The following is a 57671-nucleotide window of genomic DNA, read 5'->3' as shown; positions in this document are numbered from 1 at the left end:
TTTCGCCAAGTGGGGCGAGATCCTCAACAAGCACCCCTGGCCGTTCGCGGTCGGTGCTGTCGCGCTGCTCGTGGCGCTCGCCATTCCCGTGTTCTCGCTCAAGGTCGCCATGCCGTCCATCGACGTCGTCGACGAGGCATCACCGGTCCGCGAGGGCTACAGCGTCGTGCAGGAGCAGTTCGGCGAGGGCGCGCCCGGCATGCTGCAGATCATCGTCCCCGAGGCTGATGCCGCCGCGACCATCGCCGCGACCGAGAGCACAGACGGCATCGCCATGGTCACCCCCGCGATGCCGGCCACCGATGGCTCCGGCTACGCCATGATCCAGGCCATGCCGTCGGTCGACCCCTCCGATGAGCAGCTCGGCACCATCCTTGCCGACCTGCGGGCCGCCATCCCGGCAGACGCCGTCGTCGGCGGGGCCGCCATCGAGAACCTCGACCTGCAGCAAGCGCTGAACGACGCGTTCCCGCTGATCGTCACGATCATCCTCGTGCTGGGGTTCCTGCTGCTGCTCGTCGCGCTGCGCGCGCCCCTGATCGCGTTCATCGGTACTGCCGTGAGCCTGCTCTCCACCGCCGCTGCCTTCGGCGTCGCCAAGCTGATATTCCAGGACGGCGTGGGCGCGAGCCTGCTCGGCTTCGAGCCCCAGGGCTTCCTCAACGGCTGGGGCCCGGTGTTCTTCTTCGCGATGATCTTCGCCATCGCGATGGACTACACCGTGTTCCTCCTCGCCACCGCAAAGGAGCACTACGAGAAGACCGGCAGCGCCGTGCAGGCCAAGGTGGAGGGACTTGCCCACTCCGGGCGCGTCATCATGGCCGCCGCCGCGGTGATGGTCGCGGTGTTCTTCACCTTCGCGCTCGCTGATCCGCTGCCGCCGAAGGAGATGGGCATCATCCTCGGCCTCGCCGTGCTGCTCGATGCGGTGATGATCCGCCTCATCCTGCTGCCGGTGGTGCTGCGCCTGTCCGGGCATGCAGCGTGGTACTGCCCCCGCTGGCTGTCGAAGGTGCTGCCCAACGTCAGCTTCGCGCACGGCTGAGGAAGCATCCGTCGGCGGGAGGCAGCACGCTGCGTGAAACTCCCGTCGCCGGGCCGCCCCGAGCGGCACAGTAGAGAGAACGAACCTGCACAGATCAACGCCGACACATCCAGGAGGAACCCATGGAGCTAGGCATCACCACCGAAGTCACCCTGCCGTTCGACGAGGTCGTCGAGAAGACCCGAGCCGCGCTGGGTGAGCAGGGCTTCGGCATCCTCACCGAGATCGACATGAAGGCCACCCTGAAGAAGAAGATCGACAAGGACATCGAGAACTACCTCATCCTTGGCGCCTGCAACCCGCCGCTCGCGCACCGGGCGGTCACCGCGGACGAGCAGATCGGCCTGCTGCTGCCCTGCAACGTCATCGTGCGCGACCACCGCGAGAAGCCCGGCACGGTCGTCGTCGAGGCCATGAACCCCGACATCATGGTCGAGGTCACCGGCAAGGAGGCCCTCGAAGAAGTCGCTACCGATGCGGGCACGCGCCTGCGCGCCGCCATCGCCGCGATCGGCTAGCTCCACGATGTGCCAGAGCCTCGGCAATGACAGCGCCACCCCCGCTCTCCGGCGGGGGTGGCGCTGGGTGATCATCGGCCCCGTGAGCTGCGTGAAGTGCCACCGGTGCCGAGGCCGAGGCGGAGCCGCAGGGTCCGGATCGCTTCGCCGAGGATGATCGTGACGGGGTCGAACGTGACGACCACGATGAAAGCATCGCGCGGTCCGAGCGTGGTGGCGAACCAGCGCTCGGTCTCCGTCTGGTCCGAGCTGGGCCGCTGCGTCCACAGTCCTGCTTCGGTGAAGTCGTAGGCATCGCGGACGATGAGCGTGTTGCTGTCGAACCGGTCGAGCTGGCCGAGCTTGTGCGCGGCTGCTGCCGCGATGCGGCGGACTTGCTGGGTGGGGCGGCGGCCGGGCGACGGGTACGCATGGCTGGGCCCTCCCGCTGCGCTCGACCAGGCTCCGTGGACGAGCGGGTTGCCCGTTCGCGTCACGGCGTACAGCCGGCGCGGTGCCGCGCGACGGATCTCGGGGGCGAGCAATGCGCGCCAGATGGTGCTGGACAGCCCGGCGCCCTGGTGGCGCGGGTGCACGCCCGCGGAGTTGGCGTAGAAGCAGGTCCTTCCGTCGAGCTCCCAGCGGTTCGATGCGACCCAGGCTGCGGGAGCGCCCTCGGGGTCGAGGACGACGACGAGTCCCTGCATGGAGTCGACGCTGTCGTCGGACAGCCACTGCTGCCAGACCTTCTCGCTCGTCCCGTCGAAGATCTCGAGGGCCGCAGGAACGAGCAGCTCGCGCAGCACCTCTCGACCGTCGTGGCCCAGCGCTGCTCCCACTGGGCTCCACATCAGGCCGGTGAATCCGGGCTTGGTGCGGACAGGCTGTGCTCCGGCCAGGAGTGCTGGGTGAATGGTGCTGTTCATCGCGACCTACTCATGAAGTGATTCTGCGACGGGCCGGGCCTTGGAGCCGCGCAGCACGGAGTCGGTCGCGACGGCCAGCGGGTCCCAGCCGGGTTCCTTGCCAGGAAGGCCTGCGGCGTGGCCGAAGACCTTGCCGTCGCGGATCTCGGAGAAGAGGTCGCGCGAGAGCGCAGCGCCGGCTGCTCCGACGCCGGAGAGCATCACGCCTTCGACGCCAGGCCCCCAGCCCATGCTGGCGCCCGCGAGATACAGGCCCTTGATTCCCGCCTTCGGGGCCGGGCGCAGGGGTCCGATCTGGCGCATGTTCATCTCGATCCCGTACGAGCCGCCTCCTGTGGAGTGCGTGTAGCGCTCCTGGGTGATCGGGGTGCCGGCTTCCTGCCAGACGATGTGCTCGCGGAAGCCCGGGATCACTTCCTCGGCGAGGTCGATGAGGATCTCGGTGACGGCGTCCTTGGTCGCGAGGTATGTCTCGTTGCTGCGATACTTCTCGCCGCCGACGGGCCCGGCGTCGCTGATGCCCCATAGGTCATGGTCTGCGGGCAGGTATGTCATGACCTCGACCACGGAATGTCCCTCGGGGGCCAGTGGAGTCGCGGAATCCTTGTTGGTGGCGATGTGGATCATCGCGCCGATGTTGTCGCGCACAGCCTGCAGCCACACCTCGCGGTCGCGGCCGGCCCCGCGCCAGCTGATGGCGTCCTGCATGGGGCCGAAGTCGGCGTCGGTCCGGAATCGCCAGATCTGGGAGCTTGTCATCGTCTTCGACAGGTCGATGTCGAGACCGAAGTAGGTATTGAACAGCGGCCATGCCATCGAGTACCTCGATACCCTTGCCTTCGTGGCCGGTGGCACGACCGCTGGGTCGAGCAGTTCGAGGTAGGTGCGCTTGAGGTCTGCGTTGGAGACGACGATCGGAGCGGTGAAGATGTCACCGCCGTCGAGCAGGACTCCGGTGACCTGGCCGTCCTGGACGAGGATCTGCCGCACTCGGGCATCGAGCCGGAAGTCGCCGCCGTTGGCGCGCAGCACCTCGGCCATTGCTGCGGACAGCGACTGGCCACCGCCGACCGGGAAGTATGCCCCGCCTTCGACGTAGTTCTTGAGGAACCCGGCTTGCACGATGGCCGGGACGCGTGTCGCCGGGGAAGCGAATGCCGGTGTCTGGCCGCCGAGCACCGGGCGTGGCGCCTGGCTGATGCCGCATACGTCGAACAGCCGGGTCAGCGGCATGATCGCGAATGGCGCGGCCCACCCTGCCCGCACCACCATGGCAGCCAGGCCCTTCGCGGACGCGGGGGTGGTCGCGCGGTCCGTGGCGTCGGCGAGCTTGCGAATGATGCGCATGTAGCGGATCAGCGCGGCCTTGTCCTGCGGGAACGCCTCGATGAGGCGGTCCTGGTAGAGGTCCCAGCCGCGGGGCACCTTGAACCGGATCGACGGGAAGTCGAGGATGTCGAACCCGTCCGGGTCGATCTCCTGGAACTCGACGCGCTGCTCGGCGCCGAGGCCGCGCAGGATCGTGGGGATGTTGCCCTCGGGACGGCCGCAGTCGCCGAGATAGTGGACGCCGACCTCGAACTCGTAGCCCTTGCGGCGGAACACGTGGGTGCAGCCGCCTAGTACGTCGCCCTGTTCCAGCACGAGGGTTCGCTTGCCGTTCGCGGCCAGGTAGGCGGCCGCGGTCATCCCGCCCATGCCGCTGCCGATGACGATGGCGTCCCAGTCTGTTCTCATGCGCTTGTTCCTTTCGCGGAAACCAGTAGACCGTTCGATCTACTCCTGGCACTGTACCTTGTAGTAGATTGATTGGTCTACAGGGAGGTGATGGAGATGGTTGTCGGAGGGCCGCGGAACCGGCTGATAACGAGTGCCATCGAGCTGATGTGCGAGCGCGGCGTGCATGCCACGGGGCTGGCGGAACTGCTCGAGCGCAGCGGAACCGCGCGCAGGTCGATCTACCAGCACTTCCCCGGCGGGAAGTCGGAGCTCATGGAGCAGGCCACCCGTGCGGCGGGGCAGCACATCGTCCGCCAGCTCGAGGGCTTTTTCGCGAGGGGCACCCCGGAATCTGGAGTGGAAGCGCTGATCGATGACTGGATCGCATCGCTGCGGTCAACGGGTTACGCGCGGGGCTGCCCGATCCTTGCCGCAGCCCAAGCGGGCCCGGACGAGCCAGCGATCCAGGCCGCGGCCGCGGAAGCATTCACCGTATGGAATAACCAGTTCTTCGAAGCCTTTGTCGCCTCTGGCACCCCGCGGGAAGCTGCCGCAGTGATCGCGGACATCACCGTCTCCACCGTCGAGGGCGCCATAGTGCATAGCCGGGCCCTCCGGTCCACTACGCCACTGGCCAACGCGAGGACCATGCTGGTTCGCCTCATCGCGGCGAGCAGGATCGATCAACCGGAGGCGGTCGCCGAAGTCGACCGGGCCATGTAGCGGCCGACAGCGCGGACCGCCCCGCCCGTCCGAACGATGCCCCTACCCGTCGAGGCGGGCGTTGCCGAAGTCGTCGTCGATGAGCACGATCTCGCGCCCGGGCTCGTCGAGCAGCGATGCGGCGACGGAGGATCGGTAGCCGGACTGGCAGTGCACCCACACCTCGCCGCTGGGCACTTCCTCGCGGCGGGCGAGCAACTCGTGGAGGGGGACGTTGATCGCGCCCCGGATGGCGCCGCTGGCGTGCTCGTCGGCGCGACGAGTGTCGAGGATGGTGATCGGCCGCTGGGCACGGGCATCAGCCATGTCGGCGAAGGTGGCGACGCGATAGTCGCGCAAGGGCTGGCCGCTGGTGGCGAGCTGCTCGATGGGCCCGGTGGCGGAGCCGGTGACGTTATCGACGCCGATGCGGGCGAGGTCGCGGCGGGCATCCATGATGTCGCGGGTGCTGGTGCCGAGCAGGGTGATCGGCGCGCCCCACCGGTAGAGCCAGCCGAGGTAGGTGACGAAGCTCGTGGAGAGCTCGAAGCCCATGCTCCCGGCGAGGTGACCGGCGGCGAAGGCGCGGCGCTGCCGCAGATCCACGACCCATTCGCCGGCATCGATGCGTCGGCGCAGCGTGGCGGGATCCACCCGCTCGGGCATGCGCAGGTCGATGGGGGACGGGCCTTCGGTATTGATGACGCCCATGTGCGCGTAGTAGGCGGGGTAGTCGGCGAGCCCGGAGATCAGTTCGTCGACGTAGGCCTGCTCGTCCTGGGTGAGGGCCGGGTTGACGGCGCGCTGCTCGCCGATGGTGGACGAATCGCCGCTGGTGGGGGTGGCGGAGCAGAAGCTGCCGAAGCCGTGGGTGGGATAGACCTCGGTGTCGGCGGGAAGCTCGTCGGCGAGCTTGCGGACGGAGTGGTACTGGGCGTGGGTGAGCTCGGTGGTGTGCTGGGCGCCGAGCAGGTCGGTGCGCCCGGTCGAGCCATACAGCATGGACCCGCCGGTGAAGACGGCGGTGGGGCTTCCAGTCGCGTCGAGGAGGACGTAGGAGAGGTGGTGGTGGGTGTGGCCGGGGGTGTGCATGGCGCGGAAGCGCAGGTGTCCGGTCTCGATGATGTCGCCGTCGTGCACGGGCCGGTGAGGGTAGCCGACGGTGTCGAGGGCGGAGACGACGTACTCGGCGCCGGTGACGCGGGATAGCTCGAGCCCGCCGGTGACGTAGTCGTTGTGAATATGGGTCTCGAGCACGTGGGTGATGGTCACGCCGCGCTCCCCGGCGGCGGCGAGGGCGCGGTCGATGTCGCGCTGGGGATCGATGACGGCGGCGACGGCGCCGTCATCGATCAGGTAGGAGCGATCCCCGAGGCTGGAGGTCTCGATCGTGGTGATGGTCATGGTGCTGCTCCTGCTGGCTCCGCTGGTGCTGCTTGCCGGGGCAGTGGCCGGGCGAGGACATGGGCTTCGTCCTGCCGGGTCTCCCCACGCTCCCAGCATACGCCTAGGGGTATGGCATCGGCGGGGGCATGCATGCCCGTGGTACCTGCGGTGGCATTTGCCCGAAAATCCTGCCGGAACCCTTCAGGGGTGCCAGGAATCCGGCCACCGGCCAGGCCAGCAGCGGTACGCTCGGATCCAGCGCGCGCACTCGTCGAGGGAAGAGAGCTGGCGATGAGCACTTCGGGGAGCACTCCGGGCGGGCCGGAGACCTTCAACCGGATGAACATCCGGATTATCGGCATCTGCGTCGCCGCGGCCCTCGGCGGGTTCCTCTTCGGCTTCGACACCGCCGTCATCAATGGTGCTGTGGACGCGATGACCGAGACGTTCGCGCTCGGTCCGGCGCTCAAGGGCTTCGCGGTCTCCTCCGCCCTGCTCGGCTGCGCCGCCGGTGCCTGGTTCGCCGGGCCCATCGCCAACCGCCTCGGCCGCGTGCCCGTCATGCTCATCGCGGCCGGGTTGTTCCTCGCCTCGTCCTTCGGCTCCGGACTGGCCTTCGGAGTCGGCGATCTCATCGCCTGGCGCGTCATCGGCGGGCTCGGCGTGGGTGCCGCCTCGGTCATCGCGCCCGCCTACATCGCGGAGGTCTCGCCCGCCCGCATCCGTGGCCGCCTGGCCTCCCTGCAGCAGCTCGCCATCGTGACCGGCATCTTCGCCGCCCTGCTCTCTGATGCGTTCCTCGCCAACTCCGCGGGCGGCTCCCTGGAGGAACTGTGGCTCGGGCTCGAGGCCTGGCGCTGGATGTTCCTGGCCGAGGCGATCCCCGCCATCGTCTACGGCCTCGCGGCGCTGCGGCTCCCCGAATCGCCCCGCTACCTCGTGGCGCGCGGCAAGATCGACGAAGCGACCAAGGTGCTGCGGGTCTACACCGGCATCATCGATGTGGGAGACCGCATCCAGGCGATCAAGGATTCGCTGCGCGCCGATCACCGCGTCTCGCTGCGCGACCTGCGCGGCTCGCGGCTCGGGCTGAAGCCAGTGGTGTGGGTGGGCATCCTGCTGTCGGTGTTCCAGCAGTTCGTCGGCATCAATGTCATCTTCTACTACTCGACGACGTTGTGGCGCTCGGTGGGCTTCGAGGAGTCCGATGCGCTCACCATCACCGTCATCACCTCCATCACCAATATCGTGGTGACGCTCATCGCGATCGCGCTGGTCGACCGGATCGGGCGCCGCCCGCTGCTGCTCGTCGGATCAGCGGGCATGTTCCTCTCGCTAGGCCTGATGTCGATCGCGTTCTCCCAGGCCACCTTGGTCACCGCTGCCGATGGCACCGTCAGCGCAGACCTGCAGGGCGGCTGGGCGACCACCGCGCTCATCGCGGCGAACGCGTTCGTGGTGTTCTTCGGAGTGAGCTGGGGACCGGTGGTGTGGGTGCTGCTCGGCGAGATCTTCCCCAACTTCATCCGGGCGGGCGCGCTAGCCGTCGCGGCGGCGGCGCAATGGCTCGCCAACTTCGCCATCTCCACCTCGTTCCCCGCGTTCAGCGAGATCGGCTTGACCTTCGCATACGGGTTCTACGCATTCTTCGCACTGCTCAGCTTCGTTTTCGTCTACACCCAGGTGCCCGAGACCAAGGGCCGCGAGCTCGAGGACATGACCGACGACATACGAGTACGCTAGCCCAGCCAGCGGAGGCCTGGTGTCGCTCGCCGCCTGATCGCACTACTATCGTGGGTCGGCAGCATCAACGCGGCCGAAGCGGTGCAAGGACCCGTGCCACGGATCCAAGATCCGGCGGGGGCGGGAGAAGGGTGGGAACGTGACGCAGGGGGGCAGCTCGCTATCGGGCCGCGAGGCAGCAACGATCGGCAACTGGCTCAGCGACCGCGAGTACGAGACCACCCGCGTCCTCGAGCGCGCCACCCTTGTCATCGAGGCGCACCCCGGCATCGAGGCCGTTGAAGCAATCAATGCCGCCTACGCCCAGTACTCCGCGCGCACGGCGGGACCAAGCCTCGCCGCTGGTGCCGCGCTGGTCCGCAAGTACCCCGCGCTGACCCTGCTGCTGCTCGTCATGCACGCGAGCGGCGAGAGCCGCACCAGCGACTTCTGGGACCGCTACTGGACCCACCTCGGCCTGCCCCGCGAGGCCAAGGCCGAGACCGAGTTGCGGCAAGCCGTGCCGAAGCTGATCCGCCGCTTCGGGCTCGCCGAGTTCCCCCGCCTGCGCAGCCGGTACGTGCAGCTCATTGGCATGCAGGCCGGGATTCCCCTGCCGTGCCTTCGAGGCCTCGTCGATGTCATGATCGACCACCTCGCCCGCGGTGGCGAGCCCAATGGCGCCGCCTTCGCCCACTGGCTGACCGACCCCCGCAAGCCCCACCGGCTCGCCCGCGTCGACATCCCCGTGCGCACCTTCGTCACCGAGGGCGGCCAGTACGCCATCGACCTCGTTGACCGCATCATCGACGTCGTCGCCATCGCGCTCGGCAACCCCACCACCTGGCAGCCGCACCAGGACAGCATCGAGGCGAGCAGCAAGCTGCCCAAGGCACTGTTCGGCGAGCTCGTTGCCGTCCTCGCCGAATGCGACCTCGCCACCGCTGCGGCGGACGGGCTGTTCGACAGCGACGGCCACATCGAGCCACCTCGCCTGCGCCTCGATACCAGCGATGGCAGCGTGCAGCTGCTCGTTCCCTCGCCGCCAGCCAGCCCCGAGGAGCGCTGGCAGGTCTCCGCCGACGGCGACATCACAGATGTGCTCACCCCCGAGCCGCTCGCCAGCAGCGACGGCCAGCACACAAGCGCTCCGCACGCCAACTACGCGGTCCACGAGCCTGCTCGCCACATCACCGTCGAGCATCCCTCCATCCCGCGCAGGTTCGTCTTCCCGCTCGTTGACCCGAAAGACCCACTGGTCCTCTTCAGCGACGGCGGCAAGCTGCTGCCACCGCGCCAGCCCATCCCGCTGGGCACCGTCCATGCCCTCGTGCCCCGCGGGCACTACCTCGTGGACGCCGCCACTCGCGATCACATCGAGGCGGACGAGGACCGCGGCAACCCGGTCGGCTGGCACGACTGGACGCTCCTCGCCGTCGACACCACCAGCATCGCCGCGCTGCACCTGCTGAAGGACGACGCCCTGGTCGGCACCCCCCGCGCGGTGCGGCGCGGCTACCTGCCGGAAGTGCTGCTCGCCGAACCGGTCCGCGGCGCCACCGCAGCCAATGGCTCGCCCCTCTACAACGAGCGCCCCGCCGCCTGGCTGCCCGCCGACGCCGTGGGCAGCACCACCGCGTGGCTCGTCGGTGCCCGCAGACTCGGTGCTGTCACCTGGGTCGCCAACTACGCCTGGACCGTCGAGGACGAGGAACTCACCTGCGATCCGTTCGAGGATGCCCCCGAAGGGCTGCTCGGCACGTACGAGATCGTCATCCGCGGACCCCTGGGCACCGACGTCCGCAAGATCGTCCACCTCGCTGAGGGATTCGCGGCTACCGCCGAGCCCGACTACCGCGTCCCCACCAAGGACGGGCTCAGCAACGCCACCATCACCCTGCAGGCCGACCCGCCGCTGGAGGTCGATCCCAGCACGATCACCGTCGCCGGCGACGACGCGGACAGCATCGCCGTTCTCAGAAGCCCTGAAGGACCCGGCATCGCCGTGGTCATCAGCCCGCCGCGCGCCGAGATGCGCCTCGGCAGCCCGGGCGAGCCGGGCCTGTGGTCATCCGTGCCGCACGTCATCACTCCCGCCGACCTCGACAGCGACGACACCCTCGCCTACCGCGTGCCCGCGAGCACCGACATCAACACCTGGGTCGAGCTGCGCGACCGCACCGGCAAGACCCGCATGCAAGAGCCGCCGAGCTACAACGAGCATGCCGACGCCTTCGAAGTGGGGCTGCGCACCCTCCGCGAAGGCATGGGCAGGCTCCGCTCCGCCCGCATCGTCGCCGTCGTCCAGGCCGAGGACGAGGCACCCCACGACGTGCTCCTCGCCACCGTGCGGCCCGCGGAGCTCTACACCGGCATCCGGCTCGACGGCAACACCCTCGTCCTCGATGACCTCGCCGACGTCACGGGAATCACGGTGCAAGCCTGGCTCGAGACTGCGCCCTGGCACGCGCCCGCCACCTTGCCCGTGCGCGACGACACTGTCGTGCTGCCCGACGAGTTCCAGGCAGCGGGCCCGCTGCGCGTCCGCGTCCTCGTGCAGGACCACCACAATCCCGTCCTGCCGCCAGCTACGCCACCGGCGGGCGCCACACGCATCGAGCAGGCAGGCTGGCATCGTTCCACCGACCCCGCCCTCGAGGCGCTCTCGCGCTTCATCGCCGGTGATGCGGGTCTGCCCACCGGGATGGAGCCGGGACCGCAGGCATGGGCGGCGCTGCAGGCGCTCACCTCGGCGAAGGACGACACCCACGCCGAGGCTAGCGGTGGCTTGCGCACGCTTCTCGCCGAGCAACCACGCCAGGCGCTCGTCGCGCTCACCCACAGCACCGTCCCCGTCGCCGAGCAGCCAGCCCTGATCATCGAGACCGGAGTCGTGCGCGGGCGCTTCACCGCCCCGCCGCTCCAGCCTGGGAGCAACGACGAGACAGCCGCCAGCGAGCCAGGCAGCATCGAAGCCCCGGCAGCAACCATCGGTGCCAATCCCTGGGCGACCTGCCTCGCCACCCTCGATGACCTGCTCAACGCCCGCCGTGGCAGCGAAGCGTGGGTGCAGGCCCGCGAGGAGCTCGCCGAGCATGGCGGCGATGCGCTTATCCGTGTCCTCGACTCAGGCACCGACACGGAGCTCGCCAAGGCCCTGTTCGACCACACCACCGTCATGCTCCACCACATGCCGCCCGAGCAGGTCGACAAGATCTTCGACGTTGCCCGCATCATTCCCGGCGCCGTGCTCGACGTCGACACCCGCGTCTCCGCCATCGCCGAGACCTTCGCGATGCGCGAGCAATGGGTCTCCACCGGCACCCACACCGAGCTGATCGTGCGATCGAAGAAGTTCATCCGCGCCATCCGCAAGGTCGGCAAGCAGTTCTACGACCAGATCTCCATCCGCTCCGATGCGCTCGGCGCCGCTGACACGCAATCCCATCCGTGGCTGATGCTGCCGATGGTGTCGCTGATCATGGCGCTGCTCGCCCGCCTCGAAGCGCATGGCGCGCTCAAGCCGGGCATGTTCGACGAGCAGATCACCAGGGCATGGGCCGACCTCGCGCGCATCTGCCCGCAGCTCGTCCGCATCGACCTCGTCTTCGCCGAGGCGCTCATCGCGCACGCGCGGCTCGAGGCCGGGGCCGACTGGGAAGCCGCTTCCGCCTGATCGTGTGGCGCTAGGAATCTCGGGCGTGCCCGGTGAATGCGTGCAGCGCCGGTAGTGCGCCATTAGCTGTCTCGTAGATCTTGGTTGTTGCCACCCTTGTGCGGGCCTGCTGCCACCCCTGGGTGCCTGCTGCCACCCTTGTGCGGGCCTGCCACGGATACAACCGTGGCAACTAGGCGCTAGACGTGGCAGCTATGCGCTAGGGGTGGCAACTAGGTGCTAGATGGTGGCAGCAGGGCACTAGACGAGTGGGCGTCCACGGGGTCCTCGCCCATCGCGCTTCGGGCAGCCCCTCTCGGGGCCGCGCCCTAGCTTCGATCGTGAAGATCCAGCCACACCTGATGTGGCTGGATCTTCACGATCCGGGTGGACCGGCCCATGCGCAAGGCCCCGGTCCGGATCAGTGATCCAGGCCGGGGCCCTCGCTCGTGCTCATTCGCTACCGCCGGGAAGCTACCCGTGCAGCGCCTACCGCAGCGTCAGGCCTGCGGGTACTTCGGGTACAGCACGCCCGTGATGTGCTGGACGACCCGGATCACCTGGCAGGAGTAGCCGAACTCGTTGTCGTACCACAGGTACACCACCGCGTGGTTGCCCTGCACGATGGTGGCCTCCGCATCGACGACGCACGCCGCGCGGGAACCCACGAAGTCGGTGGACACCGTCTCGGTGGAGGCGATGAAGTCGATCTGCCGCTGCATGGTCGAGCTCAGCGACACATTGCGCAAGTGGTTCACCAGCTCGTCGCGGGTGGTGCCTTCCTTGAGCGTGACGTTGAGCATCGCCATCGACACGTCCGGGGTGGGAACGCGGATCGACGAGCCGGTGACCAGGCCGGTCAGCTCGGGCAGTGCCTTCGCGACGGCGGAGGCGGCACCGGTCTCGGTGAGCACCATGTTCAGCGGCGCGGAGCGACCACGCCGGTTGCCCTTGTGGTAGTTGTCGAGCAAGTTCTGATCGTTGGTGAACGAGTGCACCGTCTCGACGTGGCAGTACTCGACGCCGAACTTGTCGTTGAGCGCCTTGAGCGGCGGCACGATCGCGTTGGTGGTGCAGCTCGCGCAGGAGAGGATCGTGTCGTTCTCGCCGAGGGTGTCGTGGTTGACGCCGTGCACGATGTTCTTCACATCGCCCTTGCCGGGCGCGGTGAGCACGACCTTCGAGATGCCGGGCCGCAGGTGCTGCGACAGGCCCTCCGAGTCGCGCCACTTGCCGGTGTTGTCGATGAGCACCGCGTCATTGATGCCGTACTCGGTGTAGTCGATCGAGGTGGGATCGCCACTGTAGATGATCTTGATCTCATTGCCGTTGGCAATGATCGTCTCGTTCTCCTCATCGACATGGATCGTGCCGTTGAACAATCCATGCACCGAATCGCGGCGGAGCAGCGACGCGCGCTTGGCGAGATCATTCTCCCCGCCCTTGCGCACCACCACGGCGCGCAGGCGCAAGCCGTTGCCCGAGCCGGTCTTCTCGATCAGCAGGCGGGCAAGCAGGCGACCGATCCGCCCGAAGCCATAAAGCACCACGTCACGAGCCGGGGGATGCCCGGCGCCATCGGCGGCGATCGCGTCCTTCACGGCGTCCCGGGTGAACTCCTCGACCGACAGGCCGCGATCATCCTTCTTGAACGCCATCGCGAGATGCCCGATGTCGATCCGCGACGGCGCGAGGTTCATCTCCGAGACAGTCCTGAGGATCGGGTACGAATCCTCGATGGCAAGCTCGGTCTCCTCGATCTGCCGCACGAACCGGTGCGCCTTGAGAATCCCAACGGCAGACTTGTTCACCAGCGAACGGCTATGCACGAGGATCGACACATCATGCTGGCGATACAACTGCCCGATGATCGGGATCATCGCTTCAGCGAGTTCCTCACGGCGCTTCCACTCTGCGAACGCGTCCCCAGCCAACACCGGCTCCTTCAATGCTCGACATGACACGCGCACTGGCCCCGCAGGACAACACTCGCCCGAGCGAGACCTGCCCCGAGCGTGACCTGCAACGTCAATGCGCGGCTCCAAGGTGATATTTCCCCCCGGACTCTACGCCACATCGCCCATCGCGAAGGCTACTGGGCGGAAAACGGGACAGAACTCACCGGACGATCCCGGTGGTCATGCCGTGCCGGCCCTGTCCGGCCCACCGTGCGGTAGCGTCACCTCGAAACCTCAGATTCCCACGACAGGTCCAGGGGCGGTCATGGCAGCGCATGGTGGCAAGAAAGCAATCCTCGCGGCACTGTTCGCCAACGCGGGCATCGCGGTCGCCAAGTTCGTCGGCTTCATCATCACCGGCTCATCCTCGATGCTCGCCGAGGCCGTGCACTCCGTGGCCGACACCTCCAACCAGGGCTTGCTCCTCCTCGGCCACCGGCGAGCGCAGCGCGAGGCGACGCGCCTGCACCCATTCGGCTACGGCCGCAGCCGCTACTTCTACTCTTTCGTCGTCGCGCTCGTGCTGTTCACCCTCGGCTCGATGTTCGCCATCTACGAGGGCATCCACAAGATCCAGCACCCCGAGGGCCTGACCTCGCCCATGGTGGCCGTGGTGATCCTGCTGGTCGCCATCGGTCTCGAGACCTACAGCTTCGCCACCGCCATCAAGGAATCCCGGCCGCTCAAGGGCTCCTCGTCCTGGTGGGGATTCATCCGCAACTCCCGCCAGCCCGAGCTGCCCGTCGTGCTCCTCGAGGACCTCGGCGCGCTCGTCGGCCTCATCCTCGCGCTGCTCGGCGTCGGGCTGACCGTCATCACCGATGACCCCATCTGGGATGGCATCGGCACCCTCAGCATCGGTGTGCTGCTCGGCATCATCGCCGTCATCCTCATCATCGAGATGAAGAGCCTGCTCATCGGCGAGGGCGCCACCGACGCCCAGCTCGACCGCGTGTTCGCCGAGCTGCCCGATCACGTCACCATCCGTGGTGTCATCCACTGCCGGACCCAGTACATCGGTCCCGACGAACTGCTCATCGCCGCCAAGCTCAACATCGCCCCGGGCACCAGCATCCAGCAGCTCGCCGCGGCCATCGACGCGGCTGAGGCGCGCGTGCGGGACGCCATCCCCGCCGCCCGCATGATCTATCTCGAGCCCGACCTCAAGCGCGCCGGGATACCTGCGGGGGAGTAGCGCGGGCGCCGGGTGCGGGGCAGGGTGCCGCGGGGCCGGGTACAACGGGCCGCCAAAAGCACCGGAAATCGTCAAACGCGATAGAAGCGGAGCCGAGTTCTCGGCCGTTTCTATCGCGTTTGCTGCTGCTGCGGCGTTTGCTGCCGCACCGTCCGGTGCTGGTGCTCAGAAGCCGGTGCGGCGCTGCACGAGCACGGCGCTGGCGACGGAGATGCCGAAGACGAAGGCGAGGGCCACCACGAACTGCCAGGAGATGGCGGACGTGCCGAATGCTCCGATGGCGACGAACCCGATCATGCCGGGCAGGATGCCGATGGCGGTGCCGAGCACGTAGCTGCCGACGGGCACATTGCTGACCCCAGCGGCATAGTTGACCAGCCAGAACGGGGTGACGGGCACGACCTGCACGGCGAGCACGGTGGAGAAGCCTCGTTGCTGGAGGAAGCGGACGGCCCGGGACGCGGGGGACCCGCCGTAGTGGACGAGGGCGTCCGCCCCGAGGGAGCGGCCGACGAAGTAGGCGATGATCCCGGCGGCGGTGGCGGAGACAAGAGTGACGGCGATGCCGATGGTGAGGCCGTAGAGCAGGCCTGCGGCGATGGCCATGGCGCTCGACGGCACCGGGGTGAGGGCGAGACCGATGAAGAGGGCCATGAAGATGGCGATGCCCCAGAGGCCTGTGGACTCTACTGCGGCCCGGAGCTCGGTGGGGCCGGGGACGTCGAGGATGGTGACCGCTGCGATGGCCGCGACGAGCAGCCCGACGAGGGCAAGTGGCCGTGCGATCGGGCGCGAGGTGCGGGATGCATCGGTCGTGGTCACCTGTCTATCGTGCCATGCCCGTGGGGTTCGGCCCAGAACGAATGCATCACGGATCACACTGTGTCCTTTGCTACCGCGGATCAGTTTCTTGCTGAAGATCATGTTTGCGCCAATCCGCGCGCAGGTGTGGTGCGTATCACTACTGCAGCCGGTGCGTGGCAATCCGGTTGTCCTCGTCCAGTTCTCGACCGAACAAAAGGATCTCGATGTTTGATCAGGAGTTCATCAAGCAGGCTGTCGGCCGGAGCACCGCAGACCGGTTCGAGCGGCGCAGCTTCCTGCGTGCGCTCGGCGTCGCGGGCGCCAGCGCGGGAGTGGTAGCGGCGGGCGCGGGCGCAGCGCTTGCGCAGAGCATCAATAGCCCGGATATCCCGCCAGGAGTGGGGAACCTCATCCCGGGGCCCGCTGGGCCTCTGACAGATGGGGCGATCCTCAACTTCGCCCTCAACCTCGAGTACCTGGAGGCCGAGTTCTATGCGCTCGCGGTCTCCGGGAACAATCTCCCGGACGCGTTGACCGACGGCATCGGTGGGCGCGGGCCGGTGCAGGGCGGTCGACAGGTCAACTTCGCGACTCCCGCGATCCGCCAGTACGCGCAGGAGATCGCCCACGATGAACTGAAGCACGTCGAGTTCCTGCGGAAGGCACTGGGCAACACTGCTGTGGGCCGCCCCGCGATCGACCTGCAAGGCAGCTTCAACGCGGCAGCACAAGCGGCGGGACTGATCGGCGAGGGCGAGACGTTCGATGTCTTCGCCAACGAGGACAACTTCCTGCTCGGTGCATACGTCTTCGAGGATGTGGGTGTCACCGCCTACAAGGGCGCGGCCCCGCTGGTGCAGAGCAAGGAGTTCCTCGACGCTGCGGCCGGCATCCTCGCCGTCGAGGCCTACCATGCCGGAATCGTGCGGACGAGCTTGTTCGCCAAGGGCCTGCAGGCCCCCGCCAATGCGATCTCCGACGCCCGCGACAGCCTCGATGGACCGGACGATAAGGATCAGGGCATCACGATGAACGGCGCGGCGAACCTGGTCCCGACGGATGGCAATGCCATCGCGTTCAGCCGGACTCCCTTCCAGGTTCTCAACATCGTCTACCTCAACCCAGGTGCCACTGACCGGGGCGGATTCTTCCCGAACGGGGCGAATGGCGCTCTGCGCTTCAGCCTGTAGCAACGCTCACGGGGGCTGGCGCGGGCACGGTGCTCGCGCCAGCCCCTCCGAGGACCATGCCGCTACCGCTGGCAGTGCGGGCAGCGGAACACCAGCCGCTCATCGACGGTGGGGCGCCGGGCGGGCAGGTAGCCCTCGGGCCCGAGGATGCGTTGCTCGATGGGCGTGCGGCAGCGCCGGCAGGGCTTGCGCTCGCGCCCATACACCCAGAGCTGCTGGCCGGGGCGCAGGTTGCCGGTGGTGCAGCGATTGGCGCGATCCTTGTTGGCATGCAGGAGCCTGCGGGCAAGGTCCACGAGCGCGAGGAGGTCGGTGACTTCGCTGACTGGGGTGGCGGGGTCGATTCCGCGGAGGAAGCACAGTTCGTTGCGGTAGATGTTGCCGATTCCGGCGAGGTTCTCCTGGTCAAGCAGGGCAACACCGATCGGGCGGTCGGGCTGCGCGCTGATCCGGCGCACCGCTTCGACGGGGTCCCAGTCTGGCCGGAGGAGGTCGGGGCCGAGGTGCGCGGTCGCGGCATCGGCCTCGGCGAGACTGGTGACGCGGACGTAGCCGAGCTGGAAGCCGACTGCCTCGTGGGTGGCGGTGGCGAGCACGAGGCGGGCCTGCCAGCCGGGCTTGGTCCAGCGTTGTCCGCGCGGGTAGACACGCCATTCGCCTTCCATCTTGAGGTGGGTATGGATGGCATGCGGCCCGATGGCCATGAACAGGTGCTTGCCGTGCGGCCAGATGCGGTCCACGGTGAGGCCGGAGACGTCGAGGTTGGCGTACTGGGGCACCCGGAACTGGCTGCGCTCGAGCGGGTGGCCTTCGAGGGCGCCTCGCAGCAGGGTCGCGGCGCGGTAGACCGTGTCGCCCTCGGGCATCGTCAGCGCCTCAGCCGGTAGCCGCGCGGCACGGCGGCGAAACCGTTCTCGGAGAGTGCTTGCCCGGCCCGGGCAATGGCGGGATCGTTGCTGAGTGCCGCTGTGGTGGCGGGCTCGCCGTTGATGGACTCGATATGCAGGGTGGCGGGCGCGGAGGAGGCGAGGGCCCGCGCGGCCGCATCGAGATCGGCGGTGTCGTCGGTGAAGGCGAGCATGGTCTTGCCGCCGCGCTCGAGGTAGAGGGCGAGGTCGCCATTGACGAGGACGACGAGTGCTCCGGCCTTGCGGCCCGCGCGATGCCCGGGCACGGGGGGATCGGGCCAGGGCAGGGCGGCGCCGTAGGCGTTGGCGGGGTCGATGGCGGCGAGAGCTATGGCGGTGCGTTCCGTGGGCGGGGAATCCGGTCCGGCGGCATCGGGCTCGTCGCGGTGCTCGTGGGAGCGCAGCTCGTCGACGACGGCGGTGGTCGCGAACTGGGTGGCGCCGAGTCCGTCGACGAAGTAGCCGCGCCGGCACAGCCCGCGATCCTCGAGGCTGGCGAGCACCTTGTAGAGGTCGCCGAACCCGGGTGCTCCGGCGGGGGTGCGCTCGGCGCCGAGGACGGGGCGGGTGACGACGCCGTAGCGCTCGAGCAGTTGCTCGGCGAGGCCGTGGCTGCGCAGCGTGTGGTCGGTCTCGGCGTCGGGGACCAGCGACCAGCGGCCAGCGACAGTGGGTGGGCTGCTGCGGGTGGTGAGGGAGGCCCTGCTGAGCGAGCCGCGCGGCAGGCGGGGTGGTCGTCCCGCGCGGTGGGTGCGGGCGCGGGCCGTGGCGGGAGCCCGGTGGGCGCTTCCGCCGCGGCCGCTGGCGAGCAGCGCGCGCACCGGGGCGAGGGTGTCGTTGGTGGCTGCGCCCGCCCAGACAAGTTCCCAGAGAGCGGCGATGAGGGCCTCGTCGGTGGTGGGAGCAGGAAATGCGGGCGCGGGGGTGGTGAGCTGCTCGGCGAGCTGGCGGAAGAAATAGCCACCGCCACGGGCGAGGATGGCATGCAGCTGCTGGGCGCTGCCACTGAGCTCGGGCTCGCCGGGCGGGGGCAGGGTGAGGTGCGCGGTATCAGCGAGGTGCAGGGCTATCCAGCCGTCGCGGGCCGAGATGGTCCCAGCGCCCGACCAGAGCACCTCGCCGGCGCTGGTGAGCTCGTCGAGGTGGGCGGGGCTGTAGTCGCGGACGCGGCTGGGCAGGATGTGGGTCTCGAGGGCGGATGCGGGCAGTGGGAGTCCCGCGAACTGCTCGATGGCGGTGAGCACTCCGTCGGGTCCGCGCAGGGCGCGGCGGCCTATGTGGTGCCAGGCGGGCAGGAAGCGAGCGAGGGCCTGGGTGCTGACGGGCTGGATGGCATCGCGCACGAGCGCGAGGGATCGGCGCCGCAGCACGGTGAGGACACCGAGGTCGCACCATTCGGTGGTGCCGCGGTGATCGTGCCGGAGCGTGTCGTCGCTGCTAGCGGGCCGGAACTCGCCCTCGGTGACGCGTTTCTGGGCGGCGAGGCCGCGCAGCACGGTGGTGATGATGCTCGCGGGCACGCGGTATCGGTCGGTGATGTCGCTGGCGGTGAAGGGTCCGTGGGTGCGGGCGTAGCGGGCAACGAGGTCCTCGAGCGCGGTGGGGGCGGGCTCGAGGAACGTGGCGGGGATGCCTTGGGGCAAAGGTGCTCCGTACGCGTCACGGATGCGGCCCGCGTCCTCGACGACGATCCACCAGCGCTCCCCGGAGAACGAGGCATCGATGATGCGCCGCGCGTCGGCGAGCTCGCCGAGCCAGCCGGTGGGATCGGCGCTGCACCGCGCGATGACCTCGGCGGTGGTGAGGGGCCCGAGGAAGCGGATGAGGTCCGCGAGCTGCTCGGCGCTGTCGGCCTTGCGGGTGAGCCGCTGCAAGGCGTCCTCGTGCGCGCGGATGATGCCGGGATCGAGGAGGTCGCGCATCTCGAGCCGCCCGAGCAGCTCGGCGAGGAGGGTGGTGTCGAGGGAGAGCGCGGCGGCCTTGCGCTCGGCGAGCGGGGCGTCGCCCTCGTAGATGAAGGCGCCGGTGTAGCCGAACAGGGCGGAGACGGCGAACGGCGACGGCGTGGTCGTGTCGGCCTCGACGACGCGGATGCCGCGCCGCTCGATGCTGGTGAGGATGCGCACCAGCCCGGGCAGATCGTAGACGTCCTGGAGGCATTCGCGGAGCGCTTCGAGCACGATGGGGAAGTCGGGGTGCTCGCGGGCGATATCGAGGAGCTGGGCGGAGCGTTGCCGCTGCATCCACAGCGGGGAGCGCTTGCCGGGATCGCGGCGGGGCAGCAGCAGCGCGCGGGCGGCGCATTCGCGGAACCGGGCGGCGAACAGCGCCGAGGTGGTGGTCTCGCGGGTGACGATGTCCTCGATCTCGGCAGGGTCGAGGAGGAAGAGATCGGCTCCGGGCGGCTCGTTGCCGGTGTCGGGGAGCCGGACGATGATGGCGTCGTCGGTGGTGACGGTGGCTCCGTCGATGCCGTGGAGCTCCTGGATGCGGGCGTTGATGGCGAGTGCCCAGGGGGCGTGCACGGGCAGGCCATACGGGCTGTGGAGGATGAGCCGCCAGTCGCCGAGCTCGTCCCGGAACCGCTCGAGAAGCAGGGTATTGCCCGATGGCACGATGCCGGTGGCGTCGAGCTGCTCGGTGATGAAGGCGATCGCGTTGCTGGTGGCGTTGGTATCGAGGCCAGCGGCATGGAGGCGCTCGCGGGCTTGCTGCGGATCCTCGGCGATCTCGTGGAGGAACGCGCCAAGGGCCTCGCCGAGCTCGGCGGGACGCCCGATGCTGTCGCCGATCCAGAAGGGCAGGCGGCCGAACTGGCCGGGGGCGGGGCTGACGAGGACACGGTCGTGGGTGATGTCCTCGATGCGCCAGCTCGTGGCGCCGAGCGCGAACACATCGCCGACGCGCGACTCGTACACCATTTCCTCATCGAGCTCGCCGACGCGGGTGTTCTTCTCGCCGACCATCATGACGGCGAAGCTGCCCCGGTCGGGGATGGTGCCTCCGGAGGTGACGGCAAGGCGCTGGGCTCCTGGCCGTCCGGTGAGGGTGCCGGTGTCGCGGTCCCAGATGATGCGGGGCCGCAGCTCCGCGAACTGGTCGGACGGGTACTTGCCGGCGAGCAGGTCGAGGATGGCGTCGAACAGGCTGCGGGGCAGGGCGGTGTAGGGCCCGGCCCGGCGCACGGTGGCGTACCACTCCTCGACGTGCAGCTCGTCTAGGGCGCAGGCCGCCACGGTCTGCTGCGCGAGCACATCGAGCGGATTGGATGGCACGCGCAGCGCCTCGATCTGGCCCGAGCGCATCCGCTCGACAGTGATGGCGCAATGCAGCAGGTCCGCGCGATGCTTGGGAAACAGGACTCCGCGGGAGATCTCGCCGACCTGGTGCCCGGCCCGGCCGACGCGCTGGAGGCCGCTCGCCACCGAAGGGGGCGCTTCGACCTGCAGCACGAGGTCCACCGCGCCCATGTCGATCCCGAGCTCGAGGCTGCTCGTGGCGACCACGCAGCGCAGGCGGCCGGATTTCAGGTCGTCCTCGATGATCGCGCGCTGCTCCTTGCTGACCGATCCGTGGTGCGAGCGGGCCAGCACCAGGGGTGCCTCGATGGCGGTGCCGCCCTGCGCGATGTATTCGGCGGGGGAGCGTGGCGGCGATCCGGGCAGCTCGTAGCCATTGCGCTCGCTATATATCTCGTTCAGTCGCGCGGTGAGGCGCTCGGCGAGGCGCCGGGAGTTGGCGAAGACGATGGTGGAGCGGTGCTCGAGCACGAGGTCGGTGATCTGTTCCTCGACGTGCGGCCACAGCGAGCTCGCGGACAGGTTGCGCGCGTCGGTATCGGTATCCCCGGGGACGGCGGGGATGTTGGCCATGTCCTCCACGGGCACGGCGACGGTGAGGTCGAATCGCTTGGGTGTGGGGGGCGCGACCACGGTGACGGGGCGTGCCCCGGCGAGATAGCGCGCTACCTCGTCGTGAGGTCGCACGGTCGCGGATAGACCGATTCGCTGGGCCGGGGAGGAATGAGGGTCGCCGGAGCCCAGCGAGTCGAGGCGCTCAAGGGATAGCGCGAGGTGCGCTCCGCGCTTGGAGCCCGCGATCGAGTGAATCTCATCGATGATGACGGTATCGACGGTGCGCAGGATCTCCCGCGCCTGCGAGGTCAGCATCAGGAACAGCGACTCGGGAGTGGTGATGAGGATGTCCGGGGGGTGACGCAGCATGGCAGCGCGCTCGCGCCGTGGCGTATCGCCAGTGCGCACCCCGGCCCGCACTTCGGGAACCGGCAGGCCCAGGTGGCGGGCCGTGTGGGCGATCCCAGCGAGGGGGGCGCGCAGGTTGCGCTCGACATCCACCGCCAGTGCCTTCAAGGGCGAGATGTAGAGCACCCGCACGCCCGGCGCCTCGGCCGGGGCGGAAGCTAGCCGGTCCAGCGACCACAGGAACGCCGCCAGGGTCTTGCCCGACCCCGTTGGTGCCACCACGAGCGTGTGATCGCCCGCGCTGATGGCATCCCAGGCGCCATCCTGCGCGGCGGTGGGCGCGCCGAAGGAGGATGCGAACCACTCCCGCGTCGCCTCCGAGAACCGATCGATCGCCGTCACCCCACCATCATGCCCCGGGGCACTGACAAGTAGGCCGGCCGCGGGCTAGCGCACCTGCAGGACGATCTTGCCGCGGGTGTGGAGGCCGCGGGATCGCTTGTGCGCCTCCGCGGCGTCGGCGAGGGGGTAGAGATACTCGATGGAGGAACGGATGGTTCCTTCCTCCATGAGGTCGAGGATGGCGGCGAGCTGCTCGCTCCGGGGCTTGACCAGCACGGTCGTGCTGTGTTGCACGTGCTCGTTGCTAATGCGTCGAGCGACCGTGGTGCGTGCCCAGTCCGCGGCGTTGCGGATGGTGGGGACGGTCGTGATGTAGGTCCCGCCCGGGGCGAGCATGGGCGCGCAGGTGGCGAGGCTCTCGTGGCCGAAGGCGTCGAGGACGATGGCGCAATCGGTGACGGTGGAGCGGTAGTCGGTGCTGCGGTAGTCAATGACGCGGTGCGCGCCGAGGTCCTGGGCGAACTCGGTGTTCGCGGGTCCGCAGATCGCGGTGACATGCGCGCGGGCCTCGCGGGCGAGCTGGATGGCGTAGTGCCCGACTCCTCCAGTGGCGCCGATGATGGCGACGCGATCGCCCTTGCCGACACCGCCGAGGTCGTGGAGCGCCTGCCAGGCGGTGAGCCCTGCGGTGGGGATCGCGGCAGCACCGATATGGCTTACCGAGGATGGCTTGGGCGCGAGGTGGTCCTCGTGGATGGCGATGCGCTCGGCGTAGCCGCCCATGCTGCCGAGGGCGGATTGCATGCCGACGACGGCATCGCCTGGCTTGAAGCGGGTGACGTCCTCGCCGGTGGAATGCACGACGCCGGAGATGTCGCTGCCGGGGATGATGGGCCGGCCACGGACGAGGTGGCGCGCGAAGTAGCGGCCCTCGCGGAGCAACCAATCGCGCGGGTTCACCGCTGCGGCGTGGACGTCGACAAGCACCTCGTGGGCGCGCGGCCGGGGGTCGGGGACATCCCCGTAGCGGAGTACCTCGGGTCCGCCGTAGTGGTCGAAGTAGATCGCTTTCATGTGTTCTCGCCTCGCTCTTTGCTGTGGCAGTGACCCGAAGTGTGTCACATATACACATGCGAATAGCCGAACCACGCGGCGATCGTTACTGGAATCACTCAAGAATGCCTGGGCTTGCGTGAGGTTGGCCAGCGCGCGTCGCGGCAGTGTTGTGGGTCACGGGCGATCGGTCATCGCATCTCCTCCCAGCATGAAGCACGGCCGAAGGAACGATCCCTCGGCCGTGCTTCGTTCATGGTGCGCGGGTCAGTGCCCGGCGCCGAGCTGCCCACTGAGCTTGTCGTGGCGCTCCTGCGAGGCTTCGTTGAGCCCGATGATCCGGACCTTCTTGCCCCGATGGTGGTACTTGGTGGTGATCGCGTCGAGCGCGGCAACGGTGGAGGCGTCCCAGATGTGCGAGTCGCTCAGGTCGATGACCACGTTCTCCGGGTCGCCCGAGTAGTCGAACTGATACACCAGGTCATTGCTGGAGGCGAAGAACAGCTCGCCGGAGACGCGGTAGACGCGGGTGTCGATGTGGCCGTCCTTGGTGGTGTCGGTCTCGGTGACCTTCTCCACGGTGACGAAGTGCGCGACGCGGCGGGCGAACATCACCATGGCGGTGACGATCCCGGCTATCACGCCGTAGGCGAGGTTGTGGGTGAACACCGTGACCACGACGGTCACGACCATGACCAGTGTCTCGGCACGGGGCATCCGCATCAGCGTGGACGGGGAGATCGAGTGCCAGTCCATGGTGCTGTAGGAAACCATGATCATCACGGCGACGAGAGCGGCCATGGGGATCATGCCGACGAGCTCGCCGAGGCCCAGGATCAGCGCCAGCAGGAAGACTCCGGACAGGAGCGTGGAGATGCGGGTGCGGGCGCCGGAGACCTTCACGTTGATGATGGTCTGGCCGATCATCGCGCAGCCACCCATGCCGCCGAAGAAGCCGGTGACGAAGTTCGCGCTGCCCTGGCCCCAGCCCTCGCGGGTCTTGTTCGAGTGGGTATCGGTGATGTCATCAACGATCTTAGCGGTCAGCAGTGACTCGATGAGGCCGACGAGCGCCATGGCGAGCGCGTACGGGGCGATGATCTGCAACGTCTCGAAGGTGAACGGCACGTCGGGGATGAAGAAGAGCGGGATGGTCGAGGGCAGCTCGCCCTCGTCGCCCACATCCGGCACGTTCCACGCGAAGAACACCGCGATGGCTGTGAGGATGACGATCGCGACGAGCGGGGCTGGCACGACCGTGGTGATCCGGGGCAGCAGGAACATGATGAGAAGGCCGACGACCACCATGGGGTACACCAGCGCGGGAACGCCGACGAGGTGGGGGATCTGCGACATGAAGATGAGGATCGCGAGAGCGTTGACGAAGCCGATCATGACGCTGCGCGGGATGAAGCGCATGAGCCGGGCGACGCCGAACAGGCTGAGCGCGATCTGGATCAGGCCACCAAGAATTACTGTGGCTAGCAGGTAGTCGAGCCCATAGTCCCGGACAACGGGGGCGAGCACCAGCGCGATCGCTCCCGTGGCTGCGGTGATCATGGCGGGCCGGCCACCCGTGAAGGCGATCACCACGGCCATGGTGAAGGAGGCGAACAGGCCTACCTGGGGGTCCACGCCAAGAATGATCGAGAAGGCGATCGCCTCGGGGATCAGGGCGAGCGCGACGACGAGACCAGCGAGGATCTCCGTCTTGAGCCGCTGCGGAGAGCGCAATGCCCCCATGACCGAAGTGTCCGGCCTGGGGGTCGCCATGAGCGGGGGCGCGTAGGTGGTGGAAGAGCTAGGAGTGTGATCTGTCACACTGCCTCCGTCCGTGAATCGGGCTGTCCATGAATCAGGCATGCGTGAGCCCGGCGTCTTTTTCTTAGGATTCGGTGAGGAATGTAACGATACCGGCACGGACTATCGGAAAGCACCCCATTGAACGCAAAGGGTGACGTGGCTAACGCCACGTCACCCTTCGTTGCAGGCTACGAATCAGCGGTCGGCAGCGGGGCCGCCTTCTTCGCTGTCCTCGCCGTTCCCGCCGTTCTGCGCGAGCTTCGACCCCTCGTGGGAGGCCTCGAACTCAGGGGTGTCGAACACCTCGCCGCCGAGCGGATCCTCCGATGCCGCCTCGGAGGACACCTCGAGGTTGCCGGTCCGGGGATCCGTGACGAGATCGCTGCTCGACACCGAATGCACCGAGACCAGGAGCCCGGGATGCTCGGGGGTCTTGGCAGTGGGCGTCCAGGACTCGAGGCCCGCGAACGTCGAGGAGATGCCCCGCGCGCCGCGCCAGCGCTTGTGCTGCTCCTGCTTGGGAACGGGCGCTGGCACGGCCTGGGGCAGCTCGATGCCGGACGCACCGTCGCCGGCGGGCTCGCCCACGGGAACCACCCGGACGTAGCGCGGGGTGCGGGCCACGTCGTAGTGGAATGCCTTGAGCAGCGAGAAGCACGCGAGCACCAGCACGATCGAGAAGGGCACGGCCGTGGCGATCGATGCCGTCTGCAGGGCCACGAGGAAACCGCTGCCACCGATGATCAGCAGCACCGCTGCCGCGATGCCCTCGAGGAACGCCCAGTACACGCGGGTGATCCTGCTGGTCTCCACATCTCCTCCGTTGGAGAGGATATCGATCACCAGCGAGCCGGAGTCCGACGAGGTGACGAAGAAGAACACGACCACCGCGATCGCGAGGATGCTGGTGATGATGCCCAGCGGCAGCGTCCCGAGATAGGCGAACAGCGCGGTATCCACCACCACTTCGGTGCCGTCGGCCAGGTCACCGACCTCCCGCTGCCGCAGGATCGCGGAATCACCGAAGATCGTGAACCACAGCGAGCTGATGAGCGTCGGGGCGATCAGCACGCCCGCGATGAACTCGCGAATAGTGCGGCCGCGCGAGATGCGCGCGACGAACATGCCCACGAAGGGTGCCCAGCTGATCCACCAGCCCCAGTAGAAGATGGTCCAGCCCGCGGCCCAGCCGTCGTCGGCGAAGGGCGCGGTGCGCAGCATCAGCTCGGGCAGCGCCTGGACGTAGCCGCCGATGTTCTGCACCCACGATTGCAGCAGGAACAATGTGGGCCCGGCCAGCAGCACGAACAGCGCGAGCAGCGCCGCGAGCGTCATGTTGATGTTCGACAGCCACTTCAGGCCCTTGTGGACGCCAGTGACCACCGAGACCGTGGCGATCAAGGTGATCAGGGTGATCAGGCCCACGACCCACCAGTTGGATGCCTCGATCCAGCCGAGGAACTCGAGCCCGGCCATGATCTGCTGCACGCCGAAGCCCAGTGACGTGGCGACACCGAACAGCGTGCCGACGATCGCTACCGCATCGATGGCGTGACCGATGAAGCCCTCGACCCGCTTGCGCCCCAGCATCGGCTCGAGCAGCCACCGGACCGACAGGGGCCGTCCCTTGCGGAAGGTCATGTAGGCCAGCCCGAGGCCCACCACGACGTAGATCGACCAGGCGTGCAGTCCCCAGTGGAACATGGTGATCTGCAGGGCCTGGTTCGCGGCGGCATCGGTGGATCCAGCGATGCGCCCTGCCTCGGGCGGCGCGACGTAGTGCATGAGCGGCTCGGCGACGCTGTAGAACAGCAACCCGATGCCCATGCCGGCGCTGAACAGCATCGCGAACCAGGAGAGCAGGCCGAACTCGGGCTCCTCGTCGTCGCGGCCGAGCCGGATCTCGCCGATCTTGGACAAGGCGCAGTACAGGGAGAATACGACGAATCCGGTGGCAACAAGGATGTACCACCAGCCCACGCCGTCGGAGATCCATGTGTTCAGGGTGTCGAAGGCATCGCTGGCGGTACTGCCGAAGACGGCAGCGAACGTCACGAGGCCGATGATGATGATGGACGCTGGTATGAAGACTGGCTTGAGCAGCGACGCCCAGGCGGCGCCAATGCTGCCCCCGGGCGGCGATGAGCTGGTGCCCGGCGAGCCGGTACCAGCCGGGGATCTGTCAGCTGACACGGTTCCTCCTCGGGAATCACATTCCTCTGTTGGTCACCTTAAGCCTGTCACATTTCTCGGCCGGCTAGCGCGGCTCGAGCAGCTTGCCCCGGATCACCTCGATATCCGCAGGCAGGAGGCCCAGACCATGCGAGAAATAGGTCGACAGGTCCCCATACGTCTCATCGAGCGTCGCCCAGGCGGTCTCGAGGAACGAGGGCTGCACCCTGAGCACCGGGTACAGCAGCTCACGGGCGATGCCGTGGCGGCCCGCGGCGTCGTAGATCGGCGCGAAGAGCGCATCGGTGGCGGGGATCACCGAGAGGTAGTGCTCGAGCAACTGGTCACGGTCGAGCCCGGCGATGGCCAGCAGCAGCGTTGCCGCCCACCCCGTGCGATCCTTGCCCGCGGTGCAATGGAATAGCACGGGGGCCTGCGATCGCGCGACGGCGAGAAGCGTCTCGCGGAAGGCATCGCGCGCGCCCTCGTCGGTGATGAACAACCGGTACGCGGAGGCCACCTCGTTCTCGGCGCTGCCGCTGGCCAGGAACTCCGCGGCATGCTCGGGATCATGCAGGGCCTGGGCGAAACGGGCCGCCGTCGAGCGCTGCATGCGCGCGAACACGTCAGCGACGGTGATGGTGACACTGCCTGGCGCCGAGGTGGGCATGGAGGCGCGCTCGCTCGCGGTGCGCAGGTCCACCACCGTGCGCACGCCGAGCCCGTCGAGCGCATTGCCGTGGTGACCACCGAGCTGGGCCGACCGGAACACCAGCCCGGGACGGCCAGGCAGGCCGAGCGACGCGGCGTGGGCGCCGAGGTCCTGCAGGTTCGGGATGGTCACGGGGTGCTGCTCCCGGGAGCTCCGCGATAGCGGTCCTCGATCTCCTCCACGAACCGCGTCGTCATGCTGGCGACCAGCTCGGGCTGGTAGAGCGGCAGCCAGTGGCCGCCATCAACGAACCGGATGCGGCAGTCCAGTGCCCACTCGGCCGCGCCGGACTGCGCCACGGGCGGGAACAGCTTGTCGTTCTCCGGCACGATCACCAGCGACGGAACAGGCTTGCGGGGCTCGCCGGTCACACGGTCCGGCTTGCGCCCGAACAACTGGCTGTAGATGTTCGCGGTGTAGATGCGCAGGCCGTCCCGGTTGCGGGCAGCGAGGCCGGATCCGTAGCCGCGCGGGCGCTCGCCCTTCTCGAAGCGCCACTTGATCAGGCCCATCGCGGCATCGCCGAGTCCCATCCGGAACAGAGCGGGAGCCAGCACCGGAACTTGCAGCGCCGTCATGTAGGTGTTGGTCGGCCACAGCCGGACCAGGTCGCGCAGGTGCTGCCAGTCGAAGCGCAGCTGGTCCCGTACCCACGCCGAGTAATAGTCCGGGGAAGCGGTGCCGATGGTGGTGAGCGAGAGCAGCTCGATGCCATCGACGGGATGCAGGGCGAGGTCCCACGCGCCCGCGCCGCCCCAGTTGTGCGCGAGCAGGTGCACGCGGCCATTGACCGCGAGCGTACGGGCCACCGAGGCGATATCGTCGGCGAGCTGGGAGATCGTGTAATCGCGGATCGCGCCAGGGCGGTCCGATTTGCCCGCTCCGCGCATGTCGAACGCCACGACGTGGTATTGCTCGGCGAGATACCCGATCACGGGTTCCCACATGCGGTGATCGTCGGGGAAGCCATGCACGCACAGCACGGTGGGCTTGGCCGGATCGCCGTAGGAGTAAGTGGCCAGGCGCACGCCGTCGGTGCTGATGACCCACCGGTCCGAGACGACCCCGCGGGACTGGCTACGAGCTGTCTGATCGGGCCGTGGATCTGCGGTGTCATCCGCGTGTGCCATGTGAACCTCAATGCTCCGAGCCGACGGTGAACATCTCGCAGGCTAGCGCAGGCCATCGCGGTGGTGCTAGCACCGAGCTTCGACGCTGCCGCGCGCCGGGCGCCCGTGCCGCAACGGGTCGAGGACGGAGTGCTGCTCGGTCAGCGCGGGTGGCGCGATCGATCGTGGCATCGGCCAATGGGCAATTGTCGCTGACTCGCCACTAATGGGGAGCACGCGCGTGATACTGGTGTGTGCCCGGCGCGTGGTCCGGGAGAGCGAGGTACGTGTGGATGCTGGTCTCGATTGATGGCGGTTCGGCCATGCCGCCGTATGAGCAGATCGTGTGCGGCGTCGTCGATGCCGTTCGCGAGGGCACGTTGATCGCGGGCACCAAGCTACCGACCGTGCGGGCGCTCGCTGGGGAGCTGCGCATCTCGCCGAACACGGTGGCGCGCGCCTACCGCGAGCTCGAGGCCAAGGGATTGATCGAGACGCACGGCAGGCTCGGTACGTTCGTGGCGCCCGGAGCCGACCCCGTGCGCGGTCGCGCGGAGTCCGCCGCCACCGAATTCGTTGCCCAGCTCACTGGTCTCGGCTATGGGGCGGCGGAGATCCGGTCCCTCGTGGAGGCCGCGCTGCGCGGCACCGACGGCTCAAGCGGTGGCGGCGAGGCGGCCGATCGCCACGACGATCGCGAGGACGAGCAAGGTGCCGACATAGGGGAGCGCGGGGCCTAGCTCGCCGCGGCGATGCAGCACGAGGCCGGCGAGCGCGAGCAGCGCGGCGAGCCCGGCCGCGGCCAGTGGCGTTATCAACGGGTAGATGCCGGTGGCCTGGGGCAGCACGAGCCCGAGCGCGCCCAGGATCTCGAGGATGCCGATCGCGCGGACAGCTTTGGGGGAGAAGTCGCTGGCCCAGGCGGCGCGGGGCCTGGCCCGGTAGGCCTCGTAGGGCGTGGATGTCTTGGTCACGCCACTGAGGAGAAACGCTGCGGCAAGGATCGCGGAAGGAATCCATAACACTAGGTCCATTCAGCCTCCCCTGGATTTCCTTGCTGGTAGACCAGGTTATAGCGCGGAGCAGCGGACGACTAGCGGATCGGGCCCGCGTTGGCGCATGGCACATGGGTGTGGCGCCCGCAACCAGCCATTCACCCAGATTTAGTTGCATGGTCAACTAGATTGTCGCTAGTGTGCACTCATAGGTCCGCTCGGCACACCTTGGCCCCGCGCTTGGTCCCGCGCACGAACGACACCAGGAGGAAACCATGGCACACGGATGGCACCGCGATATCGCCGTACTCATCGCCCGCATCGGAATCGGCATCGTCTTCACCGCGCACGGATGGCAGAAGCTCAACGAGCAAACCATCGATGGCGTGCAGCAATTCTTCACCTCGATCAATGCACCGCTGCCCGAGATCACCGCCTACATCGTCACCTACCTCGAGCTCGTCGGTGGCATCGCGCTCATCATCGGTGCGCTCACCCCCGTCGTGGGGCTCCTGCTCTTCGCCAACATGGTCGGGGCCTTCTTCCTCGTCCACGTCGAGAACGGCGTCTTCGTTTCTGAGGGCGGATACGAGCTCGTCCTCGCCCTCGGTGTCGGCTCGCTCATGATCGCCGCCATCGGCGCCGGACGGATCAGCATCGACAACTTCATCCCTGGCTTGCGCGCACCTGCCTGACGGCGACGTTTCTACGGCTGCCCCTTTCCCGGCGGCGCCCATTCCTGCCGTCCAGACCCAAACGCGATAGAAACTGCCCAGATTCCGGGCCAGCTTCTATCGCGTTTGGCGATTTCCGGTGCTTGTGCGAGCGAGAGAATCACCTGCGGGAGGGTGCCACGACGCATTCCCGCTCGCCCGAGCAAACCCGCCAGGCGCTAGCCCAGGCAGGTGTCGAACACCGCGAGCATGGCGTCCCGCTCGGAAGATGTGACCCACAGCTCGTAGATCGTCTTCACCTCGATCTGCTGCGATACATACGTGCACCGGTAGGAACGATTCGGTGGCAACCAGCCCGAGGCGTCGCTGTCGCTCTTCTGCTGGTTCGCCCAGCCCGCCACGGCCAGCAGGTTCCGCGGGTCATTGGCGAAGTTGCGCCGCTCGCGCTCCGACAACTGCTGCGCGCCCTTCTGCCACGCGTCGGACAACGCCACGAGGTGATCGACCTGAACCTCGCCGGAGGTCTCGGGCCCGCGCACGAACTCGATCGTCTCCAGAGTGAACGGATCGAGGATCGTTCCCTCGCCCACGACGCAGCCCTCCTCGCCAGGCCGGAACGTCACCTCCAGGAAGTCCCGGATGAGGATGTCGTTGCGCGTATCGCAGCCATTGCCGCCGTACTCCACGTCCACATCATCGGTCCAGGCGGGGCCGAATTCCTCCCGGTCATAGCCCGTCTGAGGCGCGCGCCCGCGAACGGGCAGATCATCCAAAGCCTCCCGGGCAGCCTCCCACCGCGCGACCTCCGCGTCCGTCGCGGGAGTGCCAGGGCTATGCCACGTCACATCCGACCTGTCGAAGCCCTCCGGGATCGAGGCGGTGACATCATCGGAGCCGTCCTGCGAGCCCGTCACCACCACCATCACGCCGAGGCCCACGATCACGAGCAGCACGATCGCGATCCGCACCTTGGTGCTCACCACTCCACGGAGCTTCCTGTCCACGGCGAACGCGAGGTCTGCGCGCTTCATCCACCCACCCTTTGCAATGTCGTCCAGTCGATCCGGGCAATAGTCGACACCTTGTCTACCACTAGGGACCGACAAGCCCGAATCGCCTCCGCGCCCGCAGCACTCGGCATCAGCGGCCGCGGGCACTCACCGCCAGCTCGGCAGCCACAGCTGCCACTGCCAGAACTCCTCGGTGATCGGCACCGCTGAGAGGATCGGGTACAACCACGCGAAGTTCACGATCACCAGCGCCAGGTAGCAGCACACCACCAGCCGGGCCAGCACGCGCCGCTCCTCCGATCGGCGCGACGCACCCAGCAGGTCACCCAGCGCCAGAGCCACCAGAATCGCGAGGAATGGCGCCATCGGAGCGGCATAGAAGTAGTACATCTGCCGATCAAGGCTCGCGAACCACGGCAGGAAGCCCGCCAGGTACCCCGTCAGCACCAGCGCGTGCCGGCCATCCCGGTGCGCGACGGTCCGCCACACCGACCATGCGATCACCGGCAGCGCCACCCACCACAGCGCCGGGGTACCCACCAGCATCACCGCGCGCACGCACGCGCCCGCGCCGCAGCCGGTGATCTCGCTGCCATCGGCGAAGTAGTACAGCATCGGGCGCAGCCCCATCGGCCACGTCCACGGCTTGGACTCCCACGGGTGCAGATGCCCTGCCGAGTTCGTCAGGCCCGCATGGAACTCCAGGATGGTCGCATGGTTGTGCCACAACGAGCGCACGGCGTCCGGCAGGAACGACCACGCCCCGCCCGTTCCCACATCCTGGCCCACCGCATGCCGGTCCACGCCCGTCTCGCTCGTGAACCACGCCCAGTAGCTCGCCAGGTACACGCAGGCAGGGACGACGAGCAGCGCCCACAACGCGGGTGCCATGTCCCTCGCGAGCGTCCCCCGCAGTGGGCGGCGCACCCGGTACCGATAGCGGGCCGCGAGATCCAGCGCCACGCTCATCACTCCGAAGAACGCGATGAAGTACAGCCCCGACCACTTCGTTGCCACCGCGAGCCCCAGCAGCACCCCGGCGGCGAACCGCCACCAGCGCACGCCCATGCGCGGTCCCAGCGCGGACGCGCCGATCCGGCCCTCCTCGTACGCCCGCGCGAACCGCGAGCGCACGTCATCGCGGTCGATCACCAGGCAGCCGAACGCCGCGACCACCAGCACCACGAGGAAGATGTCGAGCATCCCCATGCGCGAGGTCACGAACGTCAGCCCGTCCGCCAGCACCAGCAGCCCCGCGATGGCCCCCACCAGCGTGGACCGGGCCAGGCGTCGCGCGATGCGCGTCACCAGCACCACCAGCACCACACCGGCCACCGCCGCCGAGAACCGCCACCCCAGCGCCGTGTAGCCCAGCATCGCCTCGCCCAGCGCGATCAACTGCTTGCCCAGCGGAGGATGCACCACCAGCCCGTACGCCGGGTTCTCCTCCACCCAGCCGCCCTGCAGCATCTGCCACGCCTGGGTCACGTAATGCTTCTCGTCGAACACCGGCATGCCGCCGTCGGTGGGGGTGCCCAGCCGCGCGAACCGCGTGATCGCCGCCAGCACCGCCAGGAACAGTGCCACCATCCAGCCGCGCAACCGGTCCGACGGCATCGGCACCTCGACCGGATCCACCCTCCCCGGCGAATCGCGGCGCTCCAAGCGGCCAGGAACCGGATGCCGTGGCGGCCCCGCATGAGCCGGGGAACCATCGCGCTGGGACCGGCGCACCCCGGATCGACGCGCGAGTTCGAGAACCGTCACCCCACGATCGTAGGCTGTACCACCATGACTGGTCAGTTGGTGCTCGCGGCAACCCCCCTCGGCGACGTTCGCGACGCCTCGCCCCGCCTCATCGAGGCCCTCGGCACCGCTGGCGTCATCGCCGCCGAGGACACCCGCCGTGCCCGGCAGCTCGCGAGCTCGCTCGGCGTCACCATCACCGGACGCATCCTCAGCTTCTACGACCACAACGAGCACAGCCGCATCGAGCAACTCGTCCGCGACATCACCGACGGCGCCACCGTCCTGCTCATCACCGACGCCGGCATGCCCTCGGTCAGCGACCCAGGCTTCCGCCTCGTCGCCGCGTGCGCCGAGCATGACCTGCGCGTCACGTGCCTGCCCGGCCCGTCCGCCGTCACCACCGCCCTCGCCCTCTCGGGCCTGCCCGTCGACCGGTTCTGCTTCGACGGCTTCCCGCCCCGCAAGGCCGGAGCCCGCCGCGCCTACTTCGAGACCCTCCGCCACGAGGCCCGCGCCTGCGTGTTCTTCGAGGCACCCCACCGTCTCGCCGAGTCCCTCGCCGACGCCGCAACGGTCCTCGGTGGCGAGCGCCGCGCGGCCGTATGCCGCGAGCTGACCAAGACCTACGAGGAAGTCGTCCGCGGCACCCTCGCCGAGCTTGCTGAATGGGCCACCGGAAACGTGCGCGGCGAGATCACCGTTGTCCTCGCCGGAGCAGCGACCACCACCGATGAGGCCATCGACCACGTGCGCGACGTCGAGCGGCTAGTCGAGGCCGGGAGCCGTCTCAAGGAAGCGTGTGCTGTCATCGCGGAGCACGCCGGGGTGTCCAAGCGCGACCTGTACCAGGAATACCTCAAGCGCCGCGACGAGTAGGGGGCTCTGGTCGGGGTGCCCGGTCTCCCACGTGCCGCAGCTGTCCCACCTGCACCGCGAGTGTGCGAAGAACGACAGCTCGGAGCGCGAAGCCTGTCGTTCTTCGCACACTCGCGGACTCGCGGGGCACACTCGCGGTACCGGACCGGGCCAGCCCAAGCTAGCCGCGCGAGCTGAGCCCCACGATGGTCGCGGCCTTGGCGAGGCACTCGTGCCATTCGGTGTCCGCGCGTGAGTCGATGGTGATGCCCCCGCCCACACCGAGGCGGCAGGAGCGCGCGGTTCCGGTCGCCGGCCCGAGCTCGACGGTGCGGATCGCGACGTTCAGCTCCAGCCCAGCGACAGGGGAGCGGGCGCCTATGGTTCCGCAATACACCCCGCGCGGCTCAGGCTCCCACTCCTGCAGGAAGCGACGGGCGCGCAGCTTCGGCGTCCCCGTCACCGACGCGGGCGGGAACGTCGCCCCGAGCAGGTCCGCCACCGGCACACCGGGATCGATGCCCGCACGCACCGTGGACACCAGGTGCCACACTCCGGGCGCTGGGTGGATGCGCAGCAGCTCGGTGACCGTGACCGAACCGGGGCGGGCGAGGCGACCGAGATCATTGCGGACGAGATCGACGATCATCACGTTCTCGGCCACGTCCTTGACCGATTCGCGCAGCAACCGGGGATCGGCCGTGATGGGCAGGGTGCCCTTGATGGGGCTCGATTCGACGATGCCGCCGTGCCGGGAGAGGAACAGTTCCGGCGATAGCGAGGCGACCGCGCCCCAGGCGCCGGTGAGGAACGCGGCGCGCGCGGGCCGGGTGGCGGTGATGCCATCGGCGAAGAAGTCCACGGGCTCGCCGACGAAGCGGCCCTGGAAGAACCCGCACACGCACGCCTGATAGACCTCGCCGTCGCGGATCGCCTCGAGGCAGGATTCCACGCCGTGCTCGTGCGCCGCGCGGTCGGGCGGAAGCCACTCGCACGACCATTCCGAGGCCGCCGGTGCGATACTGTGCACGGCATCGCGCACCCAACCAGGGCAGTGGGCGCTGGCGAGCGATTCGAACCACCAGCAGTCGTCCGCGTCGAGGCGGAGCACCATGGGCGCGTATCCGGACGCTGCAGCGGGCAGCGGGCCCGAGCGCCCGTCCATCGTGCCGTCGGGGTAGGAGAGGTAGCCGAACCATCCGCCGCCGAAGAAACCTTCCGGGGCGCCCTCTGGTGGTTCGAGCTCAGCCGTGTCCAGTCCGAATGGCTGCGCGCCCTCGCTCGGCGGTGCGACCGCGATCGACGGTGCGATGATCGCGCGGGAGCCGAACCAGTCGCCCGTCAGAGCCGCGGGCGGGGCGAGGCCACGCGATCGTGCCCCGCGGGCCAGGGCACGCAGCACCTCGGCCGCAGGGTTGCCCGCGCCCAACCGTTCGTATCGCACGCTCTACAGAGTCGCACGCGCGCCCGGCAGTGACCTACGCCAGGCTGATCCTCACGCCTCGAGGCTCGCCCCGGCGGGCGCGAGCACGGCCTGGTCGGCAGCGACCTTGCCCGCGATCCAGCCACGCGCATCCATCGGTGCGGCGGTCTGCTTCTCGGTCTGCGGGAACAATCGCTCGAACTCGTCGTTGACGGCAGCGTCCTGCGCCGCGAGGATCGGCAGCAGGTCCTGGCCGTCCTGGCGCTTGCGGCGCGCCTCCTCGGCCATGGTGTGCTCGCCCACCTGCTGCAAGCGTTGCCCCACCCGCACCGCGTAGGCGAACAGGAATGCGCGGCGGAAGCTCGCCGAGCGGGTCGCGGGATCCTTGCTGGACTCACCGATCGCCGTCATCGATCGGGTGGCCTGCACGAGTGTCGATTCGTAGAGCAGCCCGACCTGCCGCAGATCCACCGGTGTTCCCACAGCGGTGGCGACCGAGTACTCGGCATCCCACACCACCCGCACCCGGTTCGCGAGCGCGATCTCGTGCAGCAGATGCACCTTGGACTTGGTGTAGGGGTTCTCGATGTGGACGCGCCGGGTCACCACGTCCGTGCGGTCCACGGTCGCGCTGAGGATCGCCGCGTCGATCGCGTAGCGCGTCATCAGTTCCTGCGCCTTCGCCGTGAACGCCTCCGCCTCGCCCTGGTAGGTCGTTGCCTCGGCCTTGGCGAGCAGGCCCCGCACCCGGTTCAGCACGCGCGGCTCCACCGTGGGCGCGCTGGCATCGGTGTCGATCCGCTGCTCCGGCCACTGCGACGGCGTCGCGCACACCACGGGCCACACCGGCAGGTCATGCCACTGGCCAAGGAGCGCGAGCACCGACTGCCAATCGGTGTGCAGCACCTGCGGGTAGTCGATCATCAGCAGGAACGGTCGGCCGGCAGGATTGTGCACGGCCGCGCGGCGCATGGTCCCGGCCAGGCGGGGGAACGACTGCTCGACCTCGCGCAGCTGCTCGACCCACGGCAGTGGAGCACGGTGCTCGGCGTTCGCGAGCACTGCTTGATGCGTCACCGTCGCGACCGCGAGCTCGAGCACTGGTGCGGCATGCGCCCGGCGCACCACGTGCACCACGTCGAGCGGCTGCCAGCCATGCTCGTACAGCGAGTCCATCGCGGCGAGCAGCAGCTCGGACGCCACCCGGGTGGCCAGCCATGGCTCCCGGCCCGCATCGATGGCAGCGAGCCGGTCGGCGATGCTCGTGGCATGCGCGCGCGAGCGGCGGCTGCCGACACTGGCATGCGCGCCGTCGAGGACCATCTCCATGACGAGGGTGTGCGCGTCGGTGCCGGGGCGGACAATGCCGCCGGGCCAGCTCCACTGCTCCTCGGTGTCCGCATTGCGCGCGCTGCCCCCGTGGCTGGCGGAGGCGGAATCCTGGGGCTGGCCGGGGCGGCGCGTCGCCCAGGAGGGGAAGCGCAGCCGCGCGCCGAGCGCGCCCAGCGCGGAATCGCCCTGGCCTTGCCCGCGCTGTGCCTGATCGCGCTGGGCCTGGTCTCGCCGGCCTGGGCTGCCGTTGTCCTCGGAGGTCGTCCCCATGGCAGTGCAGTATGCCTGTATCCGCCGATGAGGTGTGGGAGCGACGCAGCCGCGACATCAAAGGTTCACCAGCCGCACGGCGCTCCCAGGCACTGCGGTTGGGATTCCCCGTGCATGACCGAATAGGCTTGGGGCATGTCTACCCGAGTGCTCACGGCGGTTGCGTGGCCCTACACCAACGGCCCCCGCCACATTGGCCACGTTTCCGGCTTCGGCGTCCCGTCGGACGTTTTCGCCCGCTACCAGCGAATGGCCGGCAACGACGTGCTGATGGTCTCGGGCACCGACGAGCACGGCACCCCCATCCTCGTGCAGGCCGAGCAGGAGGGCACCACGCCCCAGGAGCTCGCTGACCGGTACAACCGCGTCATCGTCGACGACCTCGCTGGCCTGGGCCTGAGCTACGACCTGTTCACCCGCACCACCACGCGCAACCACTACGCGGTGGTGCAGGAACTCTTCCGTACCTTGCACAAGAACGGCTACCTCGTCCCCAAGACCACCACCGGGGCGATCAGTCCCTCCACTGGGCGGACGCTGCCCGACCGCTACGTCGAGGGCACCTGCCCGATCTGTGGCTACGACGGCGCGCGCGGCGACCAGTGCGACAACTGCGGCAACCAGCTCGACCCGATCGACCTGATCAATCCGCGCTCCAAGCTCAATGGCGAGACGCCGAAGTTCATCGAGACCGAGCACTTCTTCCTCGATCTGCCGTCCCTTGCCGGGGCGCTGGAGATCTGGCTCAAGGGCCGCACCGAATGGCGCCCGAACGTGCTGCGGTTCAGCCTCAACCTCATCGAGAACCTGCGGCCCCGCGCGATGAGCCGTGACATCGACTGGGGCGTGCCCATCCCGCTCGATGGCTGGCAGGACCGTCCCGACAAGAAGCTGTACGTATGGTTCGACGCCGTCATCGGCTATCTGTCCGCGAGCATCGAGTGGGCCGTGCGCACCGGCAATCCTGATGCGTGGCGCCAGTGGTGGACCGACCCCGAGGCCGTGTCCTACTACTTCATGGGCAAGGACAACATCACCTTCCACTCGCAGATCTGGCCCTCCGAGCTGCTCGGCTACCGTGGCGCCGGGGAGCACGGCGGCGAGCCCGGCATGTTCGGCGAGCTCAACCTGCCCACCGAGGTCGTCTCCAGCGAGTTCCTCACCATGAGCGGCTCCAAGTTCTCCACCAGCCGCGGCACCGTCATCTATGTCCGTGACTTCCTGCGGGACTTCGGCCCCGACGCGCTGCGCTATTTCATCTCCGTCGCCGGTCCGGAATCCCAGGACACCGACTTCACCTGGGACGAGTTCATCCGTCGCACCAACTTCGAGCTCGCCAACGAATGGGGCAACCTCGTCAATCGCTCGGTGTCGATGGCGCAGAAGAACTTCGGCGAGATTCCCCGCCCCGCGACGCTGACCGACGCCGACGCCGAGCTGCTCCGCACCGCGGAGGCCGCGTTCGAGACTGCCGGGGCCCACCTGCGACGCAGCCGTTTCCGCGCCGCCGCCACCGAGGGCATGCGCGTCGTCACCGCCGCCAACCGGTACATCTCCGCGCTCGAGCCGTGGAAGCTCGCCAAGGATCCCGACCAGCGCGACCGCCTCGCCACCGTCCTGCACACCTCGCTGCAGGTCGTCTCGGATGCCAACACCCTGCTCACCCCCTTCCTGCCGCATGCCTCGCAGCAGGTCCACGAGGCGCTCGGTGGCACCGGCGTGTGGGCGGCCCAGCCCGAGGTGCACGAGGTGGAGGACAACACCGCCCGCACCGCGCCGGTTGGCGCCAACCTTCCCAAGGAAGGACGCAGCTATCCCGTCATCATGGGTGACTACGCCAGCGAGAAGGCCCGGTGGGAGCGCACCAGCATCACGCCCGGAACGCCACTGAGCAAGCCGAGGCCCCTGTTCGCCAAGCTCGACCCCGAGATCGGCGAGACCGGCCCCGAGTGGGCACCGATCAAGAAGTGAGGCCCTGATGGGATCAAGCAAGCGCGAAGCACCCCCGCTTCCCGAGCGGCTTGCCCCGATCATCGACGCGCACACCCACCTCGACGCGTGCGGTGCCCATGATGAGGAGTCGCTCCGTGCCATCGTGGACCGCGCGGACAGCGCCGGGGTAGGAACCATCGTCACCGTGGCCGATGACCTCGACGCCGCCGAGAACGCTGTGCGCTTCGCCCACTGGGACGATCGCGTGCACGCCGCCGTTGCGCTGCACCCCACCCGTGCCAACGCGCTCGACGATCACGCCCGCGCGCGCATCGAGGAGCTCGCTCTCGACGAGCGCACCGTCGCCGTGGGGGAGACCGGTCTCGACTGGTACTGGCCCGGCAAGCTCGAGGGCTGCGCCACCCGTAGCGAGCAGGAGGATGCGTTCCGCTGGCACATCGACCTCGCCAAGCGGATCGGCAAGCCACTGATGCTGCACAACCGCGAGGCCGACGATGACCTCGTGCGCGTCCTGCTGTCCGAGGGCCCGCCGGAGAGCGTCATCTTCCACTGCTTCTCCTCGGGGCCGTCCATGGCGCGCACCTGCCTCGATCACGGCTGGATCCTCAGCCTCTCGGGCACCGTCAGCTTCCGCAACGCCCGCGACCTGCACGAGGCGGCCCTGCTCATCCCGCACGAGCAGATGATGGTCGAGACCGACGCGCCCTACCTGACGCCGCACCCCTACCGCGGCGCGCCCAACCAGTCGTACTGCCTGCCCTACACCGTGCGCGCGCTCGCGGAGCTGCGCGGCGAGGCGCCCGAGGATGTGGCGGCGGGGACCACGGCCACCGCGCGGCGGGTGTATCGGCTCTAGGGGGCCTGCTGCCAGTTAGGGAGGCTGTAGCCAGCCGCAAACGCGATAGAAGCTGCCGGGAATCGGGCGCCGCTTCTATCGCGTTTGGTGTTTTCCGGTGCGTTTGCGGTGGTGACGGCGGCGCAGGGCCGCCCAAGCCTGCGCGTCCCACGGGCCCCCTCGCAGCCCGGTTAGTAACACTGCCTGTTATCTAAGCGTGATTGCTGGCGTTAGCTGCTGCTTGCACAGCGGTGGCCCCGATCACAGTAGCAAGCACGGGGCCCATGGGGCTGGAGTGGTTGCAGGTGTTGCCCAGGGCCAGGTATTGAGCTGGTAAAAGACCAGTTCAGAGCTACTATCTCGGGCCGGTTGGGCACCATAAATCCCATATGCACCCCAGTAAACCTGATCTGTTTTGCACTGTGGGTCGCGTCTCATTCCGGGCAAAACGCTTGCTCCAGCTAGCACTGGCTCGTTACGGTTCTGTTATCGAACAGCCGGGATGGAGATGCCCGACAGGGGAGAGCAACGGCGCTCGCACCAACCCCTTCATCTCTTGCTCGGACACTCGTACACGCAAAGGTCAGGAACACAATGTCGCGCTCCACCACCCTCGCCGCCCTCAGCCCCAAGTCCAAGAAGGTCCAGATCGTCGCCGGTGGGCTCCTGCTCACCATGGCCGCCGGAACCGGCACCGCGATGGCGATGCAGAAGGACGTCACCATCGAGGTCGACGGCGAGACCCAGACCGTCTCCACGTTCAGTGGCGACGTCGAGGGCGCACTCTCGGCAGCAGGCTTCGACCTGACCGAGCACGACATCGTGGTTCCCGCACCGAGCACCGACATCGACAGCGGCGCCACCATCACCCTGCAGAAGGCGAAGCTGCTCACCCTCAACATCGACGGCGAGATCCGCGAGGTCTGGACCACCGCCCAGACCGTCGAGGAAGCACTCGCCCAGCTCGACCTCACCAACCGCGAGCTCGGCGTCTCCGCCTCGCGCTCCGAGCGCCTCCCGATCGACGGCCTCGAGCTCGCCGTGACCACGCCGAAGCCCGTCACCATCACCGATGGCGCCAACACCTTCGAGCACGTCACCACCGGCATGACCGTCGAGGATGTCCTCGCCGAGGTCGGTGCCCCGCTCGATGGCTTCGACGCCGTCACTCCGCACCAGCGCACCGTCGTCACCGAGGGCATGGAGATCGCTGTCGATCGCCTCCGCCTGGTCCGCGAGACCCTCGAGGAGGAGGTCGCGCCGACCGAGGAGATCATCGAGGATCCGTCGATGCTCGAGGGCGAGAGCCGCATCGAGGTCGCCGGCACCCCGGGCCGCGCCACCAACACCTACATGGTCGTGCACAACAGCGACGGCGAGTCCGGCCGCACCCGCGTCGCCACCGACATCAGCGCCGAGGCCAAGCCCACGGTCGTCCGCAAGGGCACCAAGCCCCGCCCGGCCGCGCCCGCCATCAGCAACGGCAGCACCTGGGACGCCCTCGCGCAGTGCGAGTCCAACGGCAACTGGTCCATCAACACCGGCAACGGCTACTATGGCGGCCTGCAGTTCTCGCAGGGCACCTGGGCGGCGCACGGCGGCACCCAGTACGCGCCCACCGCCAACCTCGCCACCCGCGAGCAGCAGATCGCCACGGCCGAGAAGGTCCGCGCGACCCAGGGCTGGGGCGCATGGCCGGCCTGCTCCTCCAAGCTTGGACTGCGCTGATCCCAGCCCGAACGTCCTCGCGGCCCGCAGCCGCCTGACCGCACGATGAGGCCGCACTGAACACCACGCGCCAGCACGAGAACCCCGAGCCCACCGGTTCGGGGTTCTCGCATGCTGTGAACCTGCTCGGTCCCGCCGATATCCGCGTTCTCGCCGAGCAGCTCGGGCTCCGGCCCACCAAGCAGTGGGGCCAGAACTTCGTGCACGACGCCAACACCGTCCGGCGCATCGTCACCAGCGCCGCCGTCGCGCCGGGCGAGACCGTCCTCGAGGTGGGGCCGGGCCTCGGCTCGCTGACCCTCGCGCTCATCGCGGCCGGGCATCCGGTGGTGGCCGTGGAGATCGACCCCGCGCTCGCCGCGCAGCTCCCCGCGACGCTGGCCGCCCGCGCCCCCGAACACACCGATCAGCTCGCGGTGGTGCAGGCCGACGCGCTGCGCGTGCGGCGCGACGACCTTCCCGAGGGCAGCCGTGATCCCGCCGCGATCGTGGCGAACCTGCCGTACAACGTGGCCGTGCCGGTCATCCTGCACCTGCTCGCCGAGCTGCCCAGCGTGCGGACCGTCCTGGTCATGGTCCAGGCGGAGGTCGCCGACCGGCTCGCCGCGCCCCCCGGCGGCCGCACCTACGGCGTGCCGAGCGCGAAGGCCGCCTACTACGGCGAGGTGCGCCGCGCCGGATCCGTCGGCAGGGCCGTGTTCTGGCCCGCGCCCAACGTCGACTCCGGCCTCGTCCGCATCACCCGCCACGCGGCCCCGCCCTGGTCGATGGAGCCTGCCGTGCGGCGCGCTGTGTTCACCCTCATCGATGCCGCGTTCGCGCAGCGCCGCAAGACCCTGCGCTCCGCCCTCGCGGGCTGGGCAGGCAGCGCGCAGGAGGCCGAGCGCATCCTGCGCAGCGCCGGCGTCGAGCCATCGGAGCGGGGAGAGAAGCTCGGCATCGCCGATTTCGTCCGCATCGCCGCCGTCGCGGCCGCGGGAGCCACGCCCCCGCGCGATCCGGGGCGCGACGCACCACCGAGCGACGACTAGGCTGATGCACCGTGCTTCATGTCGTTGATGCCCCCATCGTTGCCCGCGCCCCCGCGAAGGTGAACCTCCACCTCGCCGTGGGTGACCTGCGCGACGACGGCTACCACGAGCTCACCACCGTCTACCAGGCACTGTCGCTGCACGATGAGATCACCGTCCGCGCCGCCGACGCGATCTCCATCTCGGTGCGCGGCGAGGGCGCCGACGACGTGCCCCTCGGCTCGACCAACCTGGTGTGGCAGGCCGCCGAGCTCATGGCCGAGCAGGCCGGGCACGGCAAGCGTGGACCGCGCGCGGAGATCGCCATCACCAAGGGCATCCCCGTCGCTGGTGGCCTCGCCGGTGGCAGCGCGGATGCCGCCGCCACCCTCGTGGCGCTCAACGAGCTGTGGCAGCTCGAGCTCACCCGCCCAGAGCTGCTTGACCTCGCCGCCCGCCTCGGCAGCGACGTGCCTTTCTCCCTCAGCGGAGGCACCAGCGTCGGCGTGGGCCGGGGAGAGCAACTCCTGCCCGTGCTGTCGCGCAACACGTACCACTGGGTGCTCGCCTTCGCGAAGGGCGGACTGAGCACGCCCGCGGTATACCGGGAGCTCGACCGGCTGCGCGCGGTGGGCGCCCCGCCGCGCATCGGCGCCGCTGACGACCTGATGCACGCGCTCGCCGCTGGCGACCCGCAGCAGCTCGCGCCGCTGCTCGGCAATGACCTGCAGGCCGCAGCGATCTCGCTGATGCCCGCCCTGCGCCGCACCCTGCGCGCGGGCCGGGACGCCGGTGCGCTCGCCGCTATCGTCTCCGGCTCCGGGCCCACCTGCGCGTTCCTGTGCGCGGACGAGGACGATGCCATCAACGTCAGCGTCGAGGTCTCCTCGACCGGGGTCTGCCGCACCGTGCGCACTGCCACCGGACCGGTGCCCGGCGCCCGGCTCGTCACCGCGCCACCTCCGCGCCCCCCGCGCCGCGAACCTGCACCAACCCAGCCCGATGACGATCTCGATCCCGTAGAAGGAGGCGCCTGAGTGGCGAACCTGGTCAACCTGGAGAACGTCACCAAGTCATTCGGGGTGAAGCCACTGCTCGACGAGGTCTCCCTCGGCGTGCGCGAGGGCCAGCGCATCGGTGTCGTCGGCCTCAATGGTGGCGGCAAGACAACGTTGCTCGAGATCCTCGCCGGGGTCGCCGATGCGGACAGTGGCCGGGTCAGCCGCCGCAACGATGTCCGCATCGCGGTGGTCACGCAGCGCAGCGAGCTGCCGCCGGGGATCTCCATCGGCGAGACCATCTTCGGCCCCCTGGGCATGGCTGAGCACGAGTGGGCCTCCGACGCGCGCATCCGAGGCATCCTCACCGGCATCGGGCTGCGCGAGGCCCAGCGTCACCTCGACACACCCGTCGACACCCTCTCGGGCGGGGAGCGCCGTCGTGTGGCCCTCGCCGCCGCGCTCGTGCAGGAGCTCGACCTGCTCATCCTCGACGAGCCCACCAACCACCTCGATGTCGAGGGCGTGCAATGGCTCGCCGAGCACCTCGTGGGCCGCCGCTGCGCGCTCGTCGTCGTCACGCACGATCGCTGGTTCCTCGACGCCGTCGCCACCGAGACATGGGAAGTGGTCGGCGGGCAGGTCGAGACCTACGAGGGCGGCTACAACGACTGGATCTTCGCCCGCGCCGAGCGTGCCCGCATCGCCGACACGCAGGAGGAGCGCCGCCGCAACCTAGCGCGCAAGGAGCTCGCCTGGCTGCGCCGCGGTCCGCAAGCGCGCACCTCTAAGCCCCGCTACCGCGTGGAGGCAGCCGAGGCGCTGATCGCGAACGTGCCGCCGCCCCGTGACACGGTGAGCCTCTCGGCGTTCGCCAGCAAGCGGCTCGGCAACGTCGTCATCGAGCTCGAGGACGTTACCCTCGCCACCCCGGACGATCGTGTCCTCCTCGACCACGTCACCTGGCGGCTCGCGCCCGGCGAGCGCATCGGCCTCGTCGGCATCAACGGCTCCGGCAAGACCACTCTCCTGCGCGCACTCGGCGGCGAGGCCACTCTCCAGACTGGTCGACGCATCCAAGGCACCACCGTGCGGCTCGGCTGGCTCCGCCAGGAGCTCGACGACCTGCCCACCGGCATGCGCGTGCTCGAAGCCGTCGAGGATGTCGGCCAGCGCGTGGTCCTCGGTGACAAGGAGCTCTCCGCCTCGCAGCTCGCCGAGCGCCTCGGCTTCCCCCCGGCCCGCCAATGGACGCCCGTCGTCGACCTCTCCGGCGGCGAGCGGCGGCGGCTGCAGCTCACCCGCATCCTGATGTCCGAGCCCAACGTGCTGCTGCTCGACGAGCCCACCAACGACCTCGATATCGACACCCTCCAGCAGCTCGAGGACCTCCTCGACAGCTGGCCGGGCACCCTCGTCGTCATCAGTCACGACCGGTACCTCATCGAGCGGATCTGCGACTCCGTGCACGCCCTGTTCGGCGACGGGCACCTCACCCACCTGCCGCGTGGTATCGAGCAATACCTCGAGCGCCGCGCCCGCGACATCAGCGAGGCCGCCGCGCCTGCGGGCACGCCCGGCGAGAAGCCAGCCGGTGCGCAATCAGGGGGAGCATCACGGGACGGCATCGCTGACCGCGCCGCCCAGAAGGAGCTCTCCCGCCTCGAGCGCGCCATCGCCAAGCTCGATAAGCAGCAAGCCACCCTCCACGAGAAGCTCGCCGCCGCCGCCACCGACCCCGAGCGGGCCATGGAACTGCACACCGAGCTGCGCGCCCGCGAGACCGAGCAGGCCGAGCTCGAGGAGAAATGGCTCGAGCTCGCCGAGGAGTGGGGCTGAACCTGCCCCGCGAGCAGGGTGGCGGCGAGTAGCCTCGGGGCATGGCTGGCAAGAAGTCCGCGAAGCATGAGGGCAAGCATCCGGCGCGGGAGAAGAAGATGCCCCGCGAGCTGTATGAGCGCGAGCTCGAGCGGCTGCAGTCGGAGCTCGTATCCATGCAGCACTGGGTGCAGGAGTCGGGATCACGCGTGGTCGCGATCTTCGAGGGACGCGATGCGGCGGGCAAGGGCTCGGCGATCAAGCGCATCACCGAGTACCTGAACCCGCGCCATTGCCGGGTGGTGGCCCTGCCCGCGCCGACGGAGCGCGAGCGCGGCGAATGGTACTTCCAGCGCTACATCAAGCACTTGCCCGCGGCGGGAGAGATCGTGCTGATGGATCGCTCCTGGTACAACCGGGCCGGCGTGGAGCGGGTGATGGGCTTCTGCACCACCGACGAGTACCGGAAGTTCCTGCACCAGGTGCCGATCTTCGAGCGCCTGCTCGTCGAGGACGGCATCATCCTCAACAAGTACTGGTTCTCCGTGTCGGACGTGGAGCAGGAGCGACGGTTCCATTCGCGGCTGAATGATCCGCTGCGGCAGTGGAAGCTCTCGCCGATGGACCTGCAGTCGATCGTGCGGTGGGAGGACTACTCGCGCGCGAAGGACGAGATGTTCGTGCACACCGACATCCCCGAGGCGCGCTGGCACACCGTCGAGGGCGAGCACAAGCGCAATTCCCGCATCAACGTCATCAACCATTTGCTGGAGTCGGTGCCGTACGAGCATGTGCAGCCACCGTCGGTGACGATCCCGCCGCGACCGGTCGCCCACAACTACGAGCGCCCCCCGCGCGACCAGTTCCGCTACGTCCATGATCTTGCCGGTGACCTGATGCGCGAGGCCGCCGCGGCCACCAACGGGTCCGCTGGCAAGAAAACAGCGGGCATGAAGCCAGCGAGCAAGAGCACGAAGCAAGCAGCAGGGAAGTGATCCACTACTGATGAGCACCCCGCAGACCAGCGCGCCCGCCGGGTTCCCCCGGCCCGGAGCCGTCCCGTACCTCACCGTCAGCGGTGCCAGCGAGGCCCTCACCTGGTACAGCAAGGTGTTCGACGCGAAGATCCTGGGAACACCCATCACCATGGAGGATGGCCGCATCGGGCATGCCGAGCTCGCCATCGGCGAAGGCGTGATCTACGTCGCCGAGGAGTTCCCCGAGATGGGCCTGACCGCGCCCCGCACCGGCACCGCCTCGGTGAGCCTGATGATCCCCGTCGACGACCCCGACCTCGTGCTCACCCACGCCCGAGAGGCCGGTGGCCGGGTCGAGCGCTGGACATACGAGAGCCACGGGCAGCGCAACGCGTCCCTCATCGATCCGTTCGGGCATCGCTGGCTGCTCGCCGCGCCTCTCGGCGGCGTCCTCCACCAGGGCGATATCGCGGCGTTCACGCTGTGCTGCCCCGATGCCGATATCGCGGCCCGCTTCTACGGCGCCGTCCTCGGCTGGGACACCACCACCGACGGCAACGGCTTCACCGTCGAGAATGCCACCGTGCCGATCCGCATCGAGGGCGGGCACCACCGCACCGTGCTGCGCTGCGCCTACGCTGTGCCCGACGTCGAGGCCGCCCGCCAGCGCGTCCTCGACGCCGGGGGAGCAGTGGAGGCCACCGTGTGCCACACCTACGACGGCATCTCCTTCGAGCTCGTGGGAACCGATTCCGCGCAGCGCCGGCCCTCCATCAACGGCGAAGGACCCGGCGACCCCGCGTACATCACCCTGGAATGCGACGACCCCGACCGGGCCCGCGCGTTCTACGAGCAAGTGGTGGGCTGGACGTTCGACGGCAGCGAGGATCGCGGCGGCTACGAGATGCCCGGCGTGCACCCGATGACAGGCCTCACCCGGGCAGCGACCACCACCATCACCCCGATGTGGCGCGTCGAGGATGCGATCGCCGCAGCAGATGTCGTCACCAGCAATGGCGGCGAGATCCTCGCCGGCCCCGAGGCCCGCGAGTACGGCGTGGCAGCGCACTGCCGCGACCCCCAGGGCGGTCGCTTCTACCTCGGCTCCTGACCCGGCGGCGCTTCCTGGGGCAGAATCGGTAGCGCGCACCGCACGGAAGGGAACCTGACTCATGCCCTCGGTCATCCAGCAAGCCCTCGGATCCCGGTTCGAGCGACTCCACCCCAAGGTGCAATGGCGCTTCGCGCTCGCCTCATCCGGTCATCGCCGCCAGATCGGCACAGGCGTGATGGAGGAGATGAGCCATTCGCTGGCGATCCCCGCGCCCATGGCCTGGATGCTGGGGGCGCGCCGCGTCGCTCCCGCCCACACCGGCTACGACATCCCCTTCACCGTCGAGAACTACGCCTATCTCGACGATGCGGGGCGCGAGACCTATTCCTACGTCCGCACGTTCGACTTCGGTCGCCGCACCAGCAAGATGGACTCGGTGATGGTGCCCAGCAGCATCGGTGCCAGTGTCATCGACTACCTCGGGGCCGCGCCGGACATGGCCGTGCGCACCCAGGTGTGGGTCGATGCCGACGGAGGACTGCGCCTCACCAGCGGACCGCCCCGCTTCCTCGTGCCGCTCCAGCCGCGCCTGCCCGCTCTCGCCTCCGCCACCACCGAGGCGCGCGAATGGTGGGATGCGAAGAAGAAGCGCCACGGCATCCAGGTGGAGGTGCGCAACCCCGTGCTCGGGCGCATGTTCTTCTACCTCGGGCATTTCACCGTCACCGAGGAGGACTGCCCGCCCGGCCGCATCCCGGCGCGCGCCCGCACGAAGAAGCTCGTGACTGCTGAGTAGGGGGGCCTAGCGGTGCGGGCCTGGCTGCGCGGGGCCTGGGTGCGCGGGGGCTGGCTGCAAACGCGATAGAAGCGGCGGGAAATCCGGCGAATTTTCTATCGCGTTTGGCGGCTTCCGGTGCGTTTGCCACCTCGGGACGCCTGCGGCCCAACCGCAGCCCCGCACCCACCAGCCCTACGACGCGACGGGGCGCCCGCTGATCATCGAGATGCGATTCCAGGAGTTGATCATCACCGCGATCCAGGAGACCGCGACGAACTGGTCGTGCGACAGCACCATGCGGGCCTCGCGCACCACCTTGGCGGGCACGTCCTGGCCGGGCAGCTCCGTGATCGACTCGGCCAGCGACAGCGCGGCCCGCTCCAGCGAGGTGAACATTCCCGAGCGGCGCCACAGTGGCAGCACAGCGAGGCGATCCTGGTCCTCGCCAGCCTCCACGGCCTCGGCGGAATGGTGCTGCAACGCATGCACGCACCCGTTCATCTGCGATACCCGGATCTTCAGCAGCTCGGTCAGGCCGTGGGGGATCCCGGACTGGCGGGCGATCGTCGAGACCTCCTGGTTGAGCGAGATCAAGCCCAGGTAGGTGCCCGACGACGGATCCGCCACATCGACCCGATGATTTTCGCTCATGGCACACCACCCTATTGCGTCGCTGCTGCCCCCGGGGCGGGGTAGCGTCGGTGCCGACCCTACAGATACGGAAACGAAACGAGGACATCGTGCCGGATCACGCGCCCACCTCCACAGTGACCGCCCGGACGAGCCAATCAGCCGGGATCCTTGAGCTAGACAAGCCCAAGGCCCTCAATGCCCTCGATCCCGGCATGATCCGCGATTTGCAGCGCGCGCTCGATGCCTGGCGCGACGATAGCGCCGTCCGCTCGGTCATCATCCGCAGTGCCAGCCCGCGGGCGTTCTGCGCGGGCGGGGATATCCGTGCCATCCGCACAGCGGTTCTCGAGGGCCGGCACGATGATGCCCATGCGTTCTTCCGCGAGGAGTACAACCTCAACGAGACCATCGCGACGTATCCCAAGCCGTTCATCGCACTGATCGACGGCGCCGCCATGGGAGGCGGCCTTGGTGTGTCCATCCACGGCAGCATCCGCGTCGTCACCGAGAACGCGCTGATGGCGATGCCCGAGACGGCGATCGGGTTCTTCCCCGATATCGGGGCCAGCTACTTCCTGCCGCGGCTCGCGATCAACAATCACGGTGCCCTCGCGCTCGGCAAGTACCTCGGCTTGACCGGGGCCCGCGTGCGTGCCGCCGATGCGCTCGCCTGCGGCCTCGCCACCCACCATGTGCCCAGCGCGCGGCTCGGCGAGCTCACGGAGGCGCTCGCGGCAACCAGTGATCCGGCCGCGGTCGTGGCATCGTTCGTCACCGATCCGGGGCCTGCCCCGCTCGCTGCGGTCCTCGACGATGTGGAGAAGTGCTTCTCCGCCACCACGGTCACCGGCATCATCGAGCGCCTCTCCGCAGGCAGCTCCGAGTGGCACCGCGAGACCCTCGCCGCGCTCGAGGCGGTGTCGCCGCGCAGCGCATGGATCACCTCCCGCCTCGTCGAGCGAGGTGCCGTCTCCACGCTGCGCGAATGCCTCGACCGCGAGCTCGCGCTGACCGTGACGGTCACCCGGCACCCCGACTTCGCGGAGGGCGTGCGCGCGGTGCTCGTGGACAAGGACCGCAATCCAGCGTGGACGCCAGCAACCCTCGCGGAGCTCGATCCCGCCGATATCGACGCCGTGCTGCTCTAGGCCGGTGGTGCGCTAGCCGGCGGTGGCGACTGTGGCCGAAGCCGCCACGGATAGTTGGCGCAGCCGCTACCTCTCGTCCCCAGCTGCCACCGATACCGCCCAGCTGCCACCGGTATTTCGGTGGCAGCTGGCGCTAAGGGTGGGAGGAGCCTGCTAGCGGTGGCAGCTGGTCGAGGCATGCTCGCTAGGGCTAGATCCGAGCGCGGCAATGTCTCGAGATCCCGCTAGCTAGTCGGCGGCGGCGACGAGCGGCTCGAGGGTCAGCTTGGGGAACTCCTTCTGGATGAATTGAAGTCGCCACTTGTCGCTGATGAGGGCGAGCAGCACGCCGTCGCTGCGGGTGAATACCTCGATGCCGCGCTGCCGGTTGAGCTCGACGGCGGACTCGGCGTCGGTGCGGCGGGCGAGGCTGTAGGGCAGGCGGTCGAACTGCGTCTCCACGGAGAACTCGGTGGTCATGCGGGCGGTGACGACCTCGAACTGCATCGGGCCGACAGCCGCGAGGACCGGCGAGGCATCGCCGCGGACGTCGTTGCGCAGCACCTGCACGACACCCTCGGAGTCGAGCTGGTCGATGGCCTTGCGGAACTGCTTGTACTTGCCCGCGCTGGTGGCGCGGAGCACCGCGAAGTGCTCGGGCGCGAACTGCGGGATGGGCGGGTATTCCACGGCTTTGCCGGTGTAGAGGGTGTGGCCGGGGGCGAGCGCGGTGGCGTTGACGAGGCCGACGACGTCGCCGGGGTAGGCGGACTCGACGGTGGAGCGATCGCGGCCGAACATGGTCTGCGCGTACTTGGTGGTGAAGGGCCGCCCGGTCTGCGCGTGGGTGACGACCATGCCGCGCTCGAACTCGCCGGAGACGATCCGCATGAAGGCGATGCGGTCGCGGTGCGCGGTATCCATGCCAGCCTGGACCTTGAACACGACGGCGGAGAAGTCGTCGGTGACCTCGCGGTGCTGCTCGCCGATATCGTCGCGGCCGCGGGGCGGCGGGGCGAGGTCGACGAGGGTGTCGAGGAGCTGGCGCACGCCGAAGTTCAGCATCGCTGAGGCGAAGAGCACGGGGGAGGTCTCCCCGGCGAGGAAGCGCTGCTGATCGTGGTCCTGCTCGGTGGCGGAGAGCAGCTCGCTCTCCTCCACAGCGGTCTCCCAGTCCTCGCCCTCGGTGGCGAGGGCCTTCTCTGTGTCGAGGTGCACCTCGGGGGCGATGGTGGCGCCGCCGGCGGTGCGGGTGAACTTGATGTACTCCTCGGGCGCTCCGTCGGTGCCGCGGCGCAGGATTCCCTTGAAGTCCCCGGCGATGCCGACCGGCAGGAACAGTGGGGTGGGGACGAGCCCGATGCGCTCGCCGATCTCGTCGAGCAGCTCGAGCACGCTGCGGCCTGGGCGGTCCCACTTGTTCATGACGGTGATGATGGGGATGCCACGGTGCTTGCAAACCTGGAACAGCTTCAGGGTCTGCGGCTCGAGGCCCTTGGCCGAGTCGATGAGCATGACGGCGCAGTCCACGGCGGTGAGGACGCGGTAGGTGTCCTCGGAGAAGTCGGCGTGGCCGGGGGTGTCCACGAGGTTGATGACGCAGTCGGTGGGCTCGCTGTAGGTGCCGGCGGAGCGGTAGTTGAACTGCAGGGCGGTGGAGCTGACGGAGATGCCGCGGGCCTTCTCCATCTCCATCCAGTCCGACACCGTCGACTTTCGGCCGGCCTTGCCGTGCACCGCGCCCGCTTGCGAGATCATGTGGGCGTGCAGGGCGAGCGCCTCGGTAAGGGTGGACTTGCCGGCGTCGGGGTGGGAGATGACGGCAAAGGTGCGGCGCTTGGCCGCTTCGACCGCAACACCGCTTCCGGGGCCTCGTGGCGCGTCGCCGGATGCGGTCGTGGGCTGGTCGATTTCGGTCACCGTGCGTTCCTTGCTGATGAGTCATGCCGCCGTGAGCGGGATGGGGTGTCGTGCGTCCTCAGCAAGGGTACTCGTCGGCCCGAGCGCGCCAGAATCGTCCACAAGCGGTGGGTCACGGTTGTGACACACCCTGGACCGTGCCACGTAACGTGGCGTATACAACAAGGGGTACTCAAACATGAGGGTTCCTTCGCGTAACCGCCGGGCCCGCCGCATGTCTCTAGGAGAGAACGTTGTCTCGCTTCACGGACGAAATGTATGACACTGCCGCCACCAGCAAGTCGGGCCTGGTCACCGGCGAGCCGAATGCCCCGTTGCGGCAGACCTGGGGCGAGGTGCACGAGGTGGCGCGCCGCATGGCAGGCGGGCTCGCGAAAGCCGGGATCGGCCACGGTGACGCGGTGGGCATCCTCGCGGGCCAGCCGGTGGAGATCGCCCCGGCCGTGCAATCGATCTGGATGCGCGGCGCCTCGGTGACGATGCTGCACCAGCCCACGCCGCGCACCAACCTCGCGCACTGGGCCGAGGAGACGCAGCTGGTGATCGAGATGATCAAGGCTCGCGCGGTCGTCATCAGTGCCCCGTTCGAGCCGGTCGTGCCCGTGCTCGAGCAGCGCGGCATCACTGTCCTCACGATCGAGCAGTTGCAGGGCAATTCGCCGATCGATCCGGTGGAGACCGCGGAGCAGGATACGGCGCTGCTGCAGCTGACGTCGGGATCGACCGGTTCGCCGAAGGCCGTGCGGATCACGCACGAGAACTTCCACACCAACGCTCATGCGATGCTGGCTGCCGCCAAGTACGACTACGACAACGATGTGATGGTCAGCTGGCTGCCGCTGTTCCACGACATGGGCATGGTCGGGTTCCTCACCACGCCGATGCAGATGGGCTGCGAGACGATCAACGTGACCCCGCTGGACTTCCTCCAGGCGCCGTTGCTGTGGGCGGAGCTGATCACCAAGTACCGGGGAACCATCACCTCCGCGCCGAACTTCGCGTGGTCGTTGCTCGCCCGCAGGCTGCGCCAGGCCCCGGAGGGTGCCTACGACCTGTCCGCGATGAAGGTCGCGATGAGCGGCGCCGAGCCCATCGATCCCGACACGATGGAGAACCTGCTCGAGGCTGGCGCGCGCTTCGGCCTGCCCCGCGAGGCGCTCGTTCCGGCGTATGGCATGGCCGAGACCACCCTGGCCATCTCGTTCGCCAACGTCGGCGAGGGCATGAAGGTCGATGTCGTGGACGCGGACCTGCTCGAGGGCATGCACAACGCCGTTCCCGCTACCAAGGGCAATCTGCGTCGGCTCGTGCAGCTCGGCCCCCTCGTGCCAAACCTCGAGGGCCGTGTCGTCGATTCCGATGGGACGGTGCTGCCCGCGCGCGGCGTGGGCACGATCGAGGTTCGTGGCAAGGCCGTCAGCCCGGGATACATCACCGTTGACGGCGAGAAGCCCACCCAGGATGCCGACGGCTGGCTCAACACTGGTGATATCGGCTACTTCACCGAGGACGCCGAGATCGTGGTGTGCGGCCGCGCGAAGGACGTCATCATCATGGGTGGCCGCAACATCTATCCGACGGATATCGAGCGCGCGGCGGGAACAGTCGAGGGCGTGCGTCCCGGTGCGGCGGTCGCGGTGCGGCTCGATGCGGGGGAGCGGCGCGAGAGCTTCGCCGTGGCGGTCGAGACCAAGGCGCATGACGATCCCGATGAGGTGGCGCGCATCCACCACGATGTGGTTCACGCTGTGTTCGCGGAGGTCGGGGTGCGGCCGCGCACTGTCGCGGTGCTCGCGCCGGGAAGCATCCCCAAGACGCCTTCGGGCAAGCTGCGCCGGTCGAGCTCGGCGAACCTCGTCGCTGACTGACTCTCGTGATCCGCGCGCCCGCGCCGGCCCTAGGGGGTTGTCGCGGGCGCGCGGCGCTGCGTGGCCTGCTCCACGAGCGGGACAAGCACCCGCCTCACGTCGGAGAGGGGCGTGGTGCTGCGCGCGGCGAAGCTGCGAGCGATGGCGCCCTCGATCGTCGCGATGATGCTGGAGCCGAGCGGGCCCGCGGCATCCTGCGGTGTTCCGTGCTCGGCGAGCGCGGCGGCAAGCAGGCTGGACCATTGCTCGAGCGCCGTGGTGGCTGCCGCCTGGATGGTGGGCTCGGAGGGGCCGCTCTGGGCGGCCGCGAGGACGGGGCACCCCTGGGCAAAGCTGGTCGAGCCCAGCGTGGTGATCCAGTCATCGATGAGCGAGCCGACGGCGCTGGCTGGGTCGCCCTGGGCGAGGGCGCGCTCGATCTGGTTGCCGATGGTGTGGCCGGAGAGGAGTGTTGCCTGCTCCATGAGCTCGGACTTGCCGCCGGGGAAGTGCTGGTAGAGCGACCCGCGAGCGGTCTTGCTGTGCTCGAGCAGCTCGGCCAGGCCGGTGGCATGGACGCCGCGCTCACGCATCAGGGCGATGGCGCTGGCGAGCAAGCGCTCCCGGGGTCCTTGTGCCATGGCGCACACCTCCCATCTATGGACCATCTGGTCTATGCCAGGGTACGCTGCCGGAAGAGATAGACCGAGTGGTCTATCGGTGAGGAGCGTCAACGATGACTAGCAACCAACTCCCCAGCGGCCTCGAGCTGCTCAAGTCGATCACCACGGCCAAGGACAGGCCCACCGGCATCTGGTCCCTGCTCGGCATGGACGGCGCCGAGATCAACGAGGGGGAGGTGTCGTTCACCATCACCACCCGCCCGGACTTCGCCAACCCCCTCGGCACCGTCCACGGCGGGATCTGCGCGACCCTGCTCGACTCCGTGATGGGGTGCGCCGTCCATTCCACTCTCGGCCCCGGCGTCGGCTACAGCACCCTCGAGCTCAAGGTCAACTACATCCGCATGGTGCCCACGGATGGCCGGAGGCTCATCGGCACCGGCTTGGTCATCCACGGCGGCCGCTCCACCGCGACAGCCGAAGGGCGCGTCGTCGATGACCAGGGGCGCCTCGTCGCGCACGGGACCACCACCTGCCTGATCCACTCGCCGCAGTAGGGCTGGCGCAGTAGGGCTGGCGCAGCAGCTACTTGGCGTGCACCTGGTTCTGGGCCGCCTCGAGCCCGAGATCGATGAGCGCCTCGACGGCATCGGCGGCTTCCTCGACCACGACGCCGAGCAGGTCTCGCTCGGCCTTCGCGAACGGCTTGAGCACGTACGCGGCGGCATCCATGCGCCCCGGCGGGCGCCCAACGCCGATGCGTACCCGTAGGTAATCGCGGGTACCGAGGTGCTGGGTGAGCGAGCGCAGGCCGTTGTGCCCGCCCTCGCCGCCGCCCCGCTTGAGCCGGATCGTCCCGAGATCAAGATCGAGGTCGTCGTGGATCGCGATGACCTGCTCGGCGGGCACGGATAGGTACTTGGCGAGCGCGCCGACCGATTGCCCCGAGAGGTTCATGTAGGAGCGCGGCTTCATCACGATCAGCTTCTCGCCCCCGTGCCGTGACTCGGCGACGTCGGCCTTGCTCGCTTTGTGGACCGACCAGCGGGCGGAGCCCCGATCGGCGAGCGCATCCGCCACGAGGAAGCCCACGTTGTGGCGGGTCAGCTCATACTTCGGGCCTGGATTGCCGAGCCCGGCAACGATGGTCGTCACGTCATGGTGCCTTTCCGTGCGGACGAGGGCTAGCTGGCGCGGCAAGCAGCCGGGGCGGCGCGCCAGTCCTTCGGCACGCCGCCCCAACTGTAGCTAACCGGTCAGCGGAGCCCGTGGATCACGCTGGCCGGAACCGGGATCACTCCTCGCTGGAGGACTCCTCGCCAGTGGCCGGCTCGGCGGCGTCCTCGTCCTCGTCGCCGTAGTCCTCGTCACGGGCCCCGGTCACGTTCACGATGAGGGTGTCGGGATCGATGTCGAGCTCGCAGTCAGCAGGCAGCACGATGTCGCTCGCCAGGATCTGGGTGCCCGCCACGGCGCCCTCGACCGAGACCTCGAACTCCTCGGGAATGTTGAACACATCCGCGAGGACCGGCACGGAGGAGGCGTCGAGTGCGGCCACGGTGTCCGGGGCGGAGTCGCCGACGACAACGATCGGGATGTCGACGCTGACCTTCTCGCCCTTGCGCACGACGAGCAGGTCGACGTGCTGGATGACGGGGCGGATCGGGTGCGCGACAACCGACTTGACCAGCGCGAGGTGCTTCGTGCCGTTGACGTCGAGCGCAAGGATGGCGTTGGTGCCATGGTTGCGGAGCACGGCAGCGAAGTCGAGGGCCGGGAGCAGCAGGTGCAGCGGATCGGCGCCGTGGCCGTACATGACGGCGGGGATCTTGAAGGCGACGCGCGCGCGGCGCGACGGGCCCTTGCCGAACTCGGTGCGCTCCTCGGCAGTGAGATTGATGCGATCAGCCATCGTGATGCTCCTTGGTCGTTTCTCCGGGAAGTCTCCCTGGCATGGTCCCCTCGGAGGGAACCAGCGGGGGACCTGTGGTGTAGTCCCGCACGAGAACGCACAAGAGCATCGAGGCCCGATGCATGTAGTGCCTACTCAGCCGCGTCGATAACGGGGCATGACTGCCACCCTCGCCGAGACAACCACGCCATCGTAGCGGTTGCTGGCGGCCGGCGCGAAATCAGGCTCGCATCAGGGATGCACCTCGGTGTGATCGACCTGCATCATCACCTGCGGGTCAGTGTTGGTGACCATCGGGGAGAGCAGGTCGGCGGCGAGCATGCCCGGATCGCGCGGGGGCGGCTCATCACCGATCATGCAGGACGTGGCGTGGCGGTAGACCCCCGGGAACGGAACCTCGATCTCGAGCCGCGCCGTGCCCCACGGTGGGGCGACCACAAAAGGTGGCATCCCGATATGGGAGATCGGCAGTCCGAAGAATTGCGCGGCAGCGAAGCACGACAATGGCTCGCTGCGATCATTGCGGAACTCGAACACCAGGACGCGGCCCTCGGCGGTGACCGAGGCGTCCGGCGCGGGCAGCTCGGGGGCGACCTGCTGCTGCGGCGCGGGAGGCTCGGCGCCCGGCTGGGCGTGCGCGATCGCGGGGGTCGCTGCGGCGAGCATCAGGAGGGGTGCATGAAGCAGGGCAGCGCGTGCCGTCCTCGACCGTGCGCTGCTCGTGGCCCGGGGTGCTGCTCGACGGAGAATCATGCACGGGATGCTAGGGGCTCGCGCTCGCCCGTGGTGCTGATGCGGCGGGATGGTTGCCAACCGTTATGAGCGCGGCTCCCACGATCGAGCCAGCACGAGCGAAGCGCCCGGGCGCGCAGTCTCCTGCTGGCCCGGGCGCTTCGCTGGATGCCTAGGCGCTGCCGTCGAACAGCGACGTGACGGAGCCGTTCTCGAAGACCTCGCGGATGGTTTGCGCGAGCAGCGGAGCGATGGATAGCACGGTCAGCTGCTCGAAATCCTTCTCGGGAGCCATCGGCAGCGTGTTGGTGACGATGA

General features: G+C 68.7%; 46 protein-coding genes (2 of these 46 only partly in view). 22 read left to right on the top strand and 24 right to left on the bottom strand.

Annotated features, from left to right (window positions below; translation table 11 throughout):
• Positions 1 to 1045: the 3' portion of an MMPL family transporter gene (locus FXO18_RS10480; protein ID WP_149361301.1), read on the top strand. It extends 1028 nt beyond the left edge of the window; only the last 1045 of its 2073 coding nucleotides appear in the window; its start codon lies beyond the left edge, outside the window; the stop codon is at positions 1043 to 1045.
• 122 nt (positions 1046 to 1167) lie between these two features.
• A complete protein-coding gene (locus FXO18_RS10475) occupies positions 1168 to 1563 on the top strand; it encodes a DUF302 domain-containing protein (protein ID WP_149361057.1) in 396 nt (131 codons plus the stop codon).
• A 71-nt stretch (positions 1564 to 1634) separates the two neighbouring features.
• Here FXO18_RS10475 and FXO18_RS10470 read toward each other — a convergent pair whose 3' ends face one another.
• A complete protein-coding gene (locus tag FXO18_RS10470) occupies positions 1635 to 2468 on the bottom strand; it encodes a GNAT family N-acetyltransferase (RefSeq protein ID WP_149361056.1) in 834 nt (277 codons plus the stop codon).
• Positions 2469 to 2474: 6 nt separating this feature from the next.
• Positions 2475 to 4205 carry a phytoene desaturase family protein gene (locus tag FXO18_RS10465; RefSeq protein ID WP_149361055.1) on the bottom strand — a complete coding sequence of 577 codons (1731 nt, stop codon included), beginning with the start codon at positions 4203 to 4205 and terminating at the stop codon, positions 2475 to 2477.
• Between the two features lie 96 nt (positions 4206 to 4301).
• On the opposite strand from FXO18_RS10465, the gene FXO18_RS10460 reads away from it, so the two are divergent.
• On the top strand, positions 4302 to 4910 hold the full coding sequence (locus FXO18_RS10460) for a TetR/AcrR family transcriptional regulator (protein WP_187774308.1): 609 nt from the start codon (positions 4302 to 4304) through the stop codon (positions 4908 to 4910).
• Between the two features lie 42 nt (positions 4911 to 4952).
• On the opposite strand, the gene FXO18_RS10455 is transcribed toward FXO18_RS10460, so the two are convergent.
• Complete coding sequence (locus FXO18_RS10455) at positions 4953 to 6293, bottom strand: MBL fold metallo-hydrolase (RefSeq protein ID WP_149361053.1); 1341 nt, start codon at positions 6291 to 6293, stop codon at positions 4953 to 4955.
• Positions 6294 to 6566: 273 nt separating this feature from the next.
• Here FXO18_RS10455 and FXO18_RS10450 point away from each other — a divergent pair, with 273 nt between their 5' ends.
• Together FXO18_RS10450 and FXO18_RS10445 are read left to right on the top strand one after the other, a co-directional pair.
• Positions 6567 to 8018, top strand: coding sequence for a sugar porter family MFS transporter (locus tag FXO18_RS10450; protein WP_187774307.1), 1452 nt, complete (start codon positions 6567 to 6569; stop codon positions 8016 to 8018).
• Between the two features lie 139 nt (positions 8019 to 8157).
• On the top strand, positions 8158 to 11673 hold the full coding sequence (locus FXO18_RS10445; protein ID WP_149361052.1) for a hypothetical protein: 3516 nt from the start codon (positions 8158 to 8160) through the stop codon (positions 11671 to 11673).
• Between the two features lie 479 nt (positions 11674 to 12152).
• On the opposite strand, the gene FXO18_RS10440 is transcribed toward FXO18_RS10445, so the two are convergent.
• A complete protein-coding gene (locus tag FXO18_RS10440; RefSeq protein WP_235900603.1) occupies positions 12153 to 13532 on the bottom strand; it encodes a glyceraldehyde-3-phosphate dehydrogenase in 1380 nt (459 codons plus the stop codon).
• A 343-nt stretch (positions 13533 to 13875) separates the two neighbouring features.
• Between FXO18_RS10440 and FXO18_RS10435 the strand changes: the two genes are divergently transcribed.
• Complete coding sequence (locus tag FXO18_RS10435) at positions 13876 to 14805, top strand: cation diffusion facilitator family transporter (RefSeq protein WP_149361050.1); 930 nt, start codon at positions 13876 to 13878, stop codon at positions 14803 to 14805.
• A gap of 165 nt (positions 14806 to 14970) precedes the next feature.
• On the opposite strand, the gene FXO18_RS10430 is transcribed toward FXO18_RS10435, so the two are convergent.
• On the bottom strand, positions 14971 to 15627 hold the full coding sequence (locus tag FXO18_RS10430) for a TVP38/TMEM64 family protein (protein ID WP_187774306.1): 657 nt from the start codon (positions 15625 to 15627) through the stop codon (positions 14971 to 14973).
• A 206-nt stretch (positions 15628 to 15833) separates the two neighbouring features.
• Here FXO18_RS10430 and FXO18_RS10425 point away from each other — a divergent pair, with 206 nt between their 5' ends.
• Positions 15834 to 16799 (top strand): ferritin-like domain-containing protein, encoded by a 966-nt coding sequence (locus FXO18_RS10425; RefSeq protein WP_149361048.1) that lies wholly within the window; start codon positions 15834 to 15836, stop codon positions 16797 to 16799.
• A gap of 62 nt (positions 16800 to 16861) precedes the next feature.
• Here FXO18_RS10425 and FXO18_RS10420 read toward each other — a convergent pair whose 3' ends face one another.
• From FXO18_RS10420 to FXO18_RS10390, 7 genes are all read right to left on the bottom strand, one after another.
• Positions 16862 to 17665: a DNA-formamidopyrimidine glycosylase family protein gene (locus FXO18_RS10420; protein ID WP_149361047.1), complete on the bottom strand. Its 804-nt coding sequence runs from the start codon at positions 17663 to 17665 to the stop codon at positions 16862 to 16864.
• Positions 17666 to 17667: 2 nt separating this feature from the next.
• Positions 17668 to 22311 (bottom strand): ATP-dependent helicase, encoded by a 4644-nt coding sequence (locus FXO18_RS10415; RefSeq protein ID WP_149361046.1) that lies wholly within the window; start codon positions 22309 to 22311, stop codon positions 17668 to 17670.
• Positions 22312 to 22356: 45 nt separating this feature from the next.
• Positions 22357 to 23325 carry an NADP-dependent oxidoreductase gene (locus FXO18_RS10410; protein WP_149361045.1) on the bottom strand — a complete coding sequence of 323 codons (969 nt, stop codon included), beginning with the start codon at positions 23323 to 23325 and terminating at the stop codon, positions 22357 to 22359.
• A gap of 246 nt (positions 23326 to 23571) precedes the next feature.
• Positions 23572 to 25077, bottom strand: a complete 1506-nt coding sequence (locus FXO18_RS10405) for a SulP family inorganic anion transporter (protein WP_149361044.1) — start codon at positions 25075 to 25077, stop codon at positions 23572 to 23574.
• Between the two features lie 225 nt (positions 25078 to 25302).
• Positions 25303 to 27231, bottom strand: coding sequence for a BCCT family transporter (locus FXO18_RS10400; protein WP_187774333.1), 1929 nt, complete (start codon positions 27229 to 27231; stop codon positions 25303 to 25305).
• Between the two features lie 133 nt (positions 27232 to 27364).
• Positions 27365 to 28123, bottom strand: coding sequence for a tyrosine-protein phosphatase (locus tag FXO18_RS10395; RefSeq protein ID WP_187774305.1), 759 nt, complete (start codon positions 28121 to 28123; stop codon positions 27365 to 27367).
• Positions 28120 to 29121, bottom strand: a complete 1002-nt coding sequence (locus tag FXO18_RS10390) for an alpha/beta fold hydrolase (protein WP_149361041.1) — start codon at positions 29119 to 29121, stop codon at positions 28120 to 28122. Before FXO18_RS10390 ends, FXO18_RS10395 begins: the two co-directional genes overlap by 4 nt.
• A gap of 272 nt (positions 29122 to 29393) precedes the next feature.
• Between FXO18_RS10390 and FXO18_RS10385 the strand changes: the two genes are divergently transcribed.
• Positions 29394 to 29840, top strand: a complete 447-nt coding sequence (locus tag FXO18_RS10385; protein WP_149361040.1) for a GntR family transcriptional regulator — start codon at positions 29394 to 29396, stop codon at positions 29838 to 29840.
• Here FXO18_RS10385 and FXO18_RS10380 read toward each other — a convergent pair.
• Positions 29757 to 30074: a DoxX family protein gene (locus tag FXO18_RS10380; protein WP_235900602.1), complete on the bottom strand. Its 318-nt coding sequence runs from the start codon at positions 30072 to 30074 to the stop codon at positions 29757 to 29759. The two genes, FXO18_RS10385 and FXO18_RS10380, sit on opposite strands and share 84 nt — an antisense overlap.
• Before the next feature lie 296 nt (positions 30075 to 30370).
• Here FXO18_RS10380 and FXO18_RS10375 point away from each other — a divergent pair, with 296 nt between their 5' ends.
• Positions 30371 to 30790, top strand: coding sequence for a DoxX family protein (locus tag FXO18_RS10375; protein WP_149361038.1), 420 nt, complete (start codon positions 30371 to 30373; stop codon positions 30788 to 30790).
• A 197-nt stretch (positions 30791 to 30987) separates the two neighbouring features.
• Here the strand turns inward: FXO18_RS10375 and FXO18_RS10370 are convergent, their stop codons facing one another.
• Positions 30988 to 31800 carry an HNH endonuclease family protein gene (locus FXO18_RS10370; RefSeq protein ID WP_235900601.1) on the bottom strand — a complete coding sequence of 271 codons (813 nt, stop codon included), beginning with the start codon at positions 31798 to 31800 and terminating at the stop codon, positions 30988 to 30990.
• Between the two features lie 126 nt (positions 31801 to 31926).
• Positions 31927 to 33396 (bottom strand): dolichyl-phosphate-mannose--protein mannosyltransferase, encoded by a 1470-nt coding sequence (locus tag FXO18_RS10365; RefSeq protein WP_149361298.1) that lies wholly within the window; start codon positions 33394 to 33396, stop codon positions 31927 to 31929.
• Positions 33397 to 33570: 174 nt separating this feature from the next.
• Between FXO18_RS10365 and rsmI the strand changes: the two genes are divergently transcribed.
• Positions 33571 to 34404 carry a 16S rRNA (cytidine(1402)-2'-O)-methyltransferase gene (gene rsmI, locus FXO18_RS10360; RefSeq protein WP_149361037.1) on the top strand — a complete coding sequence of 278 codons (834 nt, stop codon included), beginning with the start codon at positions 33571 to 33573 and terminating at the stop codon, positions 34402 to 34404.
• A 160-nt stretch (positions 34405 to 34564) separates the two neighbouring features.
• On the opposite strand, the gene FXO18_RS10355 is transcribed toward rsmI, so the two are convergent.
• Together FXO18_RS10355 and FXO18_RS10350 are read right to left on the bottom strand one after the other, a co-directional pair.
• Positions 34565 to 35827 (bottom strand): aminodeoxychorismate synthase component I, encoded by a 1263-nt coding sequence (locus FXO18_RS10355; protein ID WP_149361036.1) that lies wholly within the window; start codon positions 35825 to 35827, stop codon positions 34565 to 34567.
• Between the two features lie 51 nt (positions 35828 to 35878).
• On the bottom strand, positions 35879 to 37408 hold the full coding sequence (locus FXO18_RS10350; protein ID WP_149361035.1) for a DUF2786 domain-containing protein: 1530 nt from the start codon (positions 37406 to 37408) through the stop codon (positions 35879 to 35881).
• A gap of 135 nt (positions 37409 to 37543) precedes the next feature.
• Between FXO18_RS10350 and metG the strand changes: the two genes are divergently transcribed.
• From metG to FXO18_RS10305, 9 genes are all read left to right on the top strand, one after another.
• Positions 37544 to 39379, top strand: a complete 1836-nt coding sequence (gene metG / locus FXO18_RS10345; RefSeq protein WP_149361034.1) for a methionine--tRNA ligase — start codon at positions 37544 to 37546, stop codon at positions 39377 to 39379.
• A gap of 7 nt (positions 39380 to 39386) precedes the next feature.
• Positions 39387 to 40217, top strand: coding sequence for a TatD family hydrolase (locus FXO18_RS10340; protein WP_149361033.1), 831 nt, complete (start codon positions 39387 to 39389; stop codon positions 40215 to 40217).
• 573 nt (positions 40218 to 40790) lie between these two features.
• Positions 40791 to 41924, top strand: coding sequence for a transglycosylase family protein (locus tag FXO18_RS16215; protein ID WP_149361032.1), 1134 nt, complete (start codon positions 40791 to 40793; stop codon positions 41922 to 41924).
• Between the two features lie 116 nt (positions 41925 to 42040).
• Positions 42041 to 42955, top strand: a complete 915-nt coding sequence (gene rsmA, locus FXO18_RS10330; protein WP_149361031.1) for a 16S rRNA (adenine(1518)-N(6)/adenine(1519)-N(6))-dimethyltransferase RsmA — start codon at positions 42041 to 42043, stop codon at positions 42953 to 42955.
• A gap of 11 nt (positions 42956 to 42966) precedes the next feature.
• The gene (locus tag FXO18_RS10325) at positions 42967 to 43971 is read left to right on the top strand and encodes a 4-(cytidine 5'-diphospho)-2-C-methyl-D-erythritol kinase (RefSeq protein ID WP_149361030.1); all 1005 of its coding nucleotides are present in this window, start codon (positions 42967 to 42969) and stop codon (positions 43969 to 43971) included.
• Positions 43972 to 45771, top strand: a complete 1800-nt coding sequence (locus FXO18_RS10320; RefSeq protein WP_149361029.1) for an ABC-F family ATP-binding cassette domain-containing protein — start codon at positions 43972 to 43974, stop codon at positions 45769 to 45771.
• A 41-nt stretch (positions 45772 to 45812) separates the two neighbouring features.
• The gene (gene ppk2 / locus FXO18_RS10315) at positions 45813 to 46745 is read left to right on the top strand and encodes a polyphosphate kinase 2 (protein ID WP_149361028.1); all 933 of its coding nucleotides are present in this window, start codon (positions 45813 to 45815) and stop codon (positions 46743 to 46745) included.
• A gap of 10 nt (positions 46746 to 46755) precedes the next feature.
• Positions 46756 to 47838, top strand: a complete 1083-nt coding sequence (locus FXO18_RS10310; RefSeq protein ID WP_149361027.1) for a VOC family protein — start codon at positions 46756 to 46758, stop codon at positions 47836 to 47838.
• A 61-nt stretch (positions 47839 to 47899) separates the two neighbouring features.
• A complete protein-coding gene (locus tag FXO18_RS10305) occupies positions 47900 to 48577 on the top strand; it encodes a DUF4166 domain-containing protein (RefSeq protein ID WP_149361026.1) in 678 nt (225 codons plus the stop codon).
• A 174-nt stretch (positions 48578 to 48751) separates the two neighbouring features.
• Here FXO18_RS10305 and FXO18_RS10300 read toward each other — a convergent pair whose 3' ends face one another.
• Positions 48752 to 49210, bottom strand: a complete 459-nt coding sequence (locus FXO18_RS10300; RefSeq protein WP_149361025.1) for a carboxymuconolactone decarboxylase family protein — start codon at positions 49208 to 49210, stop codon at positions 48752 to 48754.
• A gap of 89 nt (positions 49211 to 49299) precedes the next feature.
• Between FXO18_RS10300 and FXO18_RS10295 the strand changes: the two genes are divergently transcribed.
• On the top strand, positions 49300 to 50340 hold the full coding sequence (locus FXO18_RS10295) for an enoyl-CoA hydratase/isomerase family protein (RefSeq protein ID WP_235900600.1): 1041 nt from the start codon (positions 49300 to 49302) through the stop codon (positions 50338 to 50340).
• Positions 50341 to 50568: 228 nt separating this feature from the next.
• Here the strand turns inward: FXO18_RS10295 and FXO18_RS10290 are convergent, their stop codons facing one another.
• Entirely contained in the window at positions 50569 to 52230 is a 1662-nt protein-coding gene (locus FXO18_RS10290) for a peptide chain release factor 3 (protein ID WP_235900628.1), read from the bottom strand.
• Positions 52231 to 52472: 242 nt separating this feature from the next.
• Here FXO18_RS10290 and FXO18_RS10285 point away from each other — a divergent pair, with 242 nt between their 5' ends.
• Positions 52473 to 54107 carry a fatty acyl-AMP ligase gene (locus tag FXO18_RS10285; RefSeq protein WP_149361023.1) on the top strand — a complete coding sequence of 545 codons (1635 nt, stop codon included), beginning with the start codon at positions 52473 to 52475 and terminating at the stop codon, positions 54105 to 54107.
• Positions 54108 to 54136: 29 nt separating this feature from the next.
• On the opposite strand, the gene FXO18_RS10280 is transcribed toward FXO18_RS10285, so the two are convergent.
• On the bottom strand, positions 54137 to 54727 hold the full coding sequence (locus FXO18_RS10280; protein ID WP_187774304.1) for a TetR/AcrR family transcriptional regulator: 591 nt from the start codon (positions 54725 to 54727) through the stop codon (positions 54137 to 54139).
• A gap of 95 nt (positions 54728 to 54822) precedes the next feature.
• On the opposite strand from FXO18_RS10280, the gene FXO18_RS10275 reads away from it, so the two are divergent.
• Positions 54823 to 55266 (top strand): PaaI family thioesterase, encoded by a 444-nt coding sequence (locus FXO18_RS10275; protein ID WP_149361021.1) that lies wholly within the window; start codon positions 54823 to 54825, stop codon positions 55264 to 55266.
• Positions 55267 to 55294: 28 nt separating this feature from the next.
• On the opposite strand, the gene pth is transcribed toward FXO18_RS10275, so the two are convergent.
• From pth to FXO18_RS10250, 4 genes are all read right to left on the bottom strand, one after another.
• Positions 55295 to 55864, bottom strand: coding sequence for an aminoacyl-tRNA hydrolase (gene pth / locus FXO18_RS10270; RefSeq protein ID WP_149361020.1), 570 nt, complete (start codon positions 55862 to 55864; stop codon positions 55295 to 55297).
• A 139-nt stretch (positions 55865 to 56003) separates the two neighbouring features.
• Positions 56004 to 56621, bottom strand: a complete 618-nt coding sequence (locus tag FXO18_RS10265; protein WP_149361019.1) for a 50S ribosomal protein L25/general stress protein Ctc — start codon at positions 56619 to 56621, stop codon at positions 56004 to 56006.
• Positions 56622 to 56852: 231 nt separating this feature from the next.
• On the bottom strand, positions 56853 to 57374 hold the full coding sequence (locus FXO18_RS15955) for a hypothetical protein (protein ID WP_187774303.1): 522 nt from the start codon (positions 57372 to 57374) through the stop codon (positions 56853 to 56855).
• Between the two features lie 151 nt (positions 57375 to 57525).
• Positions 57526 to 57671: the 3' portion of a ribose-phosphate diphosphokinase gene (locus tag FXO18_RS10250; protein ID WP_149361016.1), read on the bottom strand. 835 nt of this gene lie beyond the right edge of the window; only the last 146 of its 981 coding nucleotides appear in the window; its start codon lies beyond the right edge, outside the window; it ends in the stop codon at positions 57526 to 57528.

The sequence above is a fragment of the Lolliginicoccus suaedae genome (assembly GCF_008312885.1).
Taxonomy (GTDB): Bacteria; Actinomycetota; Actinomycetes; order Mycobacteriales; family Mycobacteriaceae; genus Lolliginicoccus; species Lolliginicoccus suaedae.
This window is presented reverse-complemented; position numbering and strand designations above follow the sequence as displayed.

Excerpts from the sequence above, each read along its gene's own strand:
- FXO18_RS10475 (WP_149361057.1), top strand. The coding sequence starts at position 1,168 with ATGGAGCTAGGCATCACCACCGAAGTCACCCTGCCGTTCGACGAGGTC.
- FXO18_RS10470 (WP_149361056.1), bottom strand. The coding sequence starts at position 2,468 with ATGAACAGCACCATTCACCCAGCACTCCTGGCCGGAGCACAGCCTGTC.
- FXO18_RS10465 (WP_149361055.1), bottom strand. The coding sequence starts at position 4,205 with ATGAGAACAGACTGGGACGCCATCGTCATCGGCAGCGGCATGGGCGGG.
- FXO18_RS10460 (WP_187774308.1), top strand. The coding sequence starts at position 4,302 with ATGGTTGTCGGAGGGCCGCGGAACCGGCTGATAACGAGTGCCATCGAG.
- FXO18_RS10455 (WP_149361053.1), bottom strand. The coding sequence starts at position 6,293 with ATGACCATCACCACGATCGAGACCTCCAGCCTCGGGGATCGCTCCTAC.
- FXO18_RS10450 (WP_187774307.1), top strand. The coding sequence starts at position 6,567 with ATGAGCACTTCGGGGAGCACTCCGGGCGGGCCGGAGACCTTCAACCGG.
- FXO18_RS10440 (WP_235900603.1), bottom strand. The coding sequence starts at position 13,532 with ATGATCCCGATCATCGGGCAGTTGTATCGCCAGCATGATGTGTCGATC.
- FXO18_RS10435 (WP_149361050.1), top strand. The coding sequence starts at position 13,876 with ATGGCAGCGCATGGTGGCAAGAAAGCAATCCTCGCGGCACTGTTCGCC.
- FXO18_RS10425 (WP_149361048.1), top strand. The coding sequence starts at position 15,834 with ATGTTTGATCAGGAGTTCATCAAGCAGGCTGTCGGCCGGAGCACCGCA.
- FXO18_RS10420 (WP_149361047.1), bottom strand. The coding sequence starts at position 17,665 with ATGCCCGAGGGCGACACGGTCTACCGCGCCGCGACCCTGCTGCGAGGC.
- FXO18_RS10410 (WP_149361045.1), bottom strand. The coding sequence starts at position 23,325 with ATGAAAGCGATCTACTTCGACCACTACGGCGGACCCGAGGTACTCCGC.
- FXO18_RS10405 (WP_149361044.1), bottom strand. The coding sequence starts at position 25,077 with ATGGCGACCCCCAGGCCGGACACTTCGGTCATGGGGGCATTGCGCTCT.
- FXO18_RS10390 (WP_149361041.1), bottom strand. The coding sequence starts at position 29,121 with ATGGCACACGCGGATGACACCGCAGATCCACGGCCCGATCAGACAGCT.
- FXO18_RS10385 (WP_149361040.1), top strand. The coding sequence starts at position 29,394 with ATGCTGGTCTCGATTGATGGCGGTTCGGCCATGCCGCCGTATGAGCAG.
- FXO18_RS10375 (WP_149361038.1), top strand. The coding sequence starts at position 30,371 with ATGGCACACGGATGGCACCGCGATATCGCCGTACTCATCGCCCGCATC.
- FXO18_RS10370 (WP_235900601.1), bottom strand. The coding sequence starts at position 31,800 with ATGAAGCGCGCAGACCTCGCGTTCGCCGTGGACAGGAAGCTCCGTGGA.
- FXO18_RS10365 (WP_149361298.1), bottom strand. The coding sequence starts at position 33,396 with ATGCCGTCGGACCGGTTGCGCGGCTGGATGGTGGCACTGTTCCTGGCG.
- rsmI (WP_149361037.1), top strand. The coding sequence starts at position 33,571 with ATGACTGGTCAGTTGGTGCTCGCGGCAACCCCCCTCGGCGACGTTCGC.
- FXO18_RS10350 (WP_149361035.1), bottom strand. The coding sequence starts at position 37,408 with ATGGGGACGACCTCCGAGGACAACGGCAGCCCAGGCCGGCGAGACCAG.
- metG (WP_149361034.1), top strand. The coding sequence starts at position 37,544 with ATGTCTACCCGAGTGCTCACGGCGGTTGCGTGGCCCTACACCAACGGC.
- FXO18_RS10340 (WP_149361033.1), top strand. The coding sequence starts at position 39,387 with ATGGGATCAAGCAAGCGCGAAGCACCCCCGCTTCCCGAGCGGCTTGCC.
- FXO18_RS16215 (WP_149361032.1), top strand. The coding sequence starts at position 40,791 with ATGTCGCGCTCCACCACCCTCGCCGCCCTCAGCCCCAAGTCCAAGAAG.
- ppk2 (WP_149361028.1), top strand. The coding sequence starts at position 45,813 with ATGGCTGGCAAGAAGTCCGCGAAGCATGAGGGCAAGCATCCGGCGCGG.
- FXO18_RS10310 (WP_149361027.1), top strand. The coding sequence starts at position 46,756 with ATGAGCACCCCGCAGACCAGCGCGCCCGCCGGGTTCCCCCGGCCCGGA.
- FXO18_RS10305 (WP_149361026.1), top strand. The coding sequence starts at position 47,900 with ATGCCCTCGGTCATCCAGCAAGCCCTCGGATCCCGGTTCGAGCGACTC.
- FXO18_RS10300 (WP_149361025.1), bottom strand. The coding sequence starts at position 49,210 with ATGAGCGAAAATCATCGGGTCGATGTGGCGGATCCGTCGTCGGGCACC.
- FXO18_RS10280 (WP_187774304.1), bottom strand. The coding sequence starts at position 54,727 with ATGGCACAAGGACCCCGGGAGCGCTTGCTCGCCAGCGCCATCGCCCTG.
- FXO18_RS10275 (WP_149361021.1), top strand. The coding sequence starts at position 54,823 with ATGACTAGCAACCAACTCCCCAGCGGCCTCGAGCTGCTCAAGTCGATC.
- FXO18_RS10265 (WP_149361019.1), bottom strand. The coding sequence starts at position 56,621 with ATGGCTGATCGCATCAATCTCACTGCCGAGGAGCGCACCGAGTTCGGC.
- FXO18_RS15955 (WP_187774303.1), bottom strand. The coding sequence starts at position 57,374 with ATGATTCTCCGTCGAGCAGCACCCCGGGCCACGAGCAGCGCACGGTCG.